Origin of the sequence: Pedobacter steynii (assembly GCF_900103665.1) — a bacterium.
GTDB classification, from domain to species: Bacteria; Bacteroidota; Bacteroidia; order Sphingobacteriales; family Sphingobacteriaceae; genus Pedobacter; species Pedobacter steynii.
In genome coordinates this window covers 230,685-288,355 of record NZ_FNGY01000010.1, presented here as the reverse complement: position 1 = coordinate 288,355, position 57,671 = coordinate 230,685, and the positions used below count along the sequence as shown (strand labels likewise).

Below are 57,671 nucleotides of genomic sequence, written 5' to 3'. Positions count from 1 at the left end.
TAATGTTTCATGCCTATAAATGGCTGTCAGCGGGATTTGGCATCGGAGGAATGTATGTCCGTAAAGCGTTATTATCTTCCATAAGAAAGCCCTTTATTGGCTTTTTCAATGTTAAATATCCAGGGTATCCGGCAAATGCTTCAGATATTTTGATAAATGAGGATGCAAGTGCCTATGAATTAGGGAAGACACCCTACCTCAATATTCTGATGTTTCGGTTTATGTTAAAGCGTTTTTCTGAAATGGGAACAGAGGCGATTAGCGCGAGGGTAAAAGAACTTGGCAGCTACTTTGTCCTAAAATGTAAGGAACATCAGCTTATCCTGGTTTCAGATTTTGCAGAAGAACACCGGTCTGGGATTTTTAACATAAAGGCACCGGGGATTACCAAAGCGGAACTAAGCGCGCAGCATATTATCGCAAGGGCAGCTCATGGGGTCATTAGCCTGGCAATTAGTTTCTATAACAATGAAGCAGATATAGATACTTTTCTGAACTACCTGGTAAGCAGGAAGCCCTCTTCTGTGGCATCTAAGTAAGCCAGAAACCTAAACGACCGCTAAATATTAAATACTTGGCGGTCGTTTAGCAATGAATCACCATCTGGTCTTACAACGCGCCTTTTACTTCAAAAACCGCGGCATATTTAGATGGACGGACAGCAGGAATGCTGAACGTCAATTTTTCATCTGTTTGTCTAAAGGTAATCCTTTTGCCATCCATCATCTTTACCGACTTGATTTTCCCGGGCAATTGTTGCGATTTCAAACCTAATGCCGGAAGTCCGATCTCTCCTTCGATTGGGTTCAACACAAAAACATACAAAATGTTGCCTTTAGTGGTAAATCTGACTTCGTCATTTCCATAGGGCGGGCTTTTAACTGTCCGCTGATTAAACTGCTCCGATTCAGCTTGTTTTTTCAACGCTTCCAGATCGGCATTGGCAATATTGGTGGCGCGTTTTAAAATCGAATTCAAATTATCGCCATATACTTTCCAGGGTTTACTGGCATAAATGGCAGCACTGTTTTTATTTACCCAGGCTCCAACTTCGTCGAGAATCGCCTTTTCATCAGCGGAAAGGCTCCCAGTAGGTAAAAGCTCTACATTGAGCAATAAATTCCCATTCTTGCTATTCACATCTGCCATCATTTCAATAATCGTCCGGGCGTTATGAACCATTTCCCGATCCTTTTTGTAGAACCATCCACTACTGGTAGTAATAATTCCCTGCCAGGGTTTTGGATTGATGTCGTTTGAGGTGCCGCATTCAATATCTTTTACGATAGCATCATCATCAGAAATTTTACCAGCTGCAACAGCCATAATTTTGCCGTTTTTCTTTAAGCTGTTTTCGAATAAAGTGCGGCAAACTTCTTTTCCAGGCTCACCGTAAGGGAAACCGTAACCATCATACCAAAGCATATCCACATCGTATTTGGTCACCAGTTCTTTGTGACGCAACACCCATGTTTTTTTCATATCCGAGATCCATTCGGGGGTTCTTTTGGCAGGTGGCATTCCATACAAGTCTGCCGGATCAAGCCCATCCCACCATAATCCTTTTCCATCTTCCTTAGTCAGATTTCCATCATAAGGAACGCCTTTCAGCGGACCTGAGCTATCTGAACCAAAAGCAGGAAGCCACCAGCTCAGATAACGGTCATCGTGAGAACTTACCCCAAAAGGCATGTTGTATTTTCGTGCAGATTTTCTAAAATCGCCAACAATGTCCCGTTTAGGCCCAATATTTACTGAATTCCATTTTTGATACGTCGAATTGAAATCGTCAAAATGATCATGATGAACGGCTAAAATCATAAAATATTTAGCCCCCATTTCTTTGAAATACTTCATCAAAGCATCAGGATTTAATTTTTCAGCCTTCCAGGATTGAAGTACTTCTTTGTAACCTGATTTGGAAGGATGACCATATTGTTTCAGGTGATCGGGATAGGCATCTTTCCCGAAAGTCTGACCACCTACATCCTGCATATACATGTGCCGGGCATACCAACCGCCTCCGTTGTCAGGTTGGGACTGTCCTCCCCAATGCAGCCAGATTCCAAAACGGGCTTCGGTATACCATGCCGGAAACTCATAGTTTTGTTTCAACTCCGTCCAGGACTTTTCTTTTTCCTGTCCATAAGCATCCACAGCACATAAAATTACCAGGCTCAGGTACACAACGGATTTGAGCCTGGAATTTATAGCATAGAAAAATGAATGTCTTTTATTCATCTCTTTATTTATTCAAAGAATTGATCCAGTTGGCTATTTTAATCGCGTCTTCTTTAGTAACCTGAGGCATTGGCGGCATTTCTGTTGCATAGCCCGGCCAGTTTTGAGGCTGAGGATTGCGGATCAGGGAAAACATTTTTTCTGCAGTGTAATTGCGCTTTGCAATCTCTGCAAATGCAGGTCCGATTTGCTTTTTTGTAGGATTATGACAAGCAGTACAGGTATAACTGGTTAATAAACCTTTAACCTGAGCATAGCTTGGCGCCGCAGCTGTTTTCACTGCACTCTCTACAGGCTTCTTCGCAATTGTTTTAACACCTGCTTTCGGCTTTTTTGCACCGGATTTTACAGGAATAGCATTAACAACAGGAGCGTTTGCAGAATTTCTGGTGCTCACACCATTCATGGATAATTTCTCCCCGTTTGGAATGCTGTTTAAAGTATAGTAAGCAACCGGATGAATTAAGGAATAAAAATTTTCCTGTGCCCGGACACCTTCAAGCGCAATGGTATGGATATAATACTGACGAAGATTTTCAACAATAAGTCTTGCTCTTAAACCATCAGCCGAAACTTTAACACCTTTAATTTTTAAATTTTCTTTATTTACCGGAGGGGAGCCATAAACCGCATGATATTTATACAGGTAACTTTCAATATGGTATGAGGCTAAATCTTCCGCTGATTTTAAATCAACCGGTTTGGTAAATTCGATTTCAAAACCATCAGGCATTGCCCTTACCGCTTTCATCTCAAAAGGCATTTTATTGTTGTAAACCAAACGTTCCAGACCTTCATTTGCATCACCTGCAGATCCCCAGCCGCGGTTCGTTTCTCCAACAAACAAGGACCCATCATTAGCCCAGGCCATTCTTAGTACACCTGAACGGAATCCGGCTCTGAACAGGAATGCAGCACCCTGCTCTACCCCGTTTACAGTTTCAAGAAATACCCTTGAAATGAGACTCATCCCCTGATCACCAACAAGAACCTGACCTGCAAAAGGACCAAAAGTTCCCTCAGGAATTTTGACAGGTTCTGAGTTCGAGATCCCAAGGACACCGTGAGGAAGCCATACAGATGGTAATCTTAATTCAGGAAAGTCCTTTTTCATTTCCCACAACATCTTGAAATTTTCATTCACTCTGTTTTCAGGCTTAACTGCTCTTCCTTCGGCATTTCTTGATCTTCTTCCATCCATTTTTGAATTAAAATATTCTTCCGTGAGTTTGACCGGGGAATCAGATCTGCCAGTCCATGTTAATCCTGCCGGGTGGCCTAAGAAATCTCCTTTTTCTACTTTCCAGAGCCCACCGGAGCCAAACCAGTCGCCCTGATTATCTGTATAATACAGTTGACCATCAATGACGTTCAGACCTGCCGGAGAACGTTGACCTGTTGCCCAGGGCTGCATTTTTCCATCTTCAGTAATGTTCATTGTCCAGCCACGCATCGGTACACGGCTTTCTGCACGCCACCATTCTTCATCGCCAAATGCGACGTTACCGGTAACAAAGAAAGTACCGTCTTTAGCAATTTTTGGCCCGAAACTATATTCATGATAGTGCCCACTTAATGGCCAGGCATAGACCGTTTCATAAACATCGGCTTTACCATCCTGATTTTTATCGATCAGTTTAGTCAGTTCACCCCGTTGCGCACAATATAATGCCCCATCTTTGTAGGCAAGTCCTAATACCTCATGTAAACCCGAGGCAAATTTTCGGAAATAAGGATTTTTACTTGTTGGATTTTCGACGATGTAAACCTCTCCTCTTCTGGTGGAGATCCCAAGATCTCCATTTGGTAAAGTAACCAATCCACCAACCTCTAAAATTGGTCCTTCAGGAATCTTTACCCTGTTTATTTTGAAAAAATCTTCTTCTTTTGGTGTTTCCTGAGCAAACACTGTTATAAAACTAAAACCTAAAGCCAGCGTTGCCAGCGTTTTAAAAATGCACTTCATGACCTAACCTCTTTTTAAAATAAAATAGAATAATTTAACTTTCCGCGAACCAGAACAACAAGTTGCTTTCTGCCATCAACCTCTCTGATCACAGGTTTGTCCTTCGTGTCGTCAAATTTTAAATAGAAAGATTGTCCCTCTGCAAGGTAAAGTCCTTTGGAAATTTCTAAGAGGTCTGAGGCATCAGCTATTAAGGCATAAATATGATCAACAGGAGTTTCAAGAATAATCTCTCTGCTTAATCCCTGTCCATTATCAAGTGCTTTGATCGCATCTGAAATCCTGGTACCATACATGTTGTAATTAAATGTAGGACGATCCTGAGTGTCTAATGTATAACCTTTGGTTTTAAATCCAGTACCGGTGGTATCGGTTAACCATGTTCCCTGAGCATCGTTAAGTTTGGCTAAAGCAGGAACCGGCTTTTTAGTGAAGGCAGTTACACTTCCACGGGGTCTTGAGGTACCGTTACCTCTGTCATGCCACATTGGAGTAGCCTCAATAAACTCACCATGCCATGCCTGAAGCAATGCGCCATTGTCTAAGTCATAGCTATAGTGAACCTGAGCAGGACTACCTACAGAAATCGCATGAACTACTTTAGGACCACCGGGAACATCAACAAAACTGCGAATGTTTGGCGTATTGGCTACATCAATATAAATGGGATCCGTATCGCTCCCTCCTCTTTGTCCGCCGTTTAACATTCCGGCAGGCAATTTTGAAGTTTTGATATTTCTGAAAGCGACCGCACCATGATCTCCCTGCAAACGTAAAGCACCTAAAGCTTTTTCTTTATCATTTGCTCCTCTTGTAGGTCCAAATAATTCGATATTATCATGGATAAGTACACCATTTAATTCTACGCTTAACATTCTTGCATTAGCGGTCTTGTTTCCGGAACCATCGAAACGGGGTGCCTGGAACGCAATTTTAATATGCTGCCATAAGCCGGGCGCTTTACTCGCGTTTTGTCGTGGTGCATATCCCTGATACCCTTTCTGACCTTCTGGTTTTGAATCGTCCCAACGCTGGTAAATTCCACCATTGTTCGCAGATGTTGGATTCAATATGCCCCATGAATCTTCTAATTGAACTTCATAAATCCCCTGAAGATAAATTCCCGAATTTGCTCCTTTTGCAAGCAAATAATCTAACTCCAGAATCAGGTCACCATGTTCGGCCACGGTTAAAAGATCGGCTCCATGGTCTTTCTTTGTAGGTACATTTACCAGAATTCCTGTCCCGTTTACCGTGTTTAAGACGTTTACATCGTTCAAACTGCCCGTAACGCCTTCGGCAAGTGTCCAGGTATGCCCGGGAACTTTAAACAAAGAAAGATCTTTGAGTTCAATTTTGGACTGATCGGCGAGTTGCTGAGCAGATACCAGTGCTGTTCCTAACAACCAGATAAAAGCGGTTGTTCCAAACTTTAAATAATTAAATTTCATGTTGTGTGTTATGGTTTAAAAAAATAAATATAAATGATATTTGGTACATTTGGCTATACTCCGTCATATTTGAAATCCAGCGTCTATGTCGGTTGAATAACAGACATAAACAGCAAAAATATTTCTTAAAGACATCATTTATGATCCAGCTTTATGTGTAAACAAATATTAAGCGCTAACCATCCTATCCACTACATCTAATTTGATCATTACAGATGCTATTTTTGCATCTTTTTGTGGCATACTTTCCGCTTGCTAATTCTTTATACCTTACTTTTGTATTATGTCCGGTATCTACATCCACATTCCATTCTGCAAAAAAGCCTGCACGTATTGCGATTTCCATTTCAGCACTTCTCTAAAGTATGTTGATGAAATGACGGAGGCCATTTGCACAGAAATCATCAGGAAAAAAGATAGAATTGCAGACCATCAGGTAGGCAGTATTTACTTTGGTGGAGGAACACCTTCTGTATTGCCTGCTGCAGCATTTGAAAAGATCTTCAATACCATAACTAAACATTTTTCCGTCTCGTCAGATGCAGAGATCACGATTGAAGCCAATCCGGACGATCTGGATGGAAAGAAGATCAAAGAATTAAGGCAACTGCCTGTGAACCGCTTCAGCATCGGCATCCAGTCCTTTTTTGATGAAGACCTGATCTGGATGAACCGGGCACACAATTCCGGCGAAGCGGAAAATTGTATCAAAAGAAGTCAGGATGCAGGATTTGAGAATTTAAGTATCGATCTGATCTATGGCTACCCTATGCTCACCGACCAGAAATGGCTGAGCAATATTAATAAAGCCATTGAATTTGAAACACCGCACATCTCCGCCTATTCTTTAACGGTAGAACCGAGGACAGCCCTCGCCCATGCCATAAAAAGAGGGAAACAGGTGCCGGTAAATGACGAACAAAGTGCAGACCAGTTCATCTCTTTAATTGAGCGGCTTGAAAAAGCAGGCTTTGAACATTACGAGATTTCGAATTACAGTAAGCCAGGCAAATACGCCGTTCATAATACGAATTACTGGCGCGGCATTCCTTATATTGGCATCGGCCCCTCTGCCCATGGCTTTGACGGAGAAACACGCTACCTGAACATCGCAAATAACGCAGCCTATCTGAGCGACATCAGGGAGGGCCGCTTACCGGAAACCATTGAAACGCTGGATCTTTACGACCGTTTCAATGAATATATGATGACTTCCCTGAGAACCATGTGGGGAAGTAGTTTAAATAAAATTGAAGCCGACTTTGGCAAGGTATTCCTCCATGACACCCTTAAAAGCATCCAACCTTTTATAGAACGGAAATGGCTGATGAATGAAAAGGAACACCTAACTTTGACTCTGGACGGGAAACTTTTTGCAGACCATATTGCCTCTGAATTGTTTCTGATACCAGAAGACCACCATTAATGATCATATAATGAAAGATAAAGTTGTTTGGATCACCGGAGCATCATCCGGCATCGGAGAAGCATTGGTATATGCCTATAGTCAGCTGGGTGCCAGACTGATTATCTCTTCGCGTAACCGTGATGAACTGTTTAGGGTGAAGAACGGATGTAAAAACAAAATCAACGTTCATGTACTGTCTTTAGATCTTGAAAATACCGCAGCATTGGCAGACAAAGCAGAAGAAGCCATCCGCATCTTTGGTAAAGTTGACCTGCTGATCAATAGTGGAGGAATTAGTCAGCGGAGCCTTGCCCTGGAAACAGAGCTGGCGGTAGAACAACGCCTGATGAATGTGAACTTCTGGGGTACCGTAGTCTTGAGTAAAGCCGTATTGCCGCTAATGATCACAAATGGCGGTGGTCAGGTCGTTTGTATCAGTAGTCTGGTCGGGAAGTTCGGCACAAAGCTTCGCTCTGCTTACGCGGCCTCTAAACATGCCCTACATGGATATTTTGATTCTGTACGGTCTGAGCTTTTTGACCAGGGCATCCACATCACGATGGTTTGTCCGGGTTTCATCAAAACAAAGGTTACCCTGAATGCTTTAACTTCCAACGGAGTGCCACAGGGAACGATGGACAGCGCACAGGAAAACGGCATGCCTGCTGAGGAATGTGCAAAGCTGATTGTCAATGCGATCAGACTTCGTAAGGAAGAGGTTTATATCGGAGGCAAAGAAGTGAAAGGGGTCTGGCTAAAAAGATTTTTCCCCTTACGCTTCTCTAAATATTTAAGAACGGCAAAGGTTACTTAATCACCTTGCCGTCAATCTTAATGCTTTTCCAGTCTTCATCCAGGCCTGAACCTTTGATATAACTCACTTTATGTGTATTTCCTTTTAAGTTAGGATGATACACCATATCGAACTCAAAAGTCATCTTCTTATCGGTCTTTTCTGTCACTTTGACTTTATAATCGTTCTGCGATTTATCGCCAAGGGTATAAAACTCGTCGTTTACTTTTGCGTTGAATTTTGCATGGGTATACACCTTCTTAGGCTGATCCGGATAAGATTCCAGCAATTCATTATTTTCATCCATTCTCAGATATTTGATATCTGTGGCATCTCCGCCAACTAAAGAATAGAATTTATAATACAACTTATTGTCAATCCTCAGGGTATCCTGAATCTCGGTATAAGTGTGTTCTCCCATTTTCCAGGAATTTCCAATTTGCATGGGCATAAAGGACTCTGCGGCGGTAAGTTCTTTTGTAGTCATCACTTTCGGTTGACAGGAAGAGAAAATTATTAGAATAAAAAATGATAATAGCGGGATGTTTTTCATAAGATCTATAATTAATTTAGTATAACATACTAAACGTAAGATAAATAATATCCGCTACAAATTAAAGTTAATTAATTTTATTTACATACACCCACCCTCAAAGCAATTTCTGGATTGATTTTTGACCCGTACAAAACTTAAAAAAACGACATGAACTTTATTATCACCTTACTCGTCAATGCAGGAATCCTTTTGGGAATGACTTATGTATTGCCAAGCGTTAAAATTAAAAATTACGGTACGGCCATTCTGGTAGCCCTGGTGATTGGTTTACTGAATGCAACGCTAGGCATGTTCCTCAGGTTCCCAATGAATGTAGTCACACTCGGTCTGATCTCCTTTGTTGTTCATTTGGTCGTTACTGCCATCATGATCAAATTGGCAGATAAGTTTTTTGATGATTTTGAAATCAAGGGTTTTACTCCGGCATTGATCATTGCATTGGTAATGGCAGTAGCAGGAATGCTGTTATAAGCGAAACCGGACTCCGCTTCGGCTTCCCGGGCGCAAACGTTTGCGCAGTATTTCTCAACCATCTATAAAACAAATGGTTAAAAACAAAAACAGGGCTTTCGGATGATGATCCAAAAGCCCTGTTTTTTATAATATCAATGTATCTTATTTAATTGGCTTGATCCAATACGAATACTGATGTGCTGCAAAAGGCACTCTGTATTCTTTTAATGGCATGGCACCCCAGCTATCCATTCCTTGTAAACCACTTTGAACCAGATCCAGGTGCATGTAAATCCGATCTCTTTTTATAAGCTCACCGGAGTGGTATTGCTTTTTCTCCACTTCAGGATCAAGATCATCCAGGCTATATGGAAGCGCAGAAAAGCTCAACAAACTATCTGCCATTCCAAAGCTCAATCCTTTACCTTTTTTGTCGGTAAAATTCACCCAGCGAACATCAGTTTTGTTCCCACTCTCCTGAGGACGCGCATAAGGAAAGTATTGCTCATCTATCGTCTGGTTGTATAAACCTACAAAAGATGCGGTTTTACGGTCCCAATAGTTTTCGCCCGGTCCACGTCCATAGAAATTGATTTTACTCAATGCTGCGTTTAATTGTAAATCATTTCCGATGCGCTGCATCAATGGGTATTTCCCTTTAATGGCTGTAAAACGGTTGTCTACTTTCACTATGCCATCAGGTCTGATGGTAAACGTTTGTTCCACCGTTGCTTCTCCGTTGATCAGTTCCTTTTTAAAGGTCGCAATCACTTCGCCTGAAGCTGCGGCCTGTACATCTGCAGAAATTAGTTTTCCTTCCGAATACGCGTTTCTCCATTTCCTCAGGCTACTGTTAAATCCTGCACCGATATCGTTATCTGTTGATGCGCGCCAGAATCCAGGTTGAGGGCCTTCAGACAACAACTGACTGCCTTTTAGAGTATATCCTGTCATCAGTCCTTTTTCCAGATCAAAGGCTACAGAAAAATCGCTTCCTTTAACTACTGCTTTTCCAGAAGGTTTTTCCATAGTTAATTTTCCATTGGCAGCAGCAAAGGCCGATGCTTTTGGTGCCCCACTCCATACAAATTGTTCTGTAGAAATGGTATATCCCGCAGGAAGGAAAGGTTCCGCTACTTTCAGGTCGTAATATACATTCAGAAAATACTCTGCACCGGCTTTCGCTTTAGTTTTAATGGCCAGGCTCAGCTCTTTTTCTGTTCTGGCTTCAATCACTGGAAGGTTCTGCGTTCCTTTTTCTACGATCTTACCGTTTTCTAAAAGTTCCCAGTTTAATTTCACATTGTCCAGCCCCTTAAAGAAATAAGAGTTGTTGATTTTTATAGTATTATTGCCTTCGTATTTCGTTTTGATGTACTGGTAAATCTTCTTCACCTCTACCGCCATCGGCGTCATGCCACGATGGTTCGTTACCACACCCTTTACGCTAAAGTTATTGTCGCTGAAATCCTCGTTAACAGGTCCGCTTAAAGGAAAATCTCCGCCATAAGCATTGATGCGTTTCCCATTTTTTACCGTATCAATTGCCTGGTCAATCCATTCCCAGATGTAACCACCCTGCAGGTTTGGCTGACTCTCGATCACATCCCAGTATTCTTTAAAGTTACCCAGACTATTTCCCATAATGTGGGCAAACTCACTCATGATCAGTGGGCGGTCGGGCTTGCTGTTCGCATATTCTTTCAACCAGTTTGGATCAGGATACTGAGGAACAATCATATCCGTATTGTAGTCTTCCTCTGCACGTTCATATTGTACCGGGCGAATGTCATTTGCCTTCAGCCAATCATAAGCTTCATAAAAATTCCTTCCGTTACCTGCTTCGTTTCCTAAAGACCAGGTCACTACTGAGGAGTGGTTTTTATCGCGTTCATACATTCTCTGAATCCGCTCCAGATGAGGAATTCTCCATTGCTTATCATTTCCAAAAGTATAATCGAGATCATAATAACGGCCATGAGATTCAATGTTGGCTTCATCGATTACGTATAAACCATACTCATCGCAAAGCTCCATCCAGTAGGGATCAGGAGGATAATGAGAATGCCTTACGGAGTTTACATTCAGCTTTTTCATCATTTCCATGTCTTTACGCATGTCTGCTCTGGTTAGCGTATGCCCCTGGGTAGCATTGTGCTCATGACGGTTCACGCCTTTAAAGAACACACGTTTTCCGTTAACGAGGAAATTATTGTTCACAAGTTCGATGGTTCGGAAACCAATTCGCTGAGGAATAACTTCGATCACTTCTCCTTTTTTATTTTTCAAGGTGATGAAAAGCGTGTACAAATTCGGAGTTTCTGCAGTCCATGCTGCTACGTCTCCAACTTCTGTATTGAACTTCACCTTACTTTTATAATTGCCGAGGACTGTTTTTACTCCTTTTGTTTCATCCTTATAAACAGATTTCCCTTTAGGATCAATCAGTTCCAGTTCTACGGCAAACGTATCTGGCTTGCTATGGTTGGTCTTCCTGTCGATTCTGTAGCTATTAATTTCGGCATCTAATGACAGTAATCCGTTTTTGTAGGATTTATCGAGTGTAGCAATGGCTTTGAAATCCCTTACATCGAGTTTTGGGGTAGCATACAGGTATACATCACGCTCAATTCCTGAGATTCTCCACATGTCCTGACATTCGAGGTAGCTGCCATCACTCCAACGGTAAACCTGTAAAGCAACAAGGTTCTCACCTGCTTTTACATATTTGGTGATGTCAAATTCCGCGGCGAGTTTACTGTCTTCGCTATAGCCAACTTTCTTCCCGTTTACCCAGATAAAAAAGGCGGATTTTACTGCGCCAAGGTGAATAAATACCTGACGGCCATCCCAGTTCTGAGGAAGGTTGAATTTCTTCCTGTAGGAACCTACCGGATTGTTATCTTCAGGAATATCAAAAGGAGGGTTCATTCTTGAACCTGTATTTTTGCGTCCTGCAAATTCATAAGGTTGGTTTACATAAATCGGTAAACCATAGCCATTGGTTTCCCAATTGGCGGGAACTTTAAAGTTATCCCATTTCGTATCGTCAAAAGTTGTTTTATAGAATTCTTCCGGGCGTTTACGCGGGTCCTGAACCCAGTTAAACCTCCACTGGCCATTGAGGGTCATAAAGTATTCGGATTTCTCCTTCTCCCGTTTTGCAGCCATCGTTTTGCTTTCGTAAGCAAAAGCTGAGGCCCTCATCGGCATCCGGTTCACTGAAACCACCTCAGGAGTCTGTAGCTCAGCAGGTAATTGCTGGCTCATTACTGCTGATGAGGCCAATAATAATGATAGTGATGTAAAAAGCTTTTTCATTTGTGTGTTTAAATTGTATTGCGCTATCTAACGTAATTATATTTTGTCCAAATCTTCAACGCAAACGTTTGACTGAATTTTGATCCTTGTTTTGCCTCTCCTTTTCCTAATTTCATCAAACAATCAACAAAACAACCACAAACACACAAATGAACATGAGAAAATTAACCTTTTTCCTTCTTGCTTTTCAGCTGCTGCTCCTTCCGGCATCTTTCGCCGGAAGCAGGGCTGAAACCGAGCCGGCCACGATCACCATCCCCCTGGGGGGCAACGGTTATGTGGAAAAGAATGGCCATGCAAGAATAAAAAATGAGGGCCTGAGCAATTGGAGCGATGCCTCTGATGTAATTGCCATTTACTTTCGTACTGAAGCTGCGGGAGATGCAGAATTGTCACTCCGGTTGAGCGTTCCCGAAGGAAACAGCAAAATCAGCCTGACAGTAGCGGGAACAACGCTGACTAAAGAAGTAAACAACCTGGGCGCTGCAGTTGTAAAACTGGGCAATGTTAAAATAACAGCACCAGGATATGTAAAAGTAGAGTTAAGGGGGCTGAGTAAAACCGGACAGGTATTTGCCGAAGTATCCGATCTGCTGGTGAGCGGAAGCGCCCTGGACAATGGAGCAGTGTACGTAAAGAACAATGAAGGCAGTTATTTCCACTGGGGAAGAAGAGGCCCATCTGTCCATCTAAACTATACGATTCCCGCAGCAGCGGAAAACAAAGTAGAATGGTTTTATAATGAAATCATGGTCCCTGAAGGAGAGGATAAACTAGGTACCTATTATATGGCCAATGGATTTAGTGGCGGATATTTTGGAATGCAGGCGAATTCCCCTACAGAACGCAGGGTACTTTTTTCCATCTGGAGCCCTTTTTCTACGGACGATCCGAAGTCTATTCCCGATAGCATGAAGGTGATCCTGCTAAAAAAAGGAAGCAAAACCAGGACAGGTGAATTTGGCAATGAAGGTTCCGGCGGACAAAGCTATATGATCTATCCATGGAAAGCGGGCAAGAGTTATGCTTTTTTAACTCATGCCAAGCCAAATCCAGCTAAGAAAACTACGGTTTATACGGCTTATTTCAAAGATCTGGAAAAGGGCGACTGGCAATTGGTAGCCAGCTTTGAGCGCCCGCAATCGGCGGTTTACCTAAAAGGAATTTATTCCTTCCTTGAAAACTTTTCACCGGTAACAGGGGATCAGTCCCGCCGGGGCGATTATAAAAACCAATGGGCTGTAGATGCAGCGGGAAAATGGCATGAAGTTACCGATGCGACATTTACTGCCGATGCGACCGCAAGAATCAATTACCGAAAAGATTATACCGGAGGATCTGACCAAACCTCTTTCTATTTAAAAAATTGCGGATTCTTCAATGATTTCACCCCCATTAAGACTCCATTTCATAGGAAATCAACAGGAAAAACACATCCTGCAATAGATTTCAATAAGCTGCCTTAGGTAGGCAGCTCATCAGGACTGGATAAAGAATATCATTTGGAAACACACCGGAAGCCGGTATTCTCCAGTCCTGTATCCATAGAAGACTTCATCTTGGAAGTTACGCGATACCCTTTGCAATAAGAAGAATGACACATAAATGAGCCTCCCCGTATCACTTTCTTAGGAATCCCAGGTTCTGCAGCATCATAGCTGTCCTTTGGCCCTGTAGGGTTTACAGTCGGCCCTTTCAGGCCCTGATAGTAATCTTCGCGGTACCAGTCGGCAGTCCATTCCCATACATTTCCTGCCATATCGTATAAGCCGTATCCGTTTGCGGCAAATGACTTCACGGGAGCAACACTTGAATAACCATCTGTCTTTTTATCTGAATAAGGAAACTCTCCCTGCCAGGTATTGGCTTTAACCTTACCTGAAGCGAGGTCTTCATCTCCCCATGGGTATTTCTTTTCTCTGAGCCCGCCTCTTGCCGCATATTCCCACTCCGCTTCTGTAGGCAGACGTTTTCCTGCCCATTTCGCATAAGCAGTGGCATCGATCCAGGAAACCTGGGTTACAGGAAGATTTTCTTTCCCTTTAATATTGCTTTTAGGTCCCTGGGGATGCTTCCAGCTTGCTCCGGGCGTCCAGCTCCACCATTGTGAAACATCGTTAATGTCGACTCTCCCTTTTGGCGGACTAAAAGTAAGTGAGGCAGGTTGCAATTGTTCTTCCGAAGGTTTTGGAGTCCCCGGAGGCAATTGTTTTTTTATTTCTTCCCAATCTGGTTTCTGCTCTGCCTGTGTCACATAACGCGTAGCCTTTACAAAAGCTGCAAACTGGGCATTGGTTACTTCAGTTTCATCAATCCAGAAACCATCCATCTTTACGTCATGGGCAGGATATTCATCTCTTCTGCCTTCTTTATCTGCAGCCCCCATTCTGAAAGAACCTGCAGGAATAAATTTCATTCCCTGATGCGAAGCAAGACCTTCCTTCTCCGCTCCGGCAATCGTTTCTATTCCGGTAACCGCTCCATATCGTTTAGGCAGGTTGGAATTACAACAAGCAGAGTCAGTATGGTTTGAGTGGTCCACACCAGCGACGGAATCTGCAGCAACACCTGCCAATCCTTTCTTGTCGCTTTTCTGATTGCAGGCTGTAACGGCCAACATAAAAAACAAATACAAAAGTTCTCTTTTCATAAAAAATAATGGTCATATTCAGGAATCTCTAAAAGCCATAAAGCAGGATCCCGAACGCGGAATAATGAAGGGCAAAATAATGATAAAAAGTTAAACTCTTACTTCATTACGCCGATTTTACTTCCATCCCATTCCGGAAACAGCACTTTATCATTATTAAGGTTTAAATGCTTGTCTGCCACCTCACTGAATACGCTTCTAAAATCTGTGGTCACGGCCAGGTCTCTGCCATCCTCCAGATTTTCCACTGCCATCGGCTGCACATTGCCATGTACCAACCCTCCGCTCACGCCATTCCCTAAAATGAAATTACAGGAGGCCCGTCCATGATCCGTTCCACCGGTACCGTTCTGCTTCACGGTACGCCCGAATTCGGTCATGGTCATTACGGTTACATCATCTTGTAAAGTGCCCATATCTGTCCAGAAAGCCATAATACTATTGCTGAGGTCATTTACATTTCTTGCAAAAATCCCGGTATCTGTTCCCTGGTTAAAATGGGTATCCCAACCTCCGGATTCGGCAAAGGCGACTTCCATTCCAACGTTCATTTTAATCAGCTGTGCGATCTGTTTCAGGGAATTTCCCAATGCTGTATTTGGATACAGGGCATTATTTGAAGGTTTATAATTCTTAGTATCTGTTTTCTGAAGCATCTTAATCGCTTCAAAGCTCTCCTTGCCGGTATCTTTCAACAGTCCGGAGGAAGTCTGGTCATAGAGGTCCTCAAAACTCTTAGCCGCCATATTGGCCCCCTTAACATTTCCCCTCAACTGAATGTTGAAATCCTGCAAATTGCTAATGGCTACTGCCGGATGCTCCCCATAGAATGACCTTGGCAAAGAAGAGGTTAAGCTTACCCCCTGGAACGGTGTTGCGCCATCATGCCCCAGCAATCCCACAGCCCTGTTTAACCAGCCGCTGTCCGTTCCTTTTTTAAACGGGGTTCCAGATTCCATGTAATCCTGCGCATCAAAATGGGAACGGGTATTATTGGGTGATCCGATGCCGTGCACAATGCCCATCCTTTTATCCCTGAACACCTGTTCAAAGGCCGACATAGAGGGGTGCAGACCAAAGCGGCCATCCAGATCGATCAGTGGCACATTTTTTCCTCCCTTAGCAGCGCTCATAAACAAGTTTGGTCTTGCTGCTTTCAGGTACTCATCGGTAAATGGCGTTACCGCCATCAAACCATCCATTGCGCCCCTTTGAAAGATGCACACCAATATTTTCTTTCTGTTAAACAGACCTAAGGGTTTTGTGCCTGCAACCGCTTCGGCCAGAAAGGCGGGAATTCCGCCCATTCCTATTCCGAATAATGCGAGTCCACCTGCTTTGATAAATCCTCTTCTTGAAGTCATGATTTAAGTTTTATTTACGTTGAAATTCCGGAGAACCGATAATTACCCCCACTACTTGCGCCAGCATTGCATTGTTATTGGCTGCATTATTTGCAGCGGTTTTTAGGGGAACGCTATTCTCTCCCATCATTGTCTGTTCCTGCTGAGCTGCATTTTTGTCCGCCGCATTGGCCACCTTAGTCGACAGCGAAGGATCATTTAACATCGGCTTCAACCGCTTTACGGTCTCAGTCAGATTCCTTTCCGGCATGATCATCTTACTATAAGTAAGCAGGGCTGCTTCCGCGCTTTCAGGCTCATGATGGTTGTTCAATGCAGAAAGGTTGATCTTCACTCCCGGAATCCGTTGTGCTGCAAGCGCCAATCCGAAGTTCATTCTATTCAGCAATGCACCCGTATTGATCCAATATTGCCCTTTATCCGGAAATCCTGTAGGGGCCTGATAGTAATACATTTTCTGTCCCATTTTATTGATCCAGTTAAACAACTGATAAGGTTGTGTAATGTCGGCATCCAGACTACGGACGGCACTGATGGCCAATTCAAAGGGAGATTTTGTTTTTTCCCGGAGCGATGCCGGGCTCCAGAATTCGGCAGATGAAACCATTGTCATCATTACCTGCCGAATATCCCCATCCGTCTTCGTAAAAGTCTTTGCCATCTTATCTATCAGCGTTTGTGCCGGATTATCATTCACAAACCTGGTGGCTATCTTTTTAGAAATAAACTGAGCTGTAGATGGGTGCCGGGCCAGCATATTCAGTAAAGTCAGCCCTTCATCATATCCCCCACCTGCTGCAAAATGCTTACCCAAAACGGTCTTCTCTTCATTATCATGTCTGTTTGGAACGAACAGAAAATCACCTTCCCTCACAAAACCACGTTTCTTCAGGTTCTCTGCTCCCACATTATCGATGATCTTTTGCATTGCAGCGCCATATCCTTCTTCGCCCATTGGGGCTAAGGTCCATCCGGTCAATACCCTTGCCGCCTGGGTAACGTCCGACTGTGTGTATCCACCATCTACTCCCAGTGTATGCAGTTCCATTACTTCCCTTGCATAGTTTTCATTTAGCCCGCCCTGTTTGCGCTTCGGAGGAACCCTTCTTTTTACTGGCTTCCCTGCTCCATTCATCTGCGGCTCCCCATTATTCTCCAAAACAACCGGCTGTCCGGTACTCGTAAAATTGTCCAGATAAACCAGCATGGCCGGAGATTTGGCTGTAGCCAGTAATAAATGCTCAAACTTACCTGCCACATTCGGTCTGATCACATCACGTTCGTAAGCGGGAATAAAGGAAGCGCATTGATTCTTGGTTAAAGAAACATTAAAGTGGTTGAACCAAAAGTCGGTCAGCAGCTCCCTCAGCTGATTACGTGAATAAGCTGCTCTTAATATCTTCTGATTAATAAATTGTCTGTATAATTCCTGTTCCGGTTTAAACCCCTTCTTTTCCATATAGCTGCGAATCTGCTCCCTATATGCTTTGCGATCTCCCTTGTCTACCGAATCTTTGTGGATAGACCCATCGGCAATTGCCAGCTTCAGCACCCGGTTTGGCCTTGGGTATTTATTCTCCACCTCCGTATTGCTCAGGTTAATGTCATCAAACCGGCTCAGCATCAGGTTCAAGGAATCATCGGAAAGATCTCCATCCAATTGTTGACGGAACCACTTTTCCAGTCCCATTTTAACCACTGCATCCACATCTCCGTCCTTACTGCCATAGGTAAACCTGCTCAGCAAATGTGCCGCAGCCTGACGTTCGGTAAGACCGGCCTTCTGATAAGGAAACGCGGGTTTCTCTCTAAAAGAAGAAAACAATACTGTAACGAGGAAAAGTAATGCAAATGAATAAAGAACCTTTACTGGTGTTTTCATAAGTGGACGATTTGATGAACAACCTTATGACCATTAAAACGTCAAAAAGATTAATAGCATATAAATTATTATTCCCATTTATTATGCCATCCCTTAAATCCGGCCTAAAGATTTCTTCGTATCTGCCCATATGAAAACTACCACTATGAAAAGAACCTTTCTAACCGTAATTGCCTTAGTAGCTTTGGCATTCAACACACAGGCACAAAAAAATCCAATGGTCGGCGGCGCAGCAATGTATGCCGATAAAGACATTGTAGACAATGCCGTAAACTCTAAAGACCATACCACACTGGTTGCAGCAGTAAAAGCCGCAGGCCTGGTAGAAACTTTAAAATCAGCAGGACCATTCACTGTTTTCGCTCCTACCAATGAAGCTTTCAGTAAACTACCTGCAGGAACAGTAGAAACGGTATTAAAACCAGAAAACAAAGCCCTGCTTACCAAAATCCTGACCTATCATGTCGTCGCCGGAAAAATGACCAGCAAAGAAATTGCAAAGGCCATCAAAGCCGGCAATGGCAAAGCAGAATTAACTACCGTAAGCGGTGGCAAACTATGGGCCTGGATGGAAGGCAGCAAACTGGTATTAAAAGATGAAAAAGGTGGCATGGCTACTGTAACGATTGCGAATGTGCATCAAAAAAATGGTGTCATCCATGTCATAAATTCCGTATTAATGCCAAACTAAAAATCCAGCAATAAAATATTATAAACAGGAATAGGGGCAAGGGAAATATCCAGGGGGCATCTCAAAATGAGTTGCCCTTTTTTATGCACCCAATTTTCCATGCCCCTGTTACATCGGCCTCCTGCTATGTCCACCCTGCTATGTCCGCCATGCTACAGAAAAAGTTGTTCCTTTTCGAAGGCCTGCAAATGTTTTCCCTTCAAAACATTTGAGCCTGAGAACAGGATTAACTTTTTCCATTTGTCAGAAGATTTCAATTTTTCCTCCCTCCCCAATCGCTCATTTTACATTTTCATTAATTTTGACTTTAACAATAAATTAACATGACCTGAGCATGTTTCATGATCTATCAAAGGGGGATTGATTTCGATCATGCGTGCCCATCTGAACAATAAAAAATAAACAGATGAACTTTGAACTTACTCCAATTGACATTATAAACGATATCTCCAAAGCAGATTTCGAGAAAAACTACCTGAATACCCGTCGTCCGCTCATCATTAAAAACATGTCCAAAAACTGGCCTGCTTACGAGAAGTGGAACCTGGACTATATGAAAACTGTTGTAGGCGACAGAACTGTCCCATTATACGACAGCTCGAAGGCAGATCCTTCGAAGCCCATTAATGCTTCCGCTGCGGAGATGAAATTTGCCGACTACATTGAGCTCATCAAAAACACGCCTACAGACCTGCGGATTTTCCTTTTCGATCCCATTAAGCAAGCACCTGGATTACTGGACGACTACCATGCGCCCAAAGAATTAATGGGAGGCTTCCTGGACAGCTATCCGAATATGTTTTTTGGCGGCAAGGGTTCTGTCACCTTTTTACATTACGACATCGACCTTGCTCATATCTTCCATACCCATTTCAACGGTCGAAAACACGTCATCTTGTTCGAGAACAAATGGAAAGATCGTTTATATCAGATTCCTTATGCCACCTATGCTTTAGAAGATTACGATGTCGAAAAGCCAGATTTCAATAAATTCCCTGCGTTGCGCGGCGTTAAAGGAATCGAGGCTTTCCTCGATCACGGAGACACCTTATTTATGCCTACGGGATACTGGCATTGGATGAAATACCTGGATGGCTCTTTCTCTATCAGCTTAAGGGCATGGGATAAATCTTTACTGGTAAAAGCAAAAAGCTTATACAACCTGACGATCCAGCGCAAGTTCGACGATTTTATGAAGGCTAATTTCCGGGAAAAGTACATGACATGGAAGGAAGGACTGGCAATTAGAAGGGCAAATAAGGCGCTTGCGAGTCAGAAACCCAGATAAATAGAACGTTCGGCGTCCCGAATTGGTAAAAAATAATTAATTCTGGATGAACAAGTTTAAATTTTAATTTACACTTTTGTTCTTTAACCTTGATAATTATGAGCTTTATACTGAAGCCGGTAGATACCGTTGAGAACATTAGTCCTGAAGATTTCAAAAAGAATTATTTAGATCCCAGACGTCCTTTAATTATTAAAGGGCTGACTAAATCATGGCCTGCCAGAGAGAAATGGACGACGGATTATTTAAAAGAAATTGGCGGCGACATCAATGTGAGCCTGATGGACAACTCAAAAGCTGACCCATCAAAGCCGATCAACTCTTCCGTTGCCACGATGCGTTTTGGCGATTACCTGGACCTGATCAAAAGAGAACCTACTGAACTGCGTATATTTTTCTTCAACCTGTTCAAACATGTTCCTGATCTGATTAAGGACATCACCCTACCTAAAGACCTGATGGGCGGTTTCATTGAAAGCATGCCAGCGATGTTCTTTGGAGGATCGAATTCTGTTACCTTTTTACACTACGATATAGATTTACCTCACCTTTTCCATACCCATTTTGGAGGAAGAAAACACATCATCCTTTTCGATAACAAATGGAAAAAAAGATTGTATTGCATTCCAAACGCAACTTATGCTTTAGAGGATTATGATGTAGCGAACCCTGATTTCGAAAAATTCCCGGCTTTAAAAGGTGTGGAAGGATACGAAGTGTTCTTGGAACATGGGGATACCCTTTTCATGCCTACCGGTATGTGGCACTGGATGAAATACCTGGATGGTTCTTTCTCCTTAAGCTTAAGGGCCTGGGATGCTTCTATCACCAGGAAAGCACAAAGTGTATTTAACCTTGCGATAAAAGGAGGTTTGGACAGCGTATTGAAAATGGCTTTTAAAGCCCCTTATGCAAAATACAGAGAGCGCTTAGCCATAAAAAGAGCAGAGAGAGCCTTAGCAAACGGCTCTCCCAAATAAGTTAACTGCTGTGGTCGGATACCACTACCCAGAGTCCTTTGATTTTTCTCAGGATTAAGGTGAAGTATCCCTGCGGTTCGTCTTTTTCTCTTTTCAGATGCCAGCCACCCAATACAGATGCAGCATCTTTTGATAAGAGTTCTACTTTCTTGATACTAAAGGTCAGGGTACCCATTGCACTTTTGTCGGGGTACCCTTTCTTATAATTATCCAGCGTTTGCTGCCATCCATAAGTGGGGCCGCTCTTTCCTACAAAAAGCAAACTGTCATTCTTCCAATAGCCTTCCATGAATTTTTCCAGGTTTCCCTCATTCCAGGCGAGACGTTGTTGCTCTAATACAGCAAGTATCGCTTGCTGATCTGCAGTTTGCTGGGCCTTTCCGCTAAGACCAAATCCTATAAACAGGATTAAAATTAATTTCTTCATATTGATTGATCTGATTTCAAATTTGATTGATGTAGTTTAAAATAGCAATAGACACACTTAATTGCCTGGATATTCCTCCTGATGCTGCTAAAAATGTCCTGGTTATCACGCTAAATATAGGAAGGTATTTTTACAACTGGATAACATTACTAATACCTCAAACTTTTACCTTCGATATTCCGTTTATATATAAACACATGAGAGGTTTCCATTTTTCTAATTTTCAACCAGATGACTTGCCAAAAGGCGGTTTTGATGAATTGCTAAAGCTATTCACCCAACTGCTCAATTACACTGCCGGTGATGCGGGAGAAACCCTGGCATGGATGAATGAATTGGACAAGCAATACAAGTTTACGAATAACGATTACGGGATGGGCGACTTTATCGAGGATTTAAAAGATAAAGGCTACCTCAAGGAAAATCCTGCCAATGGCGATATGAACATTACCGCCAAGACAGAACAAACCATCCGGCAGTCTGCATTGGAAGAAATCTTTGGGAAACTCAAGAAAGCTGGCAAAGGAAATCACAATAGCAATATCTCCGGCATCGGAGAGGAGAAGAACGCCGATAGAAGAGAGTATACTTTTGGAGATAGTCTCGACCAGATTGATATGACTGCCTCCATTCACAATGCACAGATCAACCATGGTATCGGAAACTTTACCCTCACCGAAAGAGACCTGGAAGTAGAAGAAAAGGATTATAAAACACTCACCTCTACTGTACTGATGATTGACATCTCCCACTCTATGATTCTGTACGGAGAAGATCGGATCACTCCTGCTAAAAAGGTTGCAATGGCCCTTGCAGAGCTGATCAAAACCCGTTATCCAAAAGATACACTGGACATTGTGGTGTTTGGAAACGATGCCTGGCCGATTACGGTAAAAGACCTTCCTTATTTACAGGTAGGCCCTTACCATACCAATACTTTTGCCGGACTGGAACTGGCAGCTGATCTGTTGCGGCGCAGAAAAACACACAATAAGCAAATCTTTATGATTACCGACGGCAAACCTACCTGTCTGAAGGAAAACGGACGTTATTATAAAAATAGCATGGGGCTCGACCGGAAAGTAATCAATAAAACGCTGAACATGGCGGCACAATGTAAGCGACTGAACATCCCAATCACCACTTTTATGATTGCACAGGACCCCTATCTGCAGCAATTCGTACGGGAGTTTACGCAGATTAACGGCGGAAGGGCTTTCTACAGTTCTCTCACAGGCCTCGGAGAGTATATTTTTGAAGATTACATTAAGAACAGAAGAAAAACGGTTCGATAGAACAGCTCAACACGACGATACAACATGGATCACATCACTATAAAAACACTCGGACAGCTCAAAGCTTCCAACTATAAATCACTGGCCGTAAAGGACGAACTTCGTAAAAACCTGATCACACAGCTTCAAAGTAATGAAGCAGGTTTTGAAGGTATCCTAGGATACGATGAAACTGTTATCCCTGAGCTTCAAACCGCCATCCTCTCGAGACATAACATTTTACTTCTGGGCTTAAGAGGACAGGCAAAAACACGAATTGCCCGTTTGATGGTCAACCTTCTGGACGAATACATTCCTTATGTTGCCGGAAGTGAAATCTTTGATGATCCCTTGAACCCCATCTCCTGGTATGCAAAACATGAGATTCTGATTCATGGAGATGAGACCCCAATCAGCTGGCAGCACCGTAGCGAGCGCTATACAGAGAAACTGGCTACACCTGATGTAACAGTTGCAGATTTGATTGGCGATGTAGATCCGATAAAAGCAGCCACACTGAAATTAACCTATAACGATGAAAGGGTAATTCACTTCGGGTTGATCCCAAGGGCTCACCGCAGCATCTTCGTGATCAATGAACTTCCCGATCTGCAGGCACGCATCCAGGTTGCCTTGTTCAATATGCTTCAGGAAAAAGACATCCAGATCAGAGGGTTTAAGCTTCGTCTGCCATTGGATGTACAATTTGTATTCACCGCAAATCCTGAGGATTATACCAACAGGGGCTCTATTGTGACGCCATTAAAAGACAGGATAGAAAGTCAGATCCTGACCCATTACCCTAAAACAATTGCCATTTCCAGAAAGATCACTTTCCAGGAAGCAAAGATCAGCGAAGAGCAAAAGGCATATATCGAATCCGATGGATTGGTAAAAGACCTTGTGGAGCAAGTGGCATTTGAGGCACGTCAAAGTGAATTCATAGACCAAAAATCCGGGGTTTCCGCAAGGTTAACTATTTCTGCTTATGAAAACCTAATCAGTTCAGCGGAACGAAGAATGCTGGTAAACAGGGAGAAAAACACCTTTGTAAGGCTGTCAGACCTGGTAGGTATTGTTCCGGCAATTACGGGCAAGATTGAATTGGTTTATGAGGGAGAGCTGGAAGGCCCGGCAAAAGTAGCGCATACCTTAATCGGAAAAGCGATCAAATCGCTGTTTAACCGCTATTTCCCGGATCCTGAAAAAGCAAAAAAGAGCAAATCTGCAAATCCATATCTAATTGTTACGGAATGGTTTACAGAAGGAAATACACTGGACCTTTCTGACCGCCTGACTTTAGCTGCGTATAAAAAAGAGCTGATGCAGGTGGAAGGACTGAATGAATTGGTAAAACAGTTTCATCCCAAACTAAGTGCCAACCAGACTTTACTGATGATGGAATTCGTGCTCCATGGACTGGCAGAATATTCACAGCTAAACAAGAAATATCTGGAAAGTGGCTTCGGCTTCTCAGATATGTTCGATAGCTTGTTCAGTGCCGGACCGGATGAAGAAGATGACCTTGATTTCAGATAGAAAATCTGAGACCTCAAAAATATAATTAATAATAACCTTTAAAACCTGCGAATGGGCCGATTACCCGTCTTTATATTTTTATCTGTTTTACTGTTGGCATTCGACTATTATTGCTATCGTGCCATTCTGAGTGTATTCAAAAACTGGAAACCGCAAACAAGAAAGTTATTTACCGTCATCTGGTGGGGATATACGACTTTGCTGGTGATCGGTGTGTTCACCTCTTTCTATGCCAATCTGTTCCTAAGTATGAAATCAGTAATCCTGGTGGCTTACTTTTTAACGGTTGCCTGTAAACTGGTCATGCTTCCTTTCCTGATAGTCGACGATCTGAGAAGGTTCATCATTAAACTTTCCAGATCAGTAAAACCCTCATCCGGTCCATTGGCTGACCCAACTATGCCGGAAACCATTACTCAGCCCTTACCGGGCGAGCCGATCAGCCGTTCCTCATTCCTGGTTAAAGCGGGACTGATTACTGCTGCCATTCCCCTGACGTCTTTAACCTGGGGCATTGCCAAAGGAGCATACGATTATAAAGTAAAACGCCGGACTCTAATCCTACCCAATCTGCCTGCATCCTTTGAAGGGATGAAGCTGGGTCAGATCTCAGATATCCATTCGGGAAGCTTCTATAATCCCAGAGCCGTTCTCGGTGGCGTAGAAATGTTGCTTGCCGAAAAACCGGACCTGATCTTCTTTACCGGAGATATTGTGAACGACATGGCTACTGAAATGCGGGACTATCAGGATATTTTCAGCAAAGTAAAGGCCCCGTTAGGCGTTTACTCTGTTCTTGGAAATCATGATTATGGAGAGTATCACTTCGGCAAAGGCCCATCTGCTGCAAAGGCTAAGAATCTGCAGGATGTCATCAAAACGCATCAGTTAATGGGCTGGGATCTCCTGATGAACGAACACCGCAGATTAAAAATAAATGGAGAGGAGATCGGAATCCTGGGTATTGAAAACTGGGGAACGGGACGTTTTCCAAAATATGGAAGAATGGACCTGGCCACCAAAGATACAGACGACCTTCCTGTAAAATTATTACTTTCTCACGATCCATCCCACTGGAGGGCAGAGGTGCTGCCTAAATATTCACAGATAGACGCGATGTTTAGCGGACATACCCATGGAATGCAGTTCGGCGTAAGAACCGAAGATTTTCAATGGAGCCCGGTACAGTACATTTATAAAGAATGGGCAGGCTTATATCAGGAAAAAAATCAGCAACTTTATGTAAATGTTGGCTATGGATTTCTCGGCTATCCGGGAAGAGTTGGAATTTTACCTGAAATAACGATATTTGAATTGAAACGCGCTTAGCTAATCTTTCCCCGGACATGGTAAAAAGAATACTATTTTCCAGCCTTGATTTTCTACTATTCAGCAATTTATTCATTGCGATCGGTGCCGTTGCTCAGGGGCTTCTGACCTACCATTTATTACAGGTGCCGCCGAACAAGAACATTCTTGCGGTCTTATTTTTTGGAACATTAGCCATCTATAATTTCAGTATGCTGATGTCTCATCCTAAAGATCCTGGCAACTCTCCTTACGTCAGGGTGCGTTGGATTTTTTCGCATCACCGGCTGATCATTTCCATCACGCTGATCTCCGCACTCTGCCTGATTCCACTGGGCTTGCTATATCTGAGCATAGAAGGGAAGCTGTTGATGCTCTTTACGGGGGCAATGGCGGTTAGCTACAGCATCCCCTTTCTGACCTTAAACCATGAAAAGATCGGATTAAGGAATATACCGGGCATCAAACTTTTCCTGGTTGCGATTGTATGGGCCATCAGCTGCGTTTTATTACCTATAGTGGAGGTAGAACACAGTTACCCAATCAATATCTCTACAGGCGAGACTTTACTGCTTGTAGGCAAACGTTTTTTATTCATTGCGGCAATCACGATTCCTTTTGATATCCGGGACCTCTTTCAGGACAAGTTGTATGAGCTGAAAATGATCCCGGTAATGTTCGGCGAAAAGAAGGCCTATATTTTCTGTCAGTTTCTACTTTTAGGCTACCTCGTTCTATTGCTATTGTTCAGTCAAGCGGTCAATCTGGATGTCATTGCTCTAACCATCACCATCCTGCTGACAGGATGGCTCATATTTAAGTCCGATATCCGAAAGAATGAATATTACTATTTCTTCTTCTTAGATGGCATAATGATTTTACAATACCTGCTCCTGTTATTAGCAAGCATTAGGTTTTAAGCAGGATTAAAGCGATATCCAACCCCTCTAACCGTTTGCAATAGCTGAGGATTATCCGGATTAAGTTCTATCTTTTTACGCAGGCGTACGATGTGCATGTCCAGCGTTCTGGTATTTACATCTGAGTTATATCCCCACACTTCCAGCATCAACGCATCCCTGTTGATCACTTTATTAGGGTTCCTGAGAAAATAAAGCAAGATTCTGTTTTCCAGAATGGTCAGTTCAATTTTCTTTTCATTCCTGAATAAGGTATGGATATTAGGATGGTGTTCCATATTGCCAAAACGATGAATCTCTGAACGATCGTTGTTTAACAGGAATTTCACTTTATTCTCGAGCATCGCCACCAATACATCCATATTGAAGGGTTTGGTCACATAGTCGGAAACCCCAAAGTTATAAGCATCAATCTTATCGATATCCTGCGCTTTTGCAGTCATCATGATAATCAGATTTTCAAAGCCCTGTTTTCTTACTTCTTCGCAAACTTCTGAACCTTGTTTACCAGGCAGCATCCAATCCAGCAATACGATATCCGGTTTTTCACTAAGGATCAATTTTTCCGCAGCATCTCCGTCTCCGGCTTCAATGATCTCGTATCCTTCTGCTTTTAAGCGATGTACTACTAGAAACCTTAAGTTCTCATCGTCTTCAACTATTAATATTTTAATTTCCTTAGACATACTTTCTAATCATTATATGGTAGTACAATTTTAAATTCTGTTCCTTTATTCACCCTGCTCTTCACAGTAATCTCGCCCTTCATAAAGTTAACGAGTTCCTTACAGAAAGCCAAGCCAAGCCCAACGCTTCCATTCTGGTTGTATTGATTCTGGATGCGGAAAAACTTTTTAAAGATATTATTAATTTCGGAGGATGGGATTCCGATCCCATGATCCGTAAACCGGAACACCACCCGGCCTTTGATTAAGCGGGCACTGATGTGTAACTTTTTTCTTTCCGGTGGTGAATATTTATAAGCATTCTCGGCCAGGTTGTCAAAGAGGCTACCCAGGAGAACAGGATCGGTCACAAAAGTATTGAAACCACTCACCTCATAGGTGAAATCAAAGTCAGGATGCTTCAGGCAATGGGATTCCACGGTGCTCTCGATAAAATCTTCTATGTAGATCTCGTCTCTGTTTAATTGAATGGCTTTATTTTCAATCTGAGTGAACGCCAGCAATTTATTCATTAGCCCATTTAGCTTATCCGCCTCTTCATCCAGTATCTTTCCATATAGTTTCAGCTCCCTATCGGTAAGAACTGTAGCGCTTTTTATGTTATTTCCAGCGATCTTGATGACACTGACGGGGGTCTTAAACTCATGCGTCAGGTTATTCACAAAATCATATTGCAATTTAAACATCCGTTGATTGATATTCAGGTTCCTGTAAATCAGAAATGCAACCAGCACTACAATCCCGTAAAACACAAGAATCGCTAATGCAATGGGTAAAAAATAACTGAGGATTTCCTTATCTACAAATGATTTTGAAGAGATAAAATAAAGTTTATAATCAGAAAAAGGCCCTGGAAGAGTAATCTCTGTGCTCAGATAGGCTTGAGAAGTATCTAAAGGATCATAAGTCAGAGGCTGTATCTTGATAAACTGATACAGGAGGGGCCGGGAATTAATGATCTTAATCTTATAGGGGTCCAGGTGGAAACACATCATGTCCTGCTGGTAAACAGGCTGCGGATCCAGTACATTCCTTAACATTCTTTTATAGGCCTTAAGTTCCTCCATCCGCGGAATATTGAGATAGGTGATCTTATTGGAGCGGACATTACTGAAATTGCTGAACAGCTCATCCTGATCAGGCACCTTGGTGGTGTCCAGACTTTCAATATAAGAAGCCAGTTTCAACGCCAATCCGTTAAAATCATCTCCTACAATAAAATTCCTGGTATTCTCTCTGGAAAACAACAGCACGGAATCCTGTGGGATCAAACTTCCAAACTGATAGATATTTTTCGGCCCAAAAGAAAATTTCCCGGTATTTAATCCATCGCTTACAGGTGTATTCTTTACCTCAGAATCATAAAACACAACTTTGGAAACAAAAGGATATTCCAGTAATACCGTATCCACAAAGCTGGAAGCCGTGGCAGAATCCAGATATCCGTTATAATAAGACACCTCGGGTAGTTTCTTTTGAAAGAAATCATTATATGGTTTAATGCTTTGCTCCAGCACGTTGACCTTCTCTGATACAAATTCGTTTTCAATGAATTTCTTGCTAAAATTATAGGCCAGATATAAAGACAGACAAAACAATACAGACATCAATACGATGAAAGTAAGGATTAAGGAAAAATTCTTACGATAGCCTGTTTTTTTCTCTGAGATCATGAGATCCGAATTTACCTGTTTTTAAGATTAGTCTCTAGAAATTGTTCCAGAGTAGTATAGAACTGATGCCTGCTTTCCTGATTTTTAGCAGGGAATACGATGCCTTCATTTTCCAGATAGGTTACGTTCACATTTCTCTTTTTAAGGTTTTTCACAAATTGCAAGGATTCGCCTGCATTGGTATTTTGATCCTTTACATTCTGACAAATGAATACGGGAATATTGATTCTATCGGTCTGGAATAACGGCGAAGATTTCCGCATCTGGTCCGCATCCGTTAGTGGATTTCCGACAATACCATAATATAGCTGAAGACTGGTTTTAAAATAAGGCGGAATAGATTTTAAATAAGCAAATAAGTTAATTACACCAGAGTTAGAGGCAGCACAAGCATAAATTCCAGGGCTCAGATAAGAGCTGTTCAAAGCAACATTGCCGCCAAATCCCGTTCCATAGATTCCTATTCTTTTCGGATCCGCAATCTTTTTTTCAATGAGCCAGCTTACTCCATCATTGATATCATCCTGGATCTTCCCTCCCCATTCTTTAAATCCGGCAGACATAAAAGTCTTGCCATATCCTGAAGAGCCACGATAGTTAATCTGAAATACAGCATATCCCCTATTGGCCAAAAACTGAACCTCTGCATTATATCCCCATAAATCCCGGCTTACAGGACCGTCATGCGGCAGTACAACAACCGGCAGGTTAACTGCTTTAAAATGTAAAGGAAGTGTGAGATAGCCGTTAATTTTAGTGCCGTCTTTCGACTGAAAGCTAACCGCTTTCATTTCACTCATCTCCCCTTCCCGAATTGCGGAATTAAAATCACTTAATTTCCGGAGTTTTCTTTTGTCAGCAAAATAAAGATAATAGGAACCTGGGTTTCTGTCGGTAAAGGTCCTGATGACAAATACATTTTCTGCCTTATCACGGGACAGAATTTGCGTCTCCGTTTTAGGCAGCAGACGGTCCAGGTCATCATATATAATCTTTATAGAATCGTCCAGGTAATGTTTTTCTTTCTTCCAGGTTTCGTAGGTCAGAAAAGACATCTTTTGCTTTTTTCTCGAATACTGAGCTTCCGTAATATTTAGGGTATCATTTCCGAAAAGCACTTTCAACTCTTTCCCCGTGTTACAATCTACTTCGACCAATGCGCTTTTATCTCTGTTTACACTGGAAATGGCATAAATAATATTAGGACGGTCATGCTTAAAGGCGACAGGTTTAAAGGTAGTGATGAAATTATTGGTCATGATGGGCTTGAACACTTGTCCTTCCTGCGCCCGGTATAACATTGTGGTCGTCGCACCATCTGTACTTACCGCCAGCCTTAGTTTTCCTTCTGAATCCGTTTTCCAATCCGTAATATTCCCGGGGTTTTTAGCCGCCATCTCCATGGCACCATTTCTTACATTTAGTCGGTAAACATCAAAAACAGTAGAATCTCTTTTATTGGAAGAAACCAACAAGAACTTATCATCAATCAATTGATCTTCTAAAACCCTCATTTTCCCTTGCTCATTCCTGCTCAATTGCCTTTCATTGATCCCTTCTTTATTGATGATAAAAATATCTGAACGACGTTTTGCCGCATCGATCTCTTTATAATAGATCAGGTCGTTGTTGCTTACCCAGAAATAAAAAATAACATTTTTGTCTTTCAGATGGGTAATTTTCCTCGCCTTTCCGGTAGCAATATCTTCAATATAAAGATTCAGGCCTGAGTCTTCCAGTTTAAGGTAAGAGATATTCAATCCATCAGGAGACACACGATAGTAAATCTTATCCTGAGATTTAAAAAAATCATCGAGAGGAATAAGACGTGCTTCCCCCTCCTTCTGCTGACAGGCAAAAGCAAGAGATATTAAAAACAGGAAAAAGTATCTTTTATATACAATCATATTATTTAATAGCCTACAAAGCTACACAACGCTACCTTTCTAAAAAGGCTATACACCAATATTGTTACTTTTATACTCCTTACCTCTGGCGTATGATGTTGAATATAATTACTTTTTTGTGGTATGGGAATATAAATGAGTAACATTTAAAATACCGGCATGTATTAATCTTGTGCACTTAACACATAAATTAACCTTTAAATCGTTAATTTTAGGTCCCTGCACACTTTAACCCAATGAAACCATCATAAGTATACCGCCTACAAAAAGTAATGAACATGCTTAAGATAGCTTCATAACCGCTGAAAAACAATTGTACTGTAATGAAAAAATTAGTTTTAATCATTTCTTTTTGCCTCTCTGCTTTGTATTCTTCTGCTCAGGAGAGTGTGGATGATGCACTTGCTTATCAATATTATCAACAGGGGCAGTTTCAGGAAGCGTCCATATTATTGGAAAAGCTCTTTAATAAAACAAACAGCGACACTTACTTTGAATTATATTTCACTTCGCTATTAAAGATTAAAAAATTTGAGGAAGCAGAGAAACTGGTAAAAAAACTGATCAGACAGAACCCGAAGAAACCAACGTATAGCATCGCCCTTGGCCGTTTTTATCAGGAAAAAGGACAGATAGACGAAGCGAACAAACAATACCTTCAAGCCATTAACAACCTTCCTGCGGAAGAGTATAAGATCCGCGAGTTGGCCAATAACTTCTATAATTTCCAGGCGTATGACCTGGCCATCACCACTTTTTTACAGGGGCGAAAGCTCATGAACGACAATAAGCCTTTCACTTTTGAATTGCTAAGTATTTACCGCTATAAAAAGGACAAAAACATGCTGATTCAGGAATACCTGAATGCACTTCCTGAAATGCCTCAACTACTTCCCCAGGCAGAAAGTGTATTGTCTACGGTCTTTGAAGACAATTCCGATTACCAGCTTTTACAGTCTGCATTGCTAAAAAAGATTCAAAAGGAGCCACAAACTGAGATCTACACCAAATTATTAATCTGGCAATACCTGCAACAGCAGGAGTATGAAATGGCATTGAGGCAACTGATTGCACAGGACAAACGGATTAAGGATGATGGTGGAATCCTATATCAGGCTGCCAATACTTTTCTGAGCAACCAGGCCTACCCGGTAGCCATCAAAGCTTATGAGTATCTGTTATTAAAAGGAAAAGAAAATGAGTATTATCTACCGGCAAAGGTGGAGCTCGTCAACGCTAAATACCAATTGGTAATTACCGGAAAATTTGAAAAAAATGCCATTACTGAACTGGCGGCAGCTTACCAATCCATCCTGGATGAATATGGCAAAACGCCACAAACAGTTTTCGCATTAAAAAAATGGGTAAACCTTCAGGCTTATTATCTGAATGACCTTGAAAAAGCCGAAAAAGGATTGGAAGAGGCGCTTAAAATCCCTGGTCTTCCCAACGCAGAAACCGGACAACTAAAGCTTGATCTTGGGGATATTTACATTTTAACACAACAACCCTGGGAAGCCATTCTGCTCTATGAACAAGTAGCGAAACAATTTGAAAATCAGGCTATCGGAAACGAGGCCAGATACCGGTCGGCAAGGCTTTCCTTTTATCAGGGGAATTTTACCTATGCGAAATCACAGGCAGACATCCTGAAGGCATCAACTTCACAACTGATTGCAAATGATGCCCTGAACCTCAGTCTTCTGATTTCTGACAACCTTCAATCGGCTACAGACAGCAGTGCGTTAAAAATGTATGCTGATGCAGAAATGCTTCAGTTCAGAAATTTTCCGGCGAAAGCAATGGTAAAGCTCGATAGCATCCCGATCGCTTTCCCGAACAATAGTTTGCTCGATGATATCCTAATGGCAAAATCAAAAATTTTAATCAAAAATAATGAAATCAGTCAGGCGATCATTGTTTTGAAGGAGCTAACGGAGAAACAACATACAAGCATATGGGCCGATGATGCTTTGTTTACGCTTGCAGGACTTTATGAGACCAATCTAAAAGACAATGAGCAGGCAAAAGTATTGTACCAGAAGCTGATCAATGATTATCCCGGCAGCATGTATACAACTGAAGCACGTAAGCGTTTTAGGAAACTTCGTGGAGATATTATTGGTACATAGTTCCTATCTTTGCCCTATGTTATTATACAATGTTACTTCAATAATTGAAGATGCCGCTGCCGACCGTTGGTTGCAGTGGATGCAGGAGTCCCACATTCCAACTGTAATGTCTACGGGAAAATTTATTTCCCATCGTCTGCTTAAAGTAGTGGATTCTCCAAATGAAGGGGTTACCTATTGTGCCCAATATGCAGTGGAAAACATGGCGGATTACCTGGATTATCAGGAAATTTATGCTCCAGCCTTTCAGGCTGAAGTTGCGGCGAATTTTGAAAACCAGGTGGTTTCCTTTCGCACGCTAATGGAATACGTAATCTAATCCCTAATATGAATATTATAAAAACACCCATTGAAGGCCTACTGATCATAGAGCCGAAAGTGTGGAAAGACAACCGCGGCTATTTTTACGAAAGTTTCAATGCGAAAACACTGGCAGAGGCAGGCATCAATGTCAACTTCGTTCAGGACAATCAATCTTTTTCACAGAAAGGAGCCTTACGAGGCTTACATGCACAAAAAGCCCCCTTTGATCAGGGCAAACTGGTCAGAGTGATCCAAGGGAAAGTGATGGACGTAGTCGTTGATGTTAGAAAAGGATCTCCGACCTATGGCAGTCACTACGATATTGAACTTAGCGGAGAAAACCACAGACAGCTTTGGGTTCCACCAGGATTTGTACATGGTTTTTTAACACTGGAAGATGAAACCATTTTCACCTATAAAGTAAGCAACTACTACGATAAAGACTCAGAAATCGGAGTGATCTGGAACGATGCGGACCTGAACATTCAATGGAGTAAAGTTATTCCTGAAAATGAGTTTATCCTTTCTGATAAAGACCAGGTGCTTCCTGCTTTTAAAGACTTCAACAGCCCTTTTTAATCGCTGATATAAGACAAAAAAAGGCGTTCTGAAAAATATCAGAACGCCTTTTTGATACTATAAAAATTATTGTTTGATCAAATTGTACAATTCATCCAGTTTAGGCGAAAGCACAATTTCGATTCTTCTGTTTTTGCTTCTGCCATCAGCACCTGTATTTGGTGCCAGAGGTTGAAATTCGCCTTTACCCGTTGCAGTCATACGTACACCTTCTACTTTGGTCACCTCTGTCAGGTATCGAACTACTGAAGTCGATCTCAACACACTCAGGTCCCAATTGTCTTTAATCTGTCCAAGGTTGGTAATCTTCTGTGAATCTGTATGCCCTTCTACCGCAATATTGATTTCAGGTTGTTCCTTCAAAACACCCGCTAACTGGGCAAGTGCCAGCTTTCCTTTTTCGTCGATAATGATACTACCAGAAGGAAATAGCAGCTTATCCATAAGGGATACATATACTTTTCCATTTTTTATTTCTACCGTCAAGCCACTCTTGGTAAAACCAAGCAAGGCCTGCTGTAGCTTTTCCTTCAACTGATTGGTGGCCTCATCCCGCTTACGCAAGACCTCTTCTACTTCTTTTAACCGTTGCTCTCTCTTTTTAAGGTCCTGAGAAAGCTTACTAATCTCCGTAGAGCTATTATCCTTTAGCTTGGCATAGTTTCCATCCATTTCAGAATACTTTCCTCTCAGGTCGTTTAAAGTCGCGCTTAAACCTGTTGTGTCCTTTTTCAATCTCGCAATCAACCCTTCCAGGTATTCTCCTTTAAGGTGTGCCTGCTCCAGCCCGGAACTCAACGAATCCTGTTTTGCCAGTAAAGCCTTATACTTTTTTGGAGACAAAACAACACAGGCACTGAAGGCGGTTGCCAGTAATCCGGCAAATAAAAATAAAGCGGTTTTTTTCATCATAACTATTGCGCTACGGCATTTCTCAAAAATAATATAAAGGGATAGACACTTTCAAAAGCAATTTTCAACTGGTCAACAATTCCGGGTTTCAAAAAGTCTTCATCTTTTAAAGGACAAACAGCAATAAAGCTTTTTAATTTTAAAAGTTCTATCTGAGGATGATCAACTTCATATCCTTTAGGGGCGTTTTTCAGTTTATCATCCTGACTCAGGGTAAACGTATTTTTGAAGCTTTTAGCATTAATGATGTCCAAAAATTCGGAAGTATTGTAATCAATCTCTTCTCTGATCTTTTTAAGGACAGGAGCTTCGGGCATCCAGAAGCCTGCACCAAAAAAGCATTGTCCGGGCTGGATGTGAAGATAATAACCTGGATCAGGGATTCCTTTTCCCTTCACGTTAAACGAAATTCCGTAATTGTTTTTGTAGGGATCTTTGTTCTTACTAAACCGCACATCCCTGTAAATGCGAAGTAAACATTTTTTTGCCGGTGTATCTATAGAAAATTCAGGGTCCGAAGCAGCAAGTTTAGGGATGAGCTGATCCACAAAAGCCAATACATCATCCTTTGCAGTTTCGTATCTGGCTTTATTTTCCGCAAACCATTCGCGGGTATTATTTTGAGCTACGTCGGTTATAAAAGCGAGTGTTTCTGATTTAATCATGGCTTATCGTAATAGGCGTTATACTTAACTTTTGGTGTTAGCCAATGTAATAAAATCACACGGGAATAGCGATAGTTAAAAGGGGCCAAAATTAAACATCCTGAAAAGATGACAGTGATGTATAACCAAAAAGATTCAAATTCCAGCCAACCTCCCGATAGGATATAAGCAGCGACACCGAGAGAGATCATCTCTGCACAGTTCATCGCATAGCTAACATACATCGCCGCATAAAAATAACCCGGTTCGATCTCAAAGCGAAATGCACAATGACTGCAAACGGTGTTCGTTCGCTGTAGGTTAAACCCATAGAGACTTCCGGTAAAGATATCGCCCCTGCGACACTGTGGGCATTTCCCATGCACAAGTGCATACAACTTAGATGTTCTTTCCATATCTGTCAAAAACCCGCGAAGAAGCAGGAAGGGTGAATTGAAACTTATTCCGAGATATTAAATACCTGGTCCGTATTTTTCTTACGGAACTTTACATACCACAAAATCCCCATCCCCGTAATTAACAGATAAGGAATGGCCAACAGGTAGATAATGCCTGTATTCAGCCCTTTTCCTTGTGTATTTCCATTTTTTACACTTTGCTCAGCACTAACGGTACACATGGCACACTGGGCACTGGCAGATGGCATATTGGAAGTAACCAATAACACCATAAAAAGGAAGACAAAAGCTATCTTTTTCATCCTGCAAATATAAGGAAAGAAGATTAGAGATATGCGATGTGGTATTGTAAAAAATATCACATAAAAAAGGCCGGAAAACCTAAGTCTGCCGGCCTTAACTAGAGGGGGGGGAGCGTTAGAAATTATTTATATAACTCCTTACTGGAACTGAATCCAAATCCTGGCATCAGCCACGCTGACAAAATCGTAAACTCCGGCTCTCGGTTGTATCACGTAAAAACCGTCTGGTAATTTAAGGTTAGCCATCGTACTTGCAGCTTTTGTATTATTTGGAGCAACGTTATATGGAGCTCCGTTTATACCAGCCGTATTTCCAACCTGAACATACTTCATAATACCATTGTTCACTTCTGGTTTAGGTAATGTAAATCCACCATAGTAATCGATATTAGCACGAACAAAACCAATAAGATCTCTGTTAGGCGCACCTAAAGCGTTTGTATTCGCCCAATAAATAAAGAACTGATAACCAGGAATAGATTTAACACCCAGATAATCAGCAACTCCATCTTTAGTAAATGCATTGGTCGATCTCCATTGTTTACCTACAAAACTGGCGAAAGTGGCTGCTACGCTTTTATTATAAGAGATTGGAGCAATGGCTTCCTTGATCACTGCTGGTTTACCGCCTGCTGTAGCGTTCACCACGCTGCCTGCGGCATCATAACTAATGCCAGAAAGACCGGCCAATGTGGTGCTTCCTAAAACAATCGGTTTTAGAAATACCATGTTCAAGCCATCTACATAATACAATGAACTTTGTACAGTAGGTACACCGCCGGTAAAACTTGTTACAGCAAAGCTCTTAGAAGAGGCATCAATATTGACTTCATATTCAACACCATCAAAAGCAAGTCTCTTAAAATAAGTTCTGATTTTGTTTATTGTTGAAGCAACAGCAGTTGCTGCAGCTAATGTCTGATCTGTTTCGGCCTGAGATTTGGAACGCACCAGGAGCAATTGACTTTTATTAAATGTACCTTCAAGTTTTATAGTATCTGCAGAAGCAGATACAAAAGCAAACTCAAAATCTGAAAGCCTGCCCTGCCCAGCTCCCCCACCGCTAACCCCAGGATCAGGATCTTGAAGGACATGCAAATAAGAATAGGTGTCAAATAAAAGCGTTGGCCTTTGCATAGATTTTAACCGATAAGAACTTTCTTTAGCTGCAACGGTCGCAGCATTAATATCTGCCGTCATAGTCGTTCTGTTTTTATCATCAAACTTCAGCGTAAAGGTGTATACCTCTTCTCCATTTGTCGCCAAAAACCCTTTCCAGCCAAACGCAGCGCCGGTTAATTGCGCCTGATAAGCCTTGGACTGTTCGCTTAAGCGTTCATCGGGGTTCCCCAATTTAGGCTCAAATTCACTTTTGCTACACCCCGCAAAGGCTATTAATAGTAGCAAGCCATATATATATCTTTTCATAATTTTCTTTCTTTAATCCTTGTTAATTAACTAAGCCAAATGTGAATGAGCTGCTGTTAGCTACCTTTGTAAGCCCACCATACTCTGTCTTTTTATCAGCGCTATAAAAATTTCCAGAATTAAATGCCGTATTGACAAAATAATTTGTTAATGCTGTAACATAAGGAGCATAAAACCCGGCGTTGCTGGTTGGCAAAGGAGTATCCATTGTTGTGAAAGCGATCCGTCCGGTCGTTGCGTTAGTCGTAACATTAAAAACAAAATCTGAAAGATATGGTCCACCCGCACCATCATGAGTTGTCAGTCTCAGGACTGCTTTTGTAGCACTTGTTCCGGCTATTCCTCCAAAATGCAAGGAAATATCATCTAAAACATCTGATCCACCTAAGTCTGAAATGAACCGCGCTTTAACTGCTTCCACAGCTGCAATATAATCAGCAGACATGCCCGGAGTATTCGCCGGATTGATATTAATATTTGTAAACGGCTTATTAAAACCAAGATAAGTAGTCAAAAGAGCAGGTGTAGAGTAGTTATTTATGGCATATTGCGTTCTGTCTCTCAAACGATAGAAGTCAATACCCCATGATTGTTTGTAATAATTCACTACGATAGCTTCTTTAGCTCTAAGTTTTGCCTGTGCTGCTACTGTTTGAGCCCTTACAATAGCCTCATAACCTAGTTTACCATTGGTCAGCATTACAGCAACCATTTCTACAAAATCTTCTCCTGGCGCTGCTCTGGCATAACTGGTTATAAATCCTAAAGGATAGGCAACGTCATCTGTGAAATTAAACCAGGTAGCCGTATAATCCGCAGGGGTTATTTTGGCATAGTCTGGAGTAAACATAATGTTCTGATTGAGGATGTGTCCGTACTCATGGTGGATGGTTTTCAACATCCTTTTAATTTCAGGAGCATTATTTTTATCAAACTGATTCAATACAAACAACACGACTTTACGACCACCTTCTGCGGTTCCTAAAGTGATCGTTCCGTTGGAATTGTATTCCGCACTACCCGCCAGAACAAATTGTTTATGCGAATATTTTTTAATAAAAGTTTCACCCGCAATATCCACATATGGTTCAATCCAAATCCTTTTTACTGCATCCATCGCAGGAATAACCATTTCTTCTTTAATAGGAACAATGTCCTTCGTAAGATTAAATTCCGAACGATCCCATTTATATTTTACTTCAATATTATATGGTCCTGTAAAGTTGTCTGCAATATATTTATCAATTGTCCCTTTCTCCCATTTATCACCACCTAACCCAACAACAGCCTTACTCAAATCCTCACTCTTCTTGCAGGAGCCTATGAGCAAAACCAAGCCTAAACAAAAGGCTATTTTCTTTATATTTTTCATAATATTTTTCATTTAATCAAAACAATTAACGAGCATTAGCACTAAGTCCCAAAGCAATTGCTTCTTTCGGCAACTGCAGTATCCTCCGCGGATCAGTTGCAGGATAAACGTTCACTGTTTTCCCGTCAAAAGAAGTGTGAGTAACTCCTCTTTTATGTCTAAGTAAGTCTAACCAACGTACCCCCTCATGAATATACTCTTGTCTTTTATAGTCAAGAATAGACTCGATTAAAGCTGCCTCCGAAGACTTGCCTGTATAAAAAGCTTTAGCTTTATCCAAGGTAAAAATATGAGTGATAGGACTATACGCCCGGATCCGTTTAGATAAATAAACATTCAGATCGGCAATCGCATCAGGGAAGTTACCTTGCATCACATTTGCCTCTGCTCTATTAAACAAGACTTCCTCAGTGGAGAATAGTGGAATCATATTATACGCATCTCCAGTATTAGCGTTGATACTTTCTTTAACGAAATGCTCTCTGAATTTTGGCACGTTATAGGCCTCAGGCTGCGCACCAAAGACCACTCTGTAAAGCTCTACACCGAGCGGATTTAAAGAGCCTAATACTTCTCCCCTCAATCTGTTTCCCAATCCATATCTGTATCTGTAATAATCTCTTCCCCATATGGTATTCGCCTCAGCAAGTAGTAAATTTCCCGGATCTTCCGATTTTGTATAAAATGCCTGGATATCATAGAAATTATTTCCAAATCCCAGATAAGTTGTATTAATTGGTCTAAGGTTTGCGGCTATAGCTGCAGTTGGAAACGCATCGTTTGCATATTTGATTACATTTGGATAATCCTTTTTGAACAAGTAAAAACGGGTAGCGAATGCATTAGCTGCAGCTTTGGTAAAATGATATTTAGGTATCCGATAGCTGTTATCCTTAATTAAAGGAAGGCCTTCTTTAAGATCTTTATCGATCATTTCGTATACATAAGCAACTGTCTTACGTTCATAATTGCCTTCTGGCTTCTCTTCCGGTTCGGTTACATAAGGAATACCCGGATCAGATGCCGCTGTGGCTGCGTCATAAGGTTTTGCAAACAAGGTAACCAACATAAAATGACTGTAAGCACGAGCTACAAGTGCCTCTCCCTTGCTGGCAGAATATGGTGCTTGATCTGCGGCCTTATTGATCGCATCCAGAGCATGATTTGCAGCTGCAATCGCCGTATAACAGCCATTCCAATAGAAGTTAGGCGTATCATAAGTTCGGTCGTTCTGATCGGTATAATTCCATGGACGGCTATTAAAAAGATCATTTTCAGCTGAACCTTTGTCTTCCACATTATCTGACATTGCCTCTGTAAAGGGGATATAGTTAGCCCTTGGATAGGCAGCAACTAATAATTCTGCAACTTTTTCTGGTGAATTTAAGGTCGTCCTATTATCTGGCTGGTGCTCTAAAAATTTTTTGCAGCCGGCTAACGTCGTTGCCGCAAATATTACTGATAGAATTATATATATATTATTCTTTTTCATTTCCGTTCTGATTTAATTAAAAGCCAATTTTCAAGGACATCGTATATTGCTTAGGAATTGGCAAAGCAACCCCTCCTGAAGAGAAAAATTCAGGATCTTGTCCATTCAGTTTTTTGTCTGAATAGATTAGCCAGAAATTGTTACCAACTAAACTAATCGACGCACTTCCTGCACCAATAGATTTAAGAACAGAAGCAGGCATATTGTAAGTTAATGAAATTTGCTTCAATCTGATAAATCCGCCATCTGCTACGCGCACTGAAGAATAGTTGTAAGTATTATAAGGATATGCACCATCTTGTCTTAATTTATTAAAAGCTTCTCTGTCAAGTATCGACGGCACATTGGTTTTATTTTCATCACCAGGTAAGGTCCAGCGATCTTTAAATTCCAATGGTGTAGCATCCAGATCAGAGTAAGAAGCATTGAATATTGGGTTCAGTCTCACTTTATTTCCGGCAGAGAAAGTAAATAACCCAGATAGGCTGAAGTTCTTATAACGGAACTGATTGTAAAAACCCCCGGTTAATTTAGGGTCTATTGCGCCCTCATATTTAAGATATTGTATCTGGTCACTCCGCAAATCAACAATTCTGCTCACCTCTCCTTTTTCATTCAGAAATTCCGGAACACCATCTGCATTACCCAATCCTTTAAACTCAACGGAATACAATCCTCTGTAAGGGAAACCTTCCTTTGGCCCTCCATCAGAACTTACCAGCTCAAAAATATTTCTGTCGCCTCGTAATTTCGTAACCTTATTGTAGTTGTATCCGAAGTTGAAGCTACTTCTCCATCCCCAGTCTTTCTCATTGACAACCTGAGCTCCCAAGGCAACTTCGATCCCTTTCGATTTCATATCCGCATAGTTGATGCTTTTATCAGGTTGACCACCAATACCGGAAGTCCGAATTGGACTGATCAAATCAAATCCATTTCTGTTGTATAAATCAACTGTCAGTGTTAATCTTTCCTTCAAAAAGCCAACATCTACTCCAATATTAGTTTCATATTGTTTTTCCCAGGTCAGATCTCCATTTTTCAATGCGATCAGATTCATCACCGATTCAACCTCCGAAGAGTATGGACGCAGTGTGCTTCCATTTTTTAAGATTAAACTCGAATTCGTAGCAGATCCTAAACTAGCTGTCAAACCGTAGGTTGCACGTAATGTTAACCTGTCTATAAGCGTTTGTTTTTGCATGAACTCCTCTGTATCGATGTTCCATGATCCCGAAACATTCCAGGTAGGCAGCCATCTTGCAGTTGGAGAATCTCCCATAAGGTTAGATCCATCGTACCGGCCAGTGGCATTAAAGGCATATTTTCCTTTATAGGAATAAGCGCCTCTCACTACGAATGCAGCAAATCTGTCATACTGATTTGTCATACTGTAATAATTCAGGTTATTCTGAATCGCCTGGCTCAGAATGCGTGGATCAACAAATGGAACCCCGCCCTTATCGTATTGATAACCATAACCGATATTTGTTCTGTTTTGACGATTGGCCATGCGCATCTCCTGAGCACCATAAACGTTAAAAATATGGGTATCATCAATTGTTTTGTTGTATTCCAATGAGTTTCTCACTAAGTAAGCCTTTAAGAAATCATCGTTAGTATTATAAAAACCTCCATAAGGAAGTACTACAGTTGGCTGTGCAGCGGTATTCAGTGGGTCTCTGTAGAGAAAACGGTTATTATCCTGTATAAACGAGTCTCCGTTCGCACGATAAGCCATTGCCATATTTGCATTCTCACGTACTTTGTGTTCCTGGCCCGTTTTTACATAACGAAGTGAGGCAAGACCATCATATTTAAAATCTTTAGAGAATTTGAAGGTTAGTCCCCCCTGCAGTTTGAAATCAAGCATGCTCAGGTCCAATGTATTATTTTCTAGCTCATTTAAGATGTTAAATGGTGCAAAGTTCCTCGTAAAAGATTCCCTTTTACCGTTTACATCATAGGCAGTCATCGTTCTGCTGGTGTTCAAGGCATAACTGAAAGGGTTAATATCGAAATCTCTTGAATATTTTCCCTCTACCGGATTACTTACCCGACCAACTGTACCTGGAGCATTCTGATCACGAATCGCCCCCGTTGTAATCACATTTACAGATAATTTATCTGAAAGAACAAAATTCGCGTTCAGGTTAGCAGTATATCTTTGTACACCATTTCCCTTTGCCCAACCATTATCATTTAAGAAACTCGTCGAGAAATAGATCTGTGAAGCTTCAGATCCCGTAGAAATACTAACAGAATGTTCCTGCATCAATGAATTTTTGAAAAGCTCATCAAACCAGTTTGTATTTGCTCTGGCATACCTTGTTAAAAATCCTTCTTTTGCCTCCTGTGTATTGGCAAGGCCAAAAGCACCATTCGTCTCATCATAAGTATTGATGAGCTGATACATTTTTGTAAATACACCGCCATCTGAGCTACGGGAAGTACTGGCATGATTTAACCAACCTTTGCGATCCAATTCACCATATATAGACATCTGGTCCGCAGAATTCATAATGTTATAACTGTTGTATGTTGGCTTAAGGAAAGTAGAAAAATTACCAGTATAGCTGATCAGAGGCTTTCCGATTCTTCCCTTTTTAGTGGTGATTACCACCACTCCATTCATCGCACGGGCACCATACTGTGCTGTTGCAGCCGCATCCTTCAAAATGTTGAAGCTTTCGATATCATCCGCATTAATACCAGCTACGGAAGAACCAATTAAAGTACTTGGGTCTCCGGTAGACAGCTGCTCATTTGAAATATTAATTACGTCTTCCAAAATTACACCATCCACAACCCATAACGGCTTATTTTCTCCCGTAATCGAAGTTGCTCCACGGACTCTGATTTTTGGTGCCGCACCAAAAGTACCTGATACGTTTTGCACAGAAACACCGGCAACACGTCCTTCCAGCATTCTGCTCACATCAGTAATACCATCCTGCTTTATATCAGCACCTTTTATAGTAGTTGCAGCTCCGGTAAATAACTTTTTATTAATGTTCTGGTAACCTGTGGAAATGGTTACTTCTTTAAGCTGGCTGATATCCTCTTCAAGCGTTACATTAATAGTAGTTCTTGAGCCGACAGTCACTTCCTGCGTTTTATAACCAATAGCACTGAAAACTAAAACTGCACCGTCTTTAACCCTGATCTGGAACTCCCCATTTCCATTAGTTGAAACCCCGTTGGAAACACCTTTTTCCCTAACACTTACACCTGGTAATGGATCAGAATCTTTTTTTGCTTTAACTTGTCCTTTAACAACAAGATCTCTGTTCGGCTTTATTTCGATTACCTTTTTCAAAATCACTTGCTTGCCAACGATATTGTAATTGATCCCTTTCACCTTTAATGGTTCCAGGTCTGTTTTAATAGAAATTAATTTAACAGGCACATCGATACTCATTTCTTTATTAATCTGAGTAGCATCATATACAAAACTTACCTGATAGGCGTTTTCTATTGTCTGTAGATAAATATCTAATCTCTCTGTCTTAATTGCATTCTTTTGCAATTCATCAGCTTTCGCTAACGAAAAACAAAAAAAAGTGAAGAATAGCAAAGCCTTAAGGCCATACTTTAGTCTCCGCAATTTTCTTTGGTAGTTTTTCTCCATAAATGAATAGTTTATTGGTTTAATTGAGTTGATTATAAGCTTTTAATGATAATGGTTCTATTGTCTTTCTTAATGGTGATCGGATAAGTCTCCTTCAGCGCGGTTAAAGCTTCCTCCAGACTCGTATTCTTAAAATTAGCGTTGAATTTCTTTAGGGTAAGTTTCCTGTCATGCAGTTCGATATGCACTCCATAATACGCGCTCAATTGTTTGCAAACCTCATCAAGGGGCATATCCACAAAGCGCAATTCCTTTGTAAACCAGGCTGCAGCATTGTTGTCCTTATTCATCCGTAATGTATTTTCCACATACTGATAATTAAGCCCCTGACCTGCTTCCAAAATGGAAGATTTACTTTTTTCATTTGGGGTAAACATTACCTTTCCTGTTTTTACAGATAAGTCAATACTGTTTTCAGAATATTTGATATTAAATGAAGTTCCGAGAACTTTTACGGTAGAATTACCAATAGAAACTTCAAATGGACGTTTTGAATCTTTAGCAACAACGAAAAAAGCTTTTCCCGTTAACAAATTCAATGGGCGTTCTTCTTTAGAAAATTCTTCAGGATAACTTACTGCGCTGTTTGCAGCCAGGAAAATTTTTGATCCATCATTCAACAATACGGAATCAATTTCAGTGCCGGTCCTTTTAACAATATAATTTACCGCAGTTTTTTCGCTATAAATCCAGAAACCAACGGTCAGCACGAGAACTGCCGCTGCCGCGACTTTACTCCAGCCGAAAATTCGTTTAGGCTCCACATAAGTCGCCTCATCCAGACGCAACCTGAAATTACGCACCGACTTTTGAATGTCAAGACCCTGCAACCGTTTTGTTTCGGCAGCATTATCCCATATTCTTTTAGTCTGTTGAAAATAAACTTCATTCTCCTCAGATAAGGTCCTCAAATGATTTACCTCTGCCGCTAAAATCTCATTTTCTGGTTCGTTGAAATGTTTCAGGATCATATCCTGAAAGGTTAGTTTGTCTTGCAATTCGGTTAGGTTTGTATATAAGACAAACGGGTGACTAAAAACCCCTAGTCATATATGAATAAAAAAATAATATTTATTAAATATCCCCTGAGGGACGATTGCCTTAGTATAAATACATAGCGAGAAGGTAGAAATATTTAAATTTCTTCCTGACAGGGCTACTTTCTGCAGCCTTAGAAACACGGCTTCTTAGGATCTTGAGTGCATTTCCCATATGATTTTCGACCGTCTTTTCAGAAATCCTTAGTTGGGAAGCGATATCCCGGTATTTCAAGCCCTCTATTCTACTTAGCTTAAAAACCTGTTGGCATTTTTCTGGAAGCAACTCTATTTCATGGTACAGCAGAACGATCATTTCGTTTTCTTCATCATGTAGCTCTGCATCATCAGGAGTAATGTGATCTGCAATCTTTAAGTGATGTTTCTCAATATTCTTTTGGCGATTCACAAAATTGATAGAAGAATTTACCACACTGCGATAGAGATAAGCTTTAATGGATTTAATTGTCGATAGCAATTCTTTTTCCTCCCAGATCTTCAGAAAAACATCCTGTACGATCTCCTCTGCAGCAGGAATGCTCTGAACATACTTGTCCGAAACCAGAATTAATTTCCTGAAATTATGAGAATAAAAATCAGTGAATGCATCCTTATTGTTATCCTCAATAAGCAAGAGTAGATCACTCCCTGAAATTACATCTATCGATTTGCTGACACTCATCACACTCCTAACCAATTAGAATAATTTGAATTAAATCGAAATTATTACGTTAATAGCTCTAAAATATGGTTTAAGAAGGAATTATTGATGAAAAAATAAAATATTATTAACTTAAATGGACCAAAGCCATTATTCCAACAATGTTTTTACCGAAAACTAAAAAAATCAGCCTAAATAAAATAAAGGAAATGTGTAACTAGAAATTATAGTAAGGAGAAATCATTAAGTAAACCACAACCCCCGTTACCGCTACATATAGCCAAACCGGATAAGACCAGCGAACAATCTTTTTATGAAGCGCTACCTGCATATTTAAGCCCCTGTAGAAGCTTACCAGGATTAACGGCAATACAACTACTGCCAGGATGATATGCGTGGCCAAAATGAAGAAATAGATATATCTTGTGCTCCCTACTGCAGCAAGTTCCGCTACAGATAAGATCCCATTATGGTCAATATCCCCAAACTTCGTATCCTTTTCATACAGATGAAACAAGATATAAAAGACTAAAAAGATAGCGGACAAGATAAAAGTGATAATATTCGTGATCTTATGGGCTTGAATATTCCCTTTGCGGATAAAGATCAGCGAGATGATCAATAACACGGAGCAAGTGGCATTGATACCCCCGATAATATGAGGCAAAAGATAAATGAAAGATGGCTTAGTAGTCGGTGGCGGAACTAATTTTAAAGCGATAACAACAGTCAGCACCACAGCTGTAACGATCCATACTAAACGTAAAAAAAACTTATCATTCATCTTATTCAGGTATTATGGGAGGTTTATCTCCCGTCTTTATTATTTCTTAATTCTTCAGTGATCAAAACCTTGATCTCGTCGTCCAGTTTAGATAAAGCCTCCTGACTGGTTGCTTCATAATATCCACGGATGCGACGCTGAGGATCCAGCAATACAAACATATTGCTATATACAAACTTCTGTTCTCCGTTCTGCAGCTCCCGGTGTGCATCAATAAACAGTCCTTTATTGATCAGACTATAAATTGTCGTACTATCACCAGTTAGCAAGTCCCATTTGCCGGCTTTAGCACCTAGAACTACTGCATAATCAGACAATACTTTAGGTGTATCCCTGGAAGGATCAATGCTTAAACCAACGAAATTAACCGTCTTGTTATGCGCATAAGTCGCCTCAAAAGCTTTCATCGCTTTATTTGCAAAATTAACCGCATAGGTGTTTCCCGTGGTGTAAAAAAGGTTCAGGACCAATATCTTTCCTTCATAGCTTTTCCAGTTAACGGAATCCGCCTGCTGGTTTACTAATTTAAAATCAGGTACCAGATGATAAATCGTATCTGGAATCTGCTTTCCGCGAACCGAATGAAAGGTTTTCGCTACTTCTTTAGGGCCGAAAAAAGGTAAGGGTTTATAACGGTTCTTACCTTTATCCTGTAGCAAATAATACAAAAATCCTGGTACCGCTAAAATGGTGACCAGGATTAATATTTTTTTTATTTGGGAACTCTTCATTAAACAAGGGGCATGTGAAGATGCAGGTAACCGCCTTCAATCAGCATTAATGTTATGAAATAAAGAATAAAAATAAACGAGACAGTTAATGACAATTGTAAACCCAGTTTCTCATACTTTAAGTGCATGAAATAAGCTACAATATAAAATGCTTTTAATAAAGTAAGTGCGATATATAAGAAATTACCAACACCATGGCTCATTAAACCTTTTGGCAATATCACAAGGGCGATGATAAACTCAATTACTGTGATCAGTAAAAGGATACCAAATACCTGCCATATTTTTTTCTTGGTTAAGCCGGCATGTTCGCCGTGTCCATGCTCTTCTGTATGTGCGTGCTCTGACATAATATTTTTTATTGAATGATTAAACTAAATAGAAGAATGTAAATACAAATACCCATACAAGGTCTACGAAGTGCCAGTATAAACCAACTTTCTCCACCATCAGGTAATGTCCGCGTTTTTCGAACGTACCATTAATGGTCATACATAGGATGATGATATTGATAATTACCCCACTAAATACGTGAAATCCGTGAAATCCTGTAATCGTAAAGAACAGATTTGAAAACTGTTGTGCAGAAACGGTAGAAACCTCACCTGTAAACAAGTGTTTTAATGTCTCCATTGGAGGAATTTTTCCCCAACCGAATCCTTCATGGAATAAGTGTGTCCACTCTAAAGCCTGACAACCAAGGAACATGAATCCACCAATGATTGTTGCAACCATCCACCAGATAACTTCTCTCTTAGAACGTCTGTGTCCCGCTTCCACTGCAAGTACCATGGTCACAGAGCTCATGATCAAAATAAAAGTCATGATACCCACAAACACCAATGGCGCACCGTGATCAGTTATCAATGGAATTGATTGGAAAACCAAATCCGGATCTGGCCAGGTTAATTTAGTGAAACGTTGAGCTCCATAATAAACCAATAATGAAGAGAATGTGAATGCATCAGAAAGCAAGAAAAACCACATCATTATTTTACCGTACTCTACCGACCACGGTGAGCGACCGCCGCTCCAAGGAGTAGTTTTTACCTGATCTAATTGTGATAATGAATTCATTTTATAAATTGTAATAGTTTGTTAACAAATCTAACTGTTCAAAAGTAAAAAAACATACAGATATATCCATAATATATCTATAAAATGCCAAAATATAGAGGCGATTTCCATCCTGTATTTAGCTTTTGCCGCTGGTATTTTACCATAAGCACCAAATAAACAATTCAAGATAAAACAAAGTCCTCCAAAAATGTGCAATAAGTGAAATCCAGAAACAATATAAATTAAAGATATTGCGGCGTTGTTATTCACTAAAGTCGCTCCGGTATGGTATAAAGCACTCCAGGCATCTACTTGAAGGTAACCAAAAACCACAGCCAGAACCATAGTTCCCCACAACAGGATTTTCTGAGATCCGACATTTCCTGCTTTCAATGCTTTTGCGGCAAGGAAGAGACAGACGCTGCTGCCAATCAGAATTAATGAACTGTACATAAAGGCGTCTGGAAGTACCAATCCATGACCTTTACCTTTTGATGCTGCGAATACGATGTAAAAGCTTGTAAAGCCCCCAAACATGATCGTCGAAGAAACTACAAACAACCAAAGAATAAACTTCTTAGGCTTCGTGTTTACCTCCTCACCATATTTTACATCCTGCTCTTTTAACGTATGTACCATATTTAAATTATTAAGCTATAAAATCAAACAATAAAACCAATTGAACGAGTGGCAGGTAAAAGAAAGAGCAAAACATCACTTTCTTAGCACTTGCTACGTCCATATTCATCCACATTTTAAACGCCAGCCACGCAAATACGAGCCCGGCAAGGAGGGATACCCCTGCAATATAATATCCACCGAAACCGTAAAAGGTAGGCATTAAACTTACCGGAATCAGCACCAACGTACTGAAAAAGGTAATAAACGCACTCGTCTTATCTCTTTTTGTCGTCGGCAAAAGTCGGAATCCAGCCTTTTTATAATCGTCGTCCAATACCCATGCGATTGCCCAGAAATGTGGCAACTGCCAAACAAATTGAATCAGAAAAAGAATCACCGCAATCTGATCTATTTTCCCGTGTGCAGCTACATAACCGATTAGTGGAGGTAATGCACCTGGAATCGCACCAACAATGGCTGCGATCGGAGACTTCCGTTTCAATGGCGTGTAGGCAAATGCGTATAAGAAAATCGAGAATACAGAAAGTAAGCCCGTTTCGATATTTAGTTTTCCAAGTAGCCAGGTGCCAAGCATTCCCATTACGAGACCTGATACCAAACCTTGTCCTGTAGTCATGTGCCCCGCAGGCATTGGACGGTCCTTAGTTCTGGTCATCAATTTATCCAGGTCAACTTCAATCACCTCATTGAAGCAATTTGCCGCAGAGGTGACTAAGAAACCACCGATAATTAAGATCAACCAGTTCATCCAGTTGATATCCGGACTAACTCCGTTAATCGGTACTTTAGAGCCTATTAAAAAGGTAACTGATGCGGAAAATACAACCAGAAAAGTTAATCTGAATTTAATGAGCTTAGAGAAATCTGCTAAAAACTGTTTCAATTTATATATAATTAATACTACTGATTGTAAGTGTCTGTTCTGTACACCAACAGGTACAGATAATATTGTAATGTAAATAACACCGTAGAGAACAATATGTGTAATGCCTGAGCATATGGAGGCAGTGCAAAGTTAGACAATAATAAGCCTGTTACGAGCTGGATGATCAAAACTATGGCAATTGCATTACCAACGCGTAAAGCTGTTGCTTTTCCATTAAACTTGTCTTTTACGATCTTATAGATCACGAGGTTCATGATCAGTACCAATACGGCTACATCACGGTGATAAGAAAAGGTCTCCCCTACTTTACTCACCCAGCTGCCCCGGTCATTGTACATCATCCCTTTTGCAATCGCATCTATCGCTTCTCTTACTTCCGTCCCCAAAACAATCTGCAGGGTACTCAATGCGACAGAGCCCAATACCAATACCTTCAGCCAAACAATATTCGACATAATCACTGTCGTCTGTTTCTGCATTTGCAGAGCGTAGTTATAGGTATATACCAAAATTGCCAGGATCACCAATGCCAATAACATGTGTACCGTTACAATCCAGGGCATCAGGTTTGTCGAGACAACGATAGAACCCAACCAGGCCTGAAAACCTACAATAATCACATTTAGAATACTCAATACAAGAATTCTTTTTGCGGCTTTACGATAAGCAAAAGAATAAACCACTAATCCAACCAACAGAAATCCTGTAATCGCGCCCATCAAACGGTTCAAATATTCCGTCCATGTTTTGGCAACATTAAAAGTCTCAGGTGTTAAGATAGACTCATCATGTCTGATACTATCCGCAAGGTGCGCTTTTCCCATTTTTTCCAGCGTTTTTGCGAAACGTTCATTTTTCGCAACCCGCTCCGCTACATACTTTTCTTTGTAGTCTGCAGGTAACTGCGATGCTGAAGTTGGCGGAACATACTGATCGAAACATTTCGGCCAATCCGGACAGCCCATCCCTGAACCCGTACTACGTACGATTCCCCCTGCCAGAATCAGCAATAGGGTGACAATGATGGTGATGAGGTTTAGCCTGATAAATCTCTTTTCAGATTTAGGAACCATGGTATGTGTTTAAGAAAAATGGGGCATCTGTTGTAAGTATTTACCTACTGCAGATACCCCATTGTGTATTATAGAATACGATGTATTAGTCTAACTTTTCTGGTGAAGGAACATTTTTAGCTTCCCACTCTCTTTGTATACGCTCAGATTCAGTGTTACCTTCAAAATCATGAGGCATGTTTGAAGACATCGTCTGAGAGAAAGGTACAGTCTGAGGAATAAAATCCGCTTCTGAACCTGGTTTACTGTAGTCATATGGCCAACGGTATACTGTTGGGATTTCTCCAGGCCAGTTACCATGTAAATGTTCTACTGGTGTAGTCCACTCTAAAGTATTAGACTCCCAAGGATTCTGAGGCGCTTTTTTACCTCTGAAAATGTTATAGAAGAAGTTCCATAAGAACGCTACCTGTGCCAATGCACCGATAATAGCGGCCCAGGTAACGAATACGTTAACTGTTAACCATTTCTGCATAAACTCAAACTCAGTGAATGCATAGTAACGACGAGGTACACCATCTAAACCTAAGAAGTGAAGCGGAAAGAATACCAGGTAAGCAGAGATAAAGGTCAACCAGAAGTGAAGGTATCCCAGTTTGCTGCTCATCATTCTACCGAACATTTTAGGGTACCAGTGATATACACCTGCAAGCATACCGAAGATCGCAGCAGAACCCATTACCAGGTGGAAGTGGGCAACAACAAAATAAGTATCATGTAAGTTGATATCCAGGGACGCATTACCTAAGAAGATACCGGTCAAACCACCAGAGATGAAGAAAGATACCAATCCGATAGCAAATAACATTGCCGGCGTAAACTTGATATTACCTCTCCATAATGTAGCCAGGTAGTTGAAAGTCTTAACTGCTGAAGGAACCGCAATAATCAATGTGGTAATCATAAATACCCCACCCAATAACGGGTTCATACCCGTCACAAACATGTGGTGACCCCAAACGATAAATGATAACACGGTAATACCGATCAGTGAATAAATCATCGCATGGTAACCGAAGATAGGTTTTCTTGAGTTTACTGAAATTACCTCAGAAGAGATACCCAATGCAGGCATAATTACAATATATACCTCCGGGTGACCAAGGAACCAGAATAAATGTTGCCATAGGATTGGGGAACCACCTTCATTAGGCAATACCTGAGTACCCATAACAATATCAGAAAGGTAGAAACTTGTTCCGAAACTACGGTCAAAGATTAAGAGTACCACCCCCGCAACAAGTACAGGGAAAGATAAGATACCTAAGATCGCAGTTAGGAAGAATGCCCAGATCGTCAATGGCATTTTCCAAAGGTCCATTCCTTTAGTACGCATGTTTAATACGGTACTCACATAGTTGATACCACCCATTAAAGAGGAAGCAACAAACATGATCATACTGATCAACCATAAAGTCATACCCAATGCAGAACCTTTAATCGCAGTTGGTAAAGCAGACAATGGAGGATATACCGTCCATCCCGCACTTGCCGGACCTGTTTGAATAAAGAAAGAGCTCATCATCACCACACAAGCTCCAAAGAAGAACCAGTATGATAACATGTTCAGGAATGGCGAAGCCATATCCCTTGCCCCTATCTGAAGAGGAATTAATAAGTTACTGAATGTACCACTCAGACCAGCTGTCAATACAAAGAATACCATGATGGTACCATGTATCGTCACCAATGCCAGATAAAAATCCGGTTTGATACGTCCGCCTTCTGCCCATGTTCCAAGGAATGTTTCCAGGATAGGGAAGTTTGTATCCGGCCATGCCAGTTGCAAACGGAAGAGGATAGACAAGCCCATCGCAATAACAGCCATAATAATACCTGTTATCAGGAACTGCTTAGCGATCATTTTGTGATCCTGACTAAAGACATACTTCGTTAAGAAGGTCTCTTTGTGATGCCCATGATCATCATGGCTATCGTGGTTATGTGTATCGTGTAATGATATAGTTGACATAATGTGCTATTCCAGTATTATTATTTTTTTAAAGCTAATTGATTTGTTTTAACGGCAGAAGTATCTTTTGCTACACTATCTGCTGGCTTAGCTGCAGCTGGTGCAGGTGCTGCAGTTACTGGCAGGCCAAACTCTTTTCTCAAATCGTCAGTCAAATAAGTTCCCTGTTTTTTAACCCAAGCCTCATATTCTGCCTGTGAAACAACCCTTACTTCTTTCTGCATTTTGTAGTGACCTTCACCACAAATCTTAGCACATAAGAATAAGTAAGCAAACTTAGGATCATTGGTTTTCGCTTTCATCTCTTCAGTAGTGATGGTTGGCGTAAACTCAAAGTAAGAAGTCATACCCGGTACTGTATTCAATTGAATTCTGAAGTGAGGCATGTAAAAACTGTGCAATACATCTTTACTCGTTAAAATCAAACGAACAGGTTTGTTCACAGGAATTACCATCTCATCAGCAGTCTGGTCATCTAAAGTATTTTTGTCTTTAAAATCAATACCCAACTGGTTAACACCATTGATCAATTTGTAGTTTTTTACCCCTACAATCCCATCAGCTCCCGGATAACGGATTGCCCATGAAAACTGAGATGAAGTGATCTCAATGCTTATAGGCTTGTTATTAGGATCTTCGATCTTATAGAAAATTGATCTCCAGGTAAGGAAACCCATCAATACCAATACCGTTAGAACTAATGCCGGAACAATTGTCCAGATACGCTCTAAAGCATTATTATGTGGATAGTAATACGCTTTTCTTTTTCCGGTGTTTTTATAGAAATAAGCAAAAGCGAACAGGATGATGTGCGTCGCGACAAACACGATAGTCGTGATGATCAACGTGATGTTAAACATCTGGTCAATCTTCTTACCATGCTCTGATGCTGCTTCCGGAAGGATCATGTTTCCATGAACCGTATATTCCCAGTATACACCGTATAAACCTACAATAAGGAATAACGCGAACAATGTTCCGTTTACTGCATTCCAGTTGATGCCTTTCGGTTTGTCTTGAGCCTCACGGGTCAATTCATATACCTTTAACGCTTTTCCAATGATTGCTATGAATAAGCAAAGCAATAGAAATGCCATGGTATAAAATATAACCGTTTTATAAACCGGACCCATATCAACAGGTTTGGCGACGGTCTCAGCGGCAGCGCCGGCAGCTTGTGCAAATGCGCTTGTGCTTGCAAATGCAGTTAGAATCACTGCTAGTGCCGCTATTGTTTTGTTACTTATAAATTTTCTTAAACTCATTTCCTTAAAAGTAGTAACGCTGTACTTCTATTATACTATTATTTTATTTACTGTATTAAGATCACCTATTACAAGTGATGATTCAAACTTTCCTGTAAGAACGGATGGTTCTTGGCGATCAAAGGTTGTTTACTTAGTGCTCTTAAAACGGTAAAGGTAAACAATCCTACAAAACCTACGGCTGTTCCGATCTCAATAAAACCAAAAGCATGGTGTTCTTCAACCGTTCCAGGCATAATCATTTGGTAATAATCAACCCAGTGTCCACACAATACGATGATACACACCGTTAGCATGATGTTTTCCTGTCTTTTATTATCTCTGTCCATTAATAACAATACCGGAGCTAAGAAATTCAGGATCAGGTTAAGATAGAACCAAAATTCGTAGTGATCGAACCTTTTGTAGAAGTATACAGTCTCTTCCGGCATGTTTGCATAATAGATCAGCATAAACTGAGCAAACCATACATAAGTCCAGAAAATAGAGAAACCGAAGATAAACTGTCCAAGGTTGTGTAAGTGACTATTGTTCACCCAGCTCATGTAACCTGCTTTTCTCAACAGGATAATGATGATGGCAATCGTTGCTAAACTGCTTACCCACATCGCGGCGAAGTTATACCAGCCAAACATAGTAGAGAACCAGTGTGCCTCTAATGACATGATCGTATCAAAAGCAAAGATTGGTGTGGTGAAACCGTAGATTACTAAAAATATACAAGAATATTTAAAGCTTTTTCTGTAAGAATTTAATCCTCCGGTTAAATCCTCATTTGTCGATAACTTAGCAAGAAGTACCGCAAAGATGCAATACACACCTAAGAAGATCACCTGACGTGCCATAAAGAAAGGTACGTTAAGGAAAGCCGACTTACCGTCGATTAATTTATCATAGTTAGGACTATTTATATCCGTTAATCCCGGAGCATTCCAGTGATGATATAAGTTATGTGTATACAAGCCCGCTGCCATTACTGCGATCAGAATAACCACCGCAATTGGTAATGTTTTGGCCATGGCCTGAGGTACACGTAGTATAGAAGCAGACCATCCTGCCTGTGCTACAAATTGAACAGCAAGAAAGAATGCACCTGACATGCAAACACATGCGAAGTAATAAGCCATCAGTAACAAGTTGGCAAAAGTACGCTCATGAAGCTCCTTCGCCGTAAAACCGTACCCTATAGCTAATACCCCTACGGCAATAGCGACAAAGCTTAAGGTTTTTGCTTTACCTGTAAACTCAAACTGCTCAGTTAAATTATAATTGTGAGTTCCCATTTATTTGTGCTTTTCTATTGTATTTTTTGTAATTGTTGAACATACATCACGACTTTCCATCTCTCTTCAGGAGATAGTTGTGAAGCATGTGAACCCATGTTGTTTAGACCATACATAATGGTATGGTAAATTTTTCCTGCGCTCAGGTCTTTCATGTTACCACCACGTGATGAAGTCGCATCACCATGGTAAGAAGGAATACCACTGATCTTCTCGATTTTTACCAGGTGACCTTGTCCGTCTCCTTTTTCTCCATGACATGGAGCACAAAATACCGTGAAGTAATGCTTTCCTGAAATCAGGTTTTGCTCTGTAGCAGGAACTGGATTCACTAAAGCGGCACCAGCTGCTTCATAACCATCCTTAGTATTCGGATAATCATATTTATCGAATCCTACAGGAGCGGTATTAGCCGGCGGTGTTTGTGCCGTCTGTCCGTTCTTAAAGTTTTTGTTTGGCTGATCCGGGTTATAAGCAATCGGATCATACATGTTCCTTGCATATTCTAAACCTGTACTCTGCTTATCCTTACATGCTGAAAATATTACAGCACTGGCAAGAATACAAAATGAGGCTAAAACTACTTTATTCTTATTCATAGCTAATGTACTTCCTTTCATTGTGCTTAATTTCTAGAGCACCTGCATCTTTTAATAAACCATCTATCTTACTATGTTCCGCGTTTTCTTTTGCATCAATAGCGATAATAAATCTGTCGTCTGTTGCCCTTAAGTCCATCACTCTTGGTGCTCTTCCAGGGAATAAATGTGTAGAAGCGTAATAAGCACCTACCAAACTGAATGCACAGAAAAGGATCGTCACCTCAAACATAATCGGAATAAAATCCGGAAGTGCTAAAGCTGGTTTACCACCTATATTATGTTTCCAGTCTACCACCGAGGTTAAGTAGATCAGTGCAAATGCAGACATAGTTCCTGTAATCCCGCAAAAGAAAGCGAGAATATCTAACCTGGATCTTTTGACCCCTAATTTAGCTTCGATGCCGTGAATAGGCATTGGCGTATAAACATCATGTATCTTAATGTTATTTTCCTGTAACTTCTCGATGCCATGCATCATTTCGTCAGGATCACCAAAACTGCCTAAAATATATTTGATATTACTCATTGTTATATTTTTGCGTATTCTTCTTGTTTAACACTATCAAATTTCTCCAGAGACTCTACGTATTCCGCAACTTGCTCCTTATCTAAATGACCTTCTTTAATCTGCTCCATTTTAGATTGCTCACTCGCACTCTTCAGTAATAGTTTCACCTCAGCAATCGCGATTGAAGGCAATACCCTTAAGAATAAAAGGAACAAAGTAAAGAACACTCCGATTGATCCTACAAAGACACCCACGTCTACCCATGTTGGATAGAACATCGCCCAACTTGAAGGGATATAATCACGGTGTAATGAAGTCACGATAATTACGAAACGTTCGAACCACATACCGATGTTCACAACAATAGACAGAATCCAGGTTGCAGGAATGTTGGTACGGATCTTTTTGAACCAAAGCAACTGAGGAGAGATTACGTTACACGTCATCATCATCCAGTATGCCCACCAGTATGGACCGGTCGAACGGTTAATGAAAGCGTATTGCTCGTATTCTGAACCTGAGTACCAGGCAATGAAAAACTCGGTGATATAAGCCACACCTACGATAGATCCGGTTAGAATGATGATCTTATTCATCGATTCAATGTGGAACATGGTGATGTAGTTTTCCAGACCTAACACTTTACGTGCAACCAGTAATAAGGTTAACACCATCGCAAATCCGGAGAAAATCGCCCCTGCTACGAAGTATGGAGGGAAGATCGTGGTATGCCATCCCGGAATTACCGAGGTTGCAAAGTCCATGGATACAATCGTGTGTACCGAAAGTACCAGTGGTGTAGAGATACCCGCAAGGATTAAGGACACTGCCTCAAAACGTTGCCAGGTTTTTACGTTACCAGACCATCCGAAAGAGAAGATAGAATAGATCTTACGTCTCACACCTGTTGCACGGTCACGGATCGTCGCGATATCAGGTAGTAAACCTGTATACCAGAACAATAGTGATACCGAGAAGTAAGTAGAGATCGCAAACATATCCCAAACTAAGGGTGAGTTAAAGTTAACCCATAATGATCCGAATTGATTTGGCAGTGGAAGTACCCAGTAAGCCAGCCATGGTCTACCCATGTGGGATACTACATACGTGGCCGCACAGATTACGGCGAAGATCGTCATCGCCTCCGCTGAACGGTTAATGGAGTTCCTCCAGTTC

Annotated in this window: 50 protein-coding genes (2 of these 50 cut by a window edge); 15 read left to right on the top strand and 35 right to left on the bottom strand. The window is 41.1% G+C overall.

What is annotated here, in order from left to right; genetic code table 11:
* A protein-coding gene (locus tag BLQ87_RS25550) for an aminotransferase class V-fold PLP-dependent enzyme (protein WP_074611750.1) crosses the window boundary here: on the top strand, positions 1–539 show its final stretch. 595 nt of this gene lie to the left of the window's left edge; 539 of the gene's 1,134 nt are visible here — the last part of the coding sequence; its start codon lies off the left edge, out of view; the stop codon is at positions 537–539.
* 70 nt (positions 540–609) lie between these two features.
* Here the strand turns inward: BLQ87_RS25550 and BLQ87_RS25545 are convergent, their stop codons facing one another.
* Genes BLQ87_RS25545 through BLQ87_RS25535 form a run of 3 tightly spaced genes read right to left on the bottom strand, consistent with a single transcriptional unit; the run spans position 610 to position 5,658 of the window.
* A complete protein-coding gene (locus BLQ87_RS25545) occupies positions 610–2,241 on the bottom strand; it encodes an alpha-L-fucosidase (protein ID WP_074611749.1) in 1,632 nt (543 codons plus the stop codon).
* A gap of 4 nt (positions 2,242–2,245) precedes the next feature.
* Positions 2,246–4,207: a c-type cytochrome gene (locus BLQ87_RS25540; RefSeq protein ID WP_074611748.1), complete on the bottom strand. Its 1,962-nt coding sequence runs from the start codon at positions 4,205–4,207 to the stop codon at positions 2,246–2,248.
* 14 nt (positions 4,208–4,221) lie between these two features.
* Complete coding sequence (locus BLQ87_RS25535) at positions 4,222–5,658, bottom strand: 3-keto-disaccharide hydrolase (RefSeq protein ID WP_074611747.1); 1,437 nt, start codon at positions 5,656–5,658, stop codon at positions 4,222–4,224.
* A 283-nt stretch (positions 5,659–5,941) separates the two neighbouring features.
* On the opposite strand from BLQ87_RS25535, the gene hemW reads away from it, so the two are divergent.
* Together hemW and BLQ87_RS25525 are read left to right on the top strand one after the other, a co-directional pair.
* Positions 5,942–7,084 carry a radical SAM family heme chaperone HemW gene (gene hemW, locus BLQ87_RS25530; protein WP_074611746.1) on the top strand — a complete coding sequence of 381 codons (1,143 nt, stop codon included), beginning with the start codon at positions 5,942–5,944 and terminating at the stop codon, positions 7,082–7,084.
* A 10-nt stretch (positions 7,085–7,094) separates the two neighbouring features.
* On the top strand, positions 7,095–7,880 hold the full coding sequence (locus BLQ87_RS25525) for an SDR family oxidoreductase (protein WP_074611745.1): 786 nt from the start codon (positions 7,095–7,097) through the stop codon (positions 7,878–7,880).
* Here the strand turns inward: BLQ87_RS25525 and BLQ87_RS25520 are convergent.
* Entirely contained in the window at positions 7,873–8,346 is a 474-nt protein-coding gene (locus BLQ87_RS25520) for a hypothetical protein (protein ID WP_074611744.1), read from the bottom strand. The two genes, BLQ87_RS25525 and BLQ87_RS25520, sit on opposite strands and share 8 nt — an antisense overlap.
* Positions 8,347–8,562: 216 nt before the next feature.
* Between BLQ87_RS25520 and BLQ87_RS25515 the strand changes: the two genes are divergently transcribed.
* Positions 8,563–8,886 carry a phage holin family protein gene (locus BLQ87_RS25515; protein ID WP_074611743.1) on the top strand — a complete coding sequence of 108 codons (324 nt, stop codon included), beginning with the start codon at positions 8,563–8,565 and terminating at the stop codon, positions 8,884–8,886.
* 144 nt (positions 8,887–9,030) lie between these two features.
* Here BLQ87_RS25515 and BLQ87_RS25510 read toward each other — a convergent pair whose 3' ends face one another.
* Positions 9,031–12,189: a beta-galactosidase, LacZ type gene (locus tag BLQ87_RS25510; protein ID WP_074611742.1), complete on the bottom strand. Its 3,159-nt coding sequence runs from the start codon at positions 12,187–12,189 to the stop codon at positions 9,031–9,033.
* Positions 12,190–12,344: 155 nt separating this feature from the next.
* Between BLQ87_RS25510 and BLQ87_RS25505 the strand changes: the two genes are divergently transcribed.
* Positions 12,345–13,655, top strand: a complete 1,311-nt coding sequence (locus BLQ87_RS25505) for a DUF3472 domain-containing protein (RefSeq protein WP_172664960.1) — start codon at positions 12,345–12,347, stop codon at positions 13,653–13,655.
* 32 nt (positions 13,656–13,687) lie between these two features.
* On the opposite strand, the gene BLQ87_RS25500 is transcribed toward BLQ87_RS25505, so the two are convergent.
* The 3 genes from BLQ87_RS25500 to BLQ87_RS25490 all read right to left on the bottom strand — a co-directional run bounded on the left by BLQ87_RS25500 (position 13,688) and on the right by BLQ87_RS25490 (position 18,085).
* Positions 13,688–14,839: a formylglycine-generating enzyme family protein gene (locus BLQ87_RS25500; RefSeq protein ID WP_074611740.1), complete on the bottom strand. Its 1,152-nt coding sequence runs from the start codon at positions 14,837–14,839 to the stop codon at positions 13,688–13,690.
* 98 nt (positions 14,840–14,937) lie between these two features.
* A complete protein-coding gene (locus BLQ87_RS25495) occupies positions 14,938–16,203 on the bottom strand; it encodes a DUF1501 domain-containing protein (protein WP_074611739.1) in 1,266 nt (421 codons plus the stop codon).
* A gap of 10 nt (positions 16,204–16,213) precedes the next feature.
* Positions 16,214–18,085: a DUF1800 domain-containing protein gene (locus tag BLQ87_RS25490; RefSeq protein WP_074611738.1), complete on the bottom strand. Its 1,872-nt coding sequence runs from the start codon at positions 18,083–18,085 to the stop codon at positions 16,214–16,216.
* Between the two features lie 145 nt (positions 18,086–18,230).
* Here BLQ87_RS25490 and BLQ87_RS25485 point away from each other — a divergent pair, with 145 nt between their 5' ends.
* From BLQ87_RS25485 to BLQ87_RS25475, 3 genes are all read left to right on the top strand, one after another.
* A complete protein-coding gene (locus BLQ87_RS25485) occupies positions 18,231–18,776 on the top strand; it encodes a fasciclin domain-containing protein (protein WP_172664961.1) in 546 nt (181 codons plus the stop codon).
* Between the two features lie 406 nt (positions 18,777–19,182).
* The gene (locus tag BLQ87_RS25480; protein ID WP_074611736.1) at positions 19,183–20,064 is read left to right on the top strand and encodes a cupin-like domain-containing protein; all 882 of its coding nucleotides are present in this window, start codon (positions 19,183–19,185) and stop codon (positions 20,062–20,064) included.
* Positions 20,065–20,162: 98 nt separating this feature from the next.
* Positions 20,163–21,044 carry a cupin-like domain-containing protein gene (locus BLQ87_RS25475; protein WP_074611735.1) on the top strand — a complete coding sequence of 294 codons (882 nt, stop codon included), beginning with the start codon at positions 20,163–20,165 and terminating at the stop codon, positions 21,042–21,044.
* A 1-nt stretch (position 21,045) separates the two neighbouring features.
* Here BLQ87_RS25475 and BLQ87_RS25470 read toward each other — a convergent pair whose 3' ends face one another.
* Positions 21,046–21,471 (bottom strand): YybH family protein, encoded by a 426-nt coding sequence (locus BLQ87_RS25470; RefSeq protein WP_074611734.1) that lies wholly within the window; start codon positions 21,469–21,471, stop codon positions 21,046–21,048.
* 197 nt (positions 21,472–21,668) lie between these two features.
* Here BLQ87_RS25470 and BLQ87_RS25465 point away from each other — a divergent pair, with 197 nt between their 5' ends.
* The 4 genes from BLQ87_RS25465 to BLQ87_RS25450 are packed head-to-tail and all read left to right on the top strand — an operon-like array spanning position 21,669 to position 26,512.
* Entirely contained in the window at positions 21,669–22,766 is a 1,098-nt protein-coding gene (locus BLQ87_RS25465; protein ID WP_074611733.1) for a vWA domain-containing protein, read from the top strand.
* Positions 22,767–22,790: 24 nt separating this feature from the next.
* A complete protein-coding gene (locus BLQ87_RS25460) occupies positions 22,791–24,284 on the top strand; it encodes a sigma 54-interacting transcriptional regulator (protein WP_074611732.1) in 1,494 nt (497 codons plus the stop codon).
* A gap of 51 nt (positions 24,285–24,335) precedes the next feature.
* Positions 24,336–25,613, top strand: coding sequence for a metallophosphoesterase (locus BLQ87_RS25455; RefSeq protein WP_074611731.1), 1,278 nt, complete (start codon positions 24,336–24,338; stop codon positions 25,611–25,613).
* A 17-nt stretch (positions 25,614–25,630) separates the two neighbouring features.
* On the top strand, positions 25,631–26,512 hold the full coding sequence (locus BLQ87_RS25450; RefSeq protein WP_074611730.1) for a UbiA family prenyltransferase: 882 nt from the start codon (positions 25,631–25,633) through the stop codon (positions 26,510–26,512).
* On the opposite strand, the gene BLQ87_RS25445 is transcribed toward BLQ87_RS25450, so the two are convergent.
* Genes BLQ87_RS25445 through BLQ87_RS25435 form a run of 3 tightly spaced genes read right to left on the bottom strand, consistent with a single transcriptional unit; the run spans position 26,509 to position 30,778 of the window.
* Positions 26,509–27,198, bottom strand: a complete 690-nt coding sequence (locus BLQ87_RS25445; protein WP_074611729.1) for a response regulator transcription factor — start codon at positions 27,196–27,198, stop codon at positions 26,509–26,511. The genes BLQ87_RS25450 and BLQ87_RS25445 overlap by 4 nt on opposite strands.
* Before the next feature lie 5 nt (positions 27,199–27,203).
* Entirely contained in the window at positions 27,204–28,871 is a 1,668-nt protein-coding gene (locus BLQ87_RS25440; protein WP_074611728.1) for a sensor histidine kinase, read from the bottom strand.
* An 11-nt stretch (positions 28,872–28,882) separates the two neighbouring features.
* Positions 28,883–30,778 carry a S9 family peptidase gene (locus BLQ87_RS25435; RefSeq protein WP_074611727.1) on the bottom strand — a complete coding sequence of 632 codons (1,896 nt, stop codon included), beginning with the start codon at positions 30,776–30,778 and terminating at the stop codon, positions 28,883–28,885.
* A gap of 323 nt (positions 30,779–31,101) precedes the next feature.
* Between BLQ87_RS25435 and BLQ87_RS25430 the strand changes: the two genes are divergently transcribed.
* Genes BLQ87_RS25430 through rfbC form a run of 3 tightly spaced genes read left to right on the top strand, consistent with a single transcriptional unit; the run spans position 31,102 to position 33,792 of the window.
* A complete protein-coding gene (locus BLQ87_RS25430) occupies positions 31,102–32,910 on the top strand; it encodes a tetratricopeptide repeat protein (protein ID WP_074611726.1) in 1,809 nt (602 codons plus the stop codon).
* A gap of 16 nt (positions 32,911–32,926) precedes the next feature.
* The gene (locus BLQ87_RS25425) at positions 32,927–33,229 is read left to right on the top strand and encodes a DUF4286 family protein (protein WP_074611725.1); all 303 of its coding nucleotides are present in this window, start codon (positions 32,927–32,929) and stop codon (positions 33,227–33,229) included.
* An 8-nt stretch (positions 33,230–33,237) separates the two neighbouring features.
* Positions 33,238–33,792 carry a dTDP-4-dehydrorhamnose 3,5-epimerase gene (gene rfbC / locus BLQ87_RS25420; protein WP_074611724.1) on the top strand — a complete coding sequence of 185 codons (555 nt, stop codon included), beginning with the start codon at positions 33,238–33,240 and terminating at the stop codon, positions 33,790–33,792.
* A gap of 66 nt (positions 33,793–33,858) precedes the next feature.
* On the opposite strand, the gene BLQ87_RS25415 is transcribed toward rfbC, so the two are convergent.
* The 23 genes from BLQ87_RS25415 to nrfD all read right to left on the bottom strand — a co-directional run.
* Positions 33,859–34,701, bottom strand: a complete 843-nt coding sequence (locus BLQ87_RS25415) for an OmpA/MotB family protein (RefSeq protein WP_074611779.1) — start codon at positions 34,699–34,701, stop codon at positions 33,859–33,861.
* Between the two features lie 5 nt (positions 34,702–34,706).
* Positions 34,707–35,369: a DUF2461 domain-containing protein gene (locus tag BLQ87_RS25410; protein WP_074611723.1), complete on the bottom strand. Its 663-nt coding sequence runs from the start codon at positions 35,367–35,369 to the stop codon at positions 34,707–34,709.
* Positions 35,366–35,764: a DUF983 domain-containing protein gene (locus BLQ87_RS25405; protein ID WP_074611722.1), complete on the bottom strand. Its 399-nt coding sequence runs from the start codon at positions 35,762–35,764 to the stop codon at positions 35,366–35,368. The genes BLQ87_RS25410 and BLQ87_RS25405 overlap by 4 nt, the downstream gene beginning before the upstream one ends.
* 44 nt (positions 35,765–35,808) lie before the next feature.
* Positions 35,809–36,069: a hypothetical protein gene (locus BLQ87_RS25400; RefSeq protein WP_074611721.1), complete on the bottom strand. Its 261-nt coding sequence runs from the start codon at positions 36,067–36,069 to the stop codon at positions 35,809–35,811.
* Positions 36,070–36,207: 138 nt separating this feature from the next.
* Complete coding sequence (locus tag BLQ87_RS25395) at positions 36,208–37,497, bottom strand: DUF4302 domain-containing protein (RefSeq protein WP_083362051.1); 1,290 nt, start codon at positions 37,495–37,497, stop codon at positions 36,208–36,210.
* A 22-nt stretch (positions 37,498–37,519) separates the two neighbouring features.
* Positions 37,520–38,869, bottom strand: coding sequence for a zinc-binding metallopeptidase (locus BLQ87_RS25390; protein ID WP_245723927.1), 1,350 nt, complete (start codon positions 38,867–38,869; stop codon positions 37,520–37,522).
* A gap of 25 nt (positions 38,870–38,894) precedes the next feature.
* Positions 38,895–40,361, bottom strand: a complete 1,467-nt coding sequence (locus BLQ87_RS25385; protein WP_074611718.1) for a RagB/SusD family nutrient uptake outer membrane protein — start codon at positions 40,359–40,361, stop codon at positions 38,895–38,897.
* A 16-nt stretch (positions 40,362–40,377) separates the two neighbouring features.
* A complete protein-coding gene (locus tag BLQ87_RS25380) occupies positions 40,378–43,992 on the bottom strand; it encodes a SusC/RagA family TonB-linked outer membrane protein (protein WP_074611717.1) in 3,615 nt (1,204 codons plus the stop codon).
* Between the two features lie 32 nt (positions 43,993–44,024).
* Positions 44,025–44,990: a FecR family protein gene (locus BLQ87_RS25375; protein ID WP_143010543.1), complete on the bottom strand. Its 966-nt coding sequence runs from the start codon at positions 44,988–44,990 to the stop codon at positions 44,025–44,027.
* 103 nt (positions 44,991–45,093) lie between these two features.
* Positions 45,094–45,711, bottom strand: coding sequence for an RNA polymerase sigma-70 factor (locus BLQ87_RS25370; RefSeq protein ID WP_074611715.1), 618 nt, complete (start codon positions 45,709–45,711; stop codon positions 45,094–45,096).
* 196 nt (positions 45,712–45,907) lie between these two features.
* The gene (locus tag BLQ87_RS25365; RefSeq protein WP_074611714.1) at positions 45,908–46,474 is read right to left on the bottom strand and encodes a DUF420 domain-containing protein; all 567 of its coding nucleotides are present in this window, start codon (positions 46,472–46,474) and stop codon (positions 45,908–45,910) included.
* A gap of 23 nt (positions 46,475–46,497) precedes the next feature.
* Positions 46,498–47,205 (bottom strand): SCO family protein, encoded by a 708-nt coding sequence (locus BLQ87_RS25360; RefSeq protein ID WP_074611713.1) that lies wholly within the window; start codon positions 47,203–47,205, stop codon positions 46,498–46,500.
* Entirely contained in the window at positions 47,205–47,555 is a 351-nt protein-coding gene (locus tag BLQ87_RS25355; RefSeq protein ID WP_083252017.1) for a cytochrome C oxidase subunit IV family protein, read from the bottom strand. The genes BLQ87_RS25360 and BLQ87_RS25355 overlap by 1 nt, the downstream gene beginning before the upstream one ends.
* Positions 47,556–47,574: 19 nt before the next feature.
* Positions 47,575–48,282 carry a cytochrome c oxidase subunit 3 gene (locus BLQ87_RS25350; RefSeq protein ID WP_074611712.1) on the bottom strand — a complete coding sequence of 236 codons (708 nt, stop codon included), beginning with the start codon at positions 48,280–48,282 and terminating at the stop codon, positions 47,575–47,577.
* 30 nt (positions 48,283–48,312) lie between these two features.
* On the bottom strand, positions 48,313–48,903 hold the full coding sequence (locus BLQ87_RS25345) for a cytochrome c oxidase subunit 3 (RefSeq protein ID WP_074611711.1): 591 nt from the start codon (positions 48,901–48,903) through the stop codon (positions 48,313–48,315).
* Between the two features lie 10 nt (positions 48,904–48,913).
* Positions 48,914–49,789, bottom strand: a complete 876-nt coding sequence (gene cyoE / locus BLQ87_RS25340; protein WP_074611710.1) for a heme o synthase — start codon at positions 49,787–49,789, stop codon at positions 48,914–48,916.
* Between the two features lie 17 nt (positions 49,790–49,806).
* Positions 49,807–50,865 carry a COX15/CtaA family protein gene (locus BLQ87_RS25335; protein WP_074611709.1) on the bottom strand — a complete coding sequence of 353 codons (1,059 nt, stop codon included), beginning with the start codon at positions 50,863–50,865 and terminating at the stop codon, positions 49,807–49,809.
* Between the two features lie 85 nt (positions 50,866–50,950).
* Positions 50,951–52,837, bottom strand: a complete 1,887-nt coding sequence (locus BLQ87_RS25330) for a cytochrome c oxidase subunit I (protein ID WP_172664962.1) — start codon at positions 52,835–52,837, stop codon at positions 50,951–50,953.
* A 20-nt stretch (positions 52,838–52,857) separates the two neighbouring features.
* Entirely contained in the window at positions 52,858–54,102 is a 1,245-nt protein-coding gene (locus BLQ87_RS25325; protein ID WP_074611707.1) for a cytochrome c oxidase subunit II, read from the bottom strand.
* A 68-nt stretch (positions 54,103–54,170) separates the two neighbouring features.
* A complete protein-coding gene (locus BLQ87_RS25320; RefSeq protein WP_074611706.1) occupies positions 54,171–55,385 on the bottom strand; it encodes a quinol:cytochrome C oxidoreductase in 1,215 nt (404 codons plus the stop codon).
* Between the two features lie 14 nt (positions 55,386–55,399).
* Positions 55,400–55,984, bottom strand: a complete 585-nt coding sequence (locus BLQ87_RS25315; protein WP_245723926.1) for a c-type cytochrome — start codon at positions 55,982–55,984, stop codon at positions 55,400–55,402.
* Positions 55,977–56,513, bottom strand: a complete 537-nt coding sequence (locus tag BLQ87_RS25310) for a DUF3341 domain-containing protein (RefSeq protein ID WP_073232044.1) — start codon at positions 56,511–56,513, stop codon at positions 55,977–55,979. The genes BLQ87_RS25315 and BLQ87_RS25310 overlap by 8 nt, the downstream gene beginning before the upstream one ends.
* Positions 56,514–56,515: 2 nt before the next feature.
* Positions 56,516–57,671, bottom strand: partial view of an NrfD/PsrC family molybdoenzyme membrane anchor subunit gene (nrfD, locus tag BLQ87_RS25305; protein WP_074611704.1) — the 3' portion only. It continues 317 nt past the right edge of the window; 1,156 of the gene's 1,473 nt are visible here — the last part of the coding sequence; its start codon lies off the right edge, out of view — the gene reads right to left on this strand; it ends in the stop codon at positions 56,516–56,518.

What these genes read in the sequence shown, in the direction of transcription:
- BLQ87_RS25515 (WP_074611743.1), top strand. Translation starts at nt 8,563, where the DNA reads ATGAACTTTATTATCACCTTACTCGTCAATGCAGGAATCCTTTTGGGA.
- BLQ87_RS25490 (WP_074611738.1), bottom strand. Translation starts at nt 18,085, where the DNA reads ATGAAAACACCAGTAAAGGTTCTTTATTCATTTGCATTACTTTTCCTC.
- BLQ87_RS25385 (WP_074611718.1), bottom strand. Translation starts at nt 40,361, where the DNA reads ATGAAAAAGAATAATATATATATAATTCTATCAGTAATATTTGCGGCA.
- BLQ87_RS25505 (WP_172664960.1), top strand. Translation starts at nt 12,345, where the DNA reads ATGAGAAAATTAACCTTTTTCCTTCTTGCTTTTCAGCTGCTGCTCCTT.
- BLQ87_RS25520 (WP_074611744.1), bottom strand. Translation starts at nt 8,346, where the DNA reads ATGACTACAAAAGAACTTACCGCCGCAGAGTCCTTTATGCCCATGCAA.
- BLQ87_RS25390 (WP_245723927.1), bottom strand. Translation starts at nt 38,869, where the DNA reads ATGAAAAATATAAAGAAAATAGCCTTTTGTTTAGGCTTGGTTTTGCTC.
- BLQ87_RS25405 (WP_074611722.1), bottom strand. Translation starts at nt 35,764, where the DNA reads ATGGAAAGAACATCTAAGTTGTATGCACTTGTGCATGGGAAATGCCCA.
- BLQ87_RS25335 (WP_074611709.1), bottom strand. Translation starts at nt 50,865, where the DNA reads ATGGTTCCTAAATCTGAAAAGAGATTTATCAGGCTAAACCTCATCACC.
- BLQ87_RS25365 (WP_074611714.1), bottom strand. Translation starts at nt 46,474, where the DNA reads ATGAATGATAAGTTTTTTTTACGTTTAGTATGGATCGTTACAGCTGTG.
- BLQ87_RS25415 (WP_074611779.1), bottom strand. Translation starts at nt 34,701, where the DNA reads ATGAAAAAAACCGCTTTATTTTTATTTGCCGGATTACTGGCAACCGCC.
- BLQ87_RS25435 (WP_074611727.1), bottom strand. Translation starts at nt 30,778, where the DNA reads ATGATTGTATATAAAAGATACTTTTTCCTGTTTTTAATATCTCTTGCT.
- BLQ87_RS25400 (WP_074611721.1), bottom strand. Translation starts at nt 36,069, where the DNA reads ATGAAAAAGATAGCTTTTGTCTTCCTTTTTATGGTGTTATTGGTTACT.
- BLQ87_RS25410 (WP_074611723.1), bottom strand. Translation starts at nt 35,369, where the DNA reads ATGATTAAATCAGAAACACTCGCTTTTATAACCGACGTAGCTCAAAAT.
- BLQ87_RS25465 (WP_074611733.1), top strand. Translation starts at nt 21,669, where the DNA reads ATGAGAGGTTTCCATTTTTCTAATTTTCAACCAGATGACTTGCCAAAA.
- BLQ87_RS25355 (WP_083252017.1), bottom strand. Translation starts at nt 47,555, where the DNA reads ATGTCAGAGCACGCACATACAGAAGAGCATGGACACGGCGAACATGCC.
- BLQ87_RS25485 (WP_172664961.1), top strand. Translation starts at nt 18,231, where the DNA reads ATGAAAAGAACCTTTCTAACCGTAATTGCCTTAGTAGCTTTGGCATTC.
- BLQ87_RS25545 (WP_074611749.1), bottom strand. Translation starts at nt 2,241, where the DNA reads ATGAATAAAAGACATTCATTTTTCTATGCTATAAATTCCAGGCTCAAA.
- BLQ87_RS25350 (WP_074611712.1), bottom strand. Translation starts at nt 48,282, where the DNA reads ATGAATTCATTATCACAATTAGATCAGGTAAAAACTACTCCTTGGAGC.
- BLQ87_RS25460 (WP_074611732.1), top strand. Translation starts at nt 22,791, where the DNA reads ATGGATCACATCACTATAAAAACACTCGGACAGCTCAAAGCTTCCAAC.
- BLQ87_RS25455 (WP_074611731.1), top strand. Translation starts at nt 24,336, where the DNA reads ATGGGCCGATTACCCGTCTTTATATTTTTATCTGTTTTACTGTTGGCA.
- BLQ87_RS25440 (WP_074611728.1), bottom strand. Translation starts at nt 28,871, where the DNA reads ATGATCTCAGAGAAAAAAACAGGCTATCGTAAGAATTTTTCCTTAATC.
- BLQ87_RS25395 (WP_083362051.1), bottom strand. Translation starts at nt 37,497, where the DNA reads ATGAAAAGATATATATATGGCTTGCTACTATTAATAGCCTTTGCGGGG.
- BLQ87_RS25425 (WP_074611725.1), top strand. Translation starts at nt 32,927, where the DNA reads ATGTTATTATACAATGTTACTTCAATAATTGAAGATGCCGCTGCCGAC.
- BLQ87_RS25500 (WP_074611740.1), bottom strand. Translation starts at nt 14,839, where the DNA reads ATGAAAAGAGAACTTTTGTATTTGTTTTTTATGTTGGCCGTTACAGCC.
- BLQ87_RS25525 (WP_074611745.1), top strand. Translation starts at nt 7,095, where the DNA reads ATGAAAGATAAAGTTGTTTGGATCACCGGAGCATCATCCGGCATCGGA.
- BLQ87_RS25360 (WP_074611713.1), bottom strand. Translation starts at nt 47,205, where the DNA reads ATGAAGAGTTCCCAAATAAAAAAAATATTAATCCTGGTCACCATTTTA.
- BLQ87_RS25495 (WP_074611739.1), bottom strand. Translation starts at nt 16,203, where the DNA reads ATGACTTCAAGAAGAGGATTTATCAAAGCAGGTGGACTCGCATTATTC.
- hemW (WP_074611746.1), top strand. Translation starts at nt 5,942, where the DNA reads ATGTCCGGTATCTACATCCACATTCCATTCTGCAAAAAAGCCTGCACG.
- BLQ87_RS25320 (WP_074611706.1), bottom strand. Translation starts at nt 55,385, where the DNA reads ATGGGAACTCACAATTATAATTTAACTGAGCAGTTTGAGTTTACAGGT.
- BLQ87_RS25475 (WP_074611735.1), top strand. Translation starts at nt 20,163, where the DNA reads ATGAGCTTTATACTGAAGCCGGTAGATACCGTTGAGAACATTAGTCCT.
- BLQ87_RS25325 (WP_074611707.1), bottom strand. Translation starts at nt 54,102, where the DNA reads ATGAGTTTAAGAAAATTTATAAGTAACAAAACAATAGCGGCACTAGCA.
- BLQ87_RS25470 (WP_074611734.1), bottom strand. Translation starts at nt 21,471, where the DNA reads ATGAAGAAATTAATTTTAATCCTGTTTATAGGATTTGGTCTTAGCGGA.
- BLQ87_RS25315 (WP_245723926.1), bottom strand. Translation starts at nt 55,984, where the DNA reads ATGAATAAGAATAAAGTAGTTTTAGCCTCATTTTGTATTCTTGCCAGT.
- BLQ87_RS25540 (WP_074611748.1), bottom strand. Translation starts at nt 4,207, where the DNA reads ATGAAGTGCATTTTTAAAACGCTGGCAACGCTGGCTTTAGGTTTTAGT.
- BLQ87_RS25510 (WP_074611742.1), bottom strand. Translation starts at nt 12,189, where the DNA reads ATGAAAAAGCTTTTTACATCACTATCATTATTATTGGCCTCATCAGCA.
- BLQ87_RS25380 (WP_074611717.1), bottom strand. Translation starts at nt 43,992, where the DNA reads ATGGAGAAAAACTACCAAAGAAAATTGCGGAGACTAAAGTATGGCCTT.
- BLQ87_RS25345 (WP_074611711.1), bottom strand. Translation starts at nt 48,903, where the DNA reads ATGGTACATACGTTAAAAGAGCAGGATGTAAAATATGGTGAGGAGGTA.
- rfbC (WP_074611724.1), top strand. Translation starts at nt 33,238, where the DNA reads ATGAATATTATAAAAACACCCATTGAAGGCCTACTGATCATAGAGCCG.
- BLQ87_RS25330 (WP_172664962.1), bottom strand. Translation starts at nt 52,837, where the DNA reads ATGTCAACTATATCATTACACGATACACATAACCACGATAGCCATGAT.
- BLQ87_RS25310 (WP_073232044.1), bottom strand. Translation starts at nt 56,513, where the DNA reads ATGAGTAATATCAAATATATTTTAGGCAGTTTTGGTGATCCTGACGAA.
- BLQ87_RS25450 (WP_074611730.1), top strand. Translation starts at nt 25,631, where the DNA reads ATGGTAAAAAGAATACTATTTTCCAGCCTTGATTTTCTACTATTCAGC.
- BLQ87_RS25480 (WP_074611736.1), top strand. Translation starts at nt 19,183, where the DNA reads ATGAACTTTGAACTTACTCCAATTGACATTATAAACGATATCTCCAAA.
- BLQ87_RS25370 (WP_074611715.1), bottom strand. Translation starts at nt 45,711, where the DNA reads ATGAGTGTCAGCAAATCGATAGATGTAATTTCAGGGAGTGATCTACTC.
- BLQ87_RS25535 (WP_074611747.1), bottom strand. Translation starts at nt 5,658, where the DNA reads ATGAAATTTAATTATTTAAAGTTTGGAACAACCGCTTTTATCTGGTTG.
- BLQ87_RS25430 (WP_074611726.1), top strand. Translation starts at nt 31,102, where the DNA reads ATGAAAAAATTAGTTTTAATCATTTCTTTTTGCCTCTCTGCTTTGTAT.
- BLQ87_RS25445 (WP_074611729.1), bottom strand. Translation starts at nt 27,198, where the DNA reads ATGTCTAAGGAAATTAAAATATTAATAGTTGAAGACGATGAGAACTTA.